This is a genomic window from Helicobacter pylori, assembly GCF_006439795.1.
GTDB classification, from domain to species: Bacteria; Campylobacterota; Campylobacteria; order Campylobacterales; family Helicobacteraceae; genus Helicobacter; species Helicobacter pylori_CR.
In genome coordinates this window covers 1-57,671 of the sequence record NZ_VEYL01000008.1, presented here as the reverse complement: position 1 = coordinate 57,671, position 57,671 = coordinate 1, and the positions used below count along the sequence as shown (strand labels likewise).

General features: G+C 39.2%; 53 protein-coding genes, 1 tRNA gene, 1 other RNA gene and 4 pseudogenes (1 of these 59 running past the window's edge). 33 read left to right on the top strand and 26 right to left on the bottom strand.

From position 1 onward, the window contains the following. The 4 genes and pseudogenes from FIM66_RS04785 to FIM66_RS04770 all read right to left on the bottom strand — a co-directional run. Positions 1-824 (bottom strand): annotated as a pseudogene (locus FIM66_RS04785) (GTPase) (it extends 1,056 nt beyond the left edge of the window). A gap of 104 nt (positions 825-928) precedes the next feature. Then, positions 929-2,248, bottom strand: a complete 1,320-nt coding sequence (rimO, locus tag FIM66_RS04780) for a 30S ribosomal protein S12 methylthiotransferase RimO (RefSeq protein ID WP_140548167.1) — start codon at positions 2,246-2,248, stop codon at positions 929-931. Position 2,249: 1 nt separating this feature from the next. Then, positions 2,250-2,711, bottom strand: a complete 462-nt coding sequence (locus FIM66_RS04775; RefSeq protein ID WP_120926878.1) for a phosphoribosyltransferase — start codon at positions 2,709-2,711, stop codon at positions 2,250-2,252. 8 nt (positions 2,712-2,719) lie between these two features. Next, complete coding sequence (locus FIM66_RS04770; protein WP_140600124.1) at positions 2,720-3,829, bottom strand: pyridoxal-phosphate-dependent aminotransferase family protein; 1,110 nt, start codon at positions 3,827-3,829, stop codon at positions 2,720-2,722. Positions 3,830-3,978: 149 nt separating this feature from the next. Here FIM66_RS04770 and FIM66_RS04765 point away from each other — a divergent pair, with 149 nt between their 5' ends. From FIM66_RS04765 to FIM66_RS04740, 6 genes are all read left to right on the top strand, one after another. Further along, positions 3,979-4,455: a phosphatidylglycerophosphatase A family protein gene (locus tag FIM66_RS04765; protein ID WP_140600123.1), complete on the top strand. Its 477-nt coding sequence runs from the start codon at positions 3,979-3,981 to the stop codon at positions 4,453-4,455. Positions 4,456-4,532: 77 nt separating this feature from the next. Beyond that, positions 4,533-5,576, top strand: a complete 1,044-nt coding sequence (locus FIM66_RS04760) for a D-alanine--D-alanine ligase (RefSeq protein WP_140600132.1) — start codon at positions 4,533-4,535, stop codon at positions 5,574-5,576. After that, positions 5,576-6,301 carry a lipase EstV gene (gene estV / locus FIM66_RS04755; protein WP_140490182.1) on the top strand — a complete coding sequence of 242 codons (726 nt, stop codon included), beginning with the start codon at positions 5,576-5,578 and terminating at the stop codon, positions 6,299-6,301. Before FIM66_RS04760 ends, estV begins: the two co-directional genes overlap by 1 nt. Next, on the top strand, positions 6,288-7,769 hold the full coding sequence (locus FIM66_RS04750; protein ID WP_140600122.1) for a Mur ligase family protein: 1,482 nt from the start codon (positions 6,288-6,290) through the stop codon (positions 7,767-7,769). Before estV ends, FIM66_RS04750 begins: the two co-directional genes overlap by 14 nt. A 9-nt stretch (positions 7,770-7,778) precedes the next feature. Further along, positions 7,779-8,264 (top strand): HIT family protein, encoded by a 486-nt coding sequence (locus tag FIM66_RS04745; RefSeq protein ID WP_140600121.1) that lies wholly within the window; start codon positions 7,779-7,781, stop codon positions 8,262-8,264. A 64-nt stretch (positions 8,265-8,328) separates the two neighbouring features. Further along, positions 8,329-9,285, top strand: coding sequence for a ribose-phosphate pyrophosphokinase (locus tag FIM66_RS04740; RefSeq protein WP_140548157.1), 957 nt, complete (start codon positions 8,329-8,331; stop codon positions 9,283-9,285). 40 nt (positions 9,286-9,325) lie between these two features. Here the strand turns inward: FIM66_RS04740 and FIM66_RS04735 are convergent. The 4 genes from FIM66_RS04735 to FIM66_RS08320 form a co-directional block, all read right to left on the bottom strand. Next, positions 9,326-9,402 (bottom strand) — tRNA-Ile (locus FIM66_RS04735). After that, positions 9,364-10,509 carry an FtsW/RodA/SpoVE family cell cycle protein gene (locus FIM66_RS04730; protein ID WP_140600131.1) on the bottom strand — a complete coding sequence of 382 codons (1,146 nt, stop codon included), beginning with the start codon at positions 10,507-10,509 and terminating at the stop codon, positions 9,364-9,366. Before FIM66_RS04730 ends, FIM66_RS04735 begins: the two co-directional genes overlap by 39 nt. A 22-nt stretch (positions 10,510-10,531) precedes the next feature. After that, positions 10,532-11,116 carry a YcjF family protein gene (locus FIM66_RS04725; protein WP_341472525.1) on the bottom strand — a complete coding sequence of 195 codons (585 nt, stop codon included), beginning with the start codon at positions 11,114-11,116 and terminating at the stop codon, positions 10,532-10,534. Positions 11,117-11,289: 173 nt separating this feature from the next. Beyond that, positions 11,290-11,742, bottom strand: coding sequence for a GTPase (locus tag FIM66_RS08320; RefSeq protein WP_140490190.1), 453 nt, complete (start codon positions 11,740-11,742; stop codon positions 11,290-11,292). Positions 11,743-11,869: 127 nt separating this feature from the next. On the opposite strand from FIM66_RS08320, the gene FIM66_RS04715 reads away from it, so the two are divergent. The 15 genes from FIM66_RS04715 to FIM66_RS04645 all read left to right on the top strand — a co-directional run bounded on the left by FIM66_RS04715 (position 11,870) and on the right by FIM66_RS04645 (position 25,597). After that, on the top strand, positions 11,870-12,853 hold the full coding sequence (locus FIM66_RS04715) for an RluA family pseudouridine synthase (protein ID WP_140600120.1): 984 nt from the start codon (positions 11,870-11,872) through the stop codon (positions 12,851-12,853). Further along, positions 12,816-14,063, top strand: a complete 1,248-nt coding sequence (locus tag FIM66_RS04710) for a fibronectin type III domain-containing protein (protein ID WP_194149257.1) — start codon at positions 12,816-12,818, stop codon at positions 14,061-14,063. The genes FIM66_RS04715 and FIM66_RS04710 overlap by 38 nt, the downstream gene beginning before the upstream one ends. A gap of 10 nt (positions 14,064-14,073) precedes the next feature. After that, positions 14,074-15,255 (top strand): tRNA (guanosine(46)-N7)-methyltransferase TrmB, encoded by a 1,182-nt coding sequence (gene trmB, locus FIM66_RS04705; RefSeq protein WP_140600118.1) that lies wholly within the window; start codon positions 14,074-14,076, stop codon positions 15,253-15,255. Beyond that, the gene (locus tag FIM66_RS04700) at positions 15,252-15,923 is read left to right on the top strand and encodes an ABC transporter ATP-binding protein (protein ID WP_140600117.1); all 672 of its coding nucleotides are present in this window, start codon (positions 15,252-15,254) and stop codon (positions 15,921-15,923) included. The genes trmB and FIM66_RS04700 overlap by 4 nt, the downstream gene beginning before the upstream one ends. After that, positions 15,910-16,716, top strand: coding sequence for an FtsX-like permease family protein (locus FIM66_RS04695; protein ID WP_140600116.1), 807 nt, complete (start codon positions 15,910-15,912; stop codon positions 16,714-16,716). The genes FIM66_RS04700 and FIM66_RS04695 overlap by 14 nt, the downstream gene beginning before the upstream one ends. After that, positions 16,709-17,911 carry a murein hydrolase activator EnvC family protein gene (locus FIM66_RS04690; RefSeq protein ID WP_140548147.1) on the top strand — a complete coding sequence of 401 codons (1,203 nt, stop codon included), beginning with the start codon at positions 16,709-16,711 and terminating at the stop codon, positions 17,909-17,911. Before FIM66_RS04695 ends, FIM66_RS04690 begins: the two co-directional genes overlap by 8 nt. Positions 17,912-18,009: 98 nt before the next feature. Further along, positions 18,010-18,369, top strand: coding sequence for a flagella length regulator FlaG (gene flaG / locus FIM66_RS04685; protein WP_108592935.1), 360 nt, complete (start codon positions 18,010-18,012; stop codon positions 18,367-18,369). Between the two features lie 16 nt (positions 18,370-18,385). Then, positions 18,386-20,443, top strand: coding sequence for a flagellar filament capping protein FliD (fliD, locus tag FIM66_RS04680; RefSeq protein ID WP_194149255.1), 2,058 nt, complete (start codon positions 18,386-18,388; stop codon positions 20,441-20,443). A 41-nt stretch (positions 20,444-20,484) separates the two neighbouring features. Then, complete coding sequence (fliS, locus tag FIM66_RS04675) at positions 20,485-20,865, top strand: flagellar export chaperone FliS (protein WP_001199081.1); 381 nt, start codon at positions 20,485-20,487, stop codon at positions 20,863-20,865. Next, positions 20,852-21,091 carry a hypothetical protein gene (locus tag FIM66_RS04670; protein WP_140600115.1) on the top strand — a complete coding sequence of 80 codons (240 nt, stop codon included), beginning with the start codon at positions 20,852-20,854 and terminating at the stop codon, positions 21,089-21,091. Before fliS ends, FIM66_RS04670 begins: the two co-directional genes overlap by 14 nt. A 52-nt stretch (positions 21,092-21,143) precedes the next feature. Then, positions 21,144-21,803, top strand: a complete 660-nt coding sequence (locus tag FIM66_RS04665; protein ID WP_194149254.1) for a tRNA threonylcarbamoyladenosine dehydratase — start codon at positions 21,144-21,146, stop codon at positions 21,801-21,803. A gap of 28 nt (positions 21,804-21,831) precedes the next feature. Beyond that, complete coding sequence (locus FIM66_RS08230; RefSeq protein ID WP_140600114.1) at positions 21,832-21,957, top strand: hypothetical protein; 126 nt, start codon at positions 21,832-21,834, stop codon at positions 21,955-21,957. A 3-nt stretch (positions 21,958-21,960) separates the two neighbouring features. Then, positions 21,961-22,839, top strand: a complete 879-nt coding sequence (locus FIM66_RS04655) for a carbon-nitrogen hydrolase (RefSeq protein ID WP_140600113.1) — start codon at positions 21,961-21,963, stop codon at positions 22,837-22,839. A 128-nt stretch (positions 22,840-22,967) separates the two neighbouring features. After that, positions 22,968-24,281, top strand: coding sequence for a Na+/H+ antiporter family protein (locus FIM66_RS04650; RefSeq protein ID WP_140600112.1), 1,314 nt, complete (start codon positions 22,968-22,970; stop codon positions 24,279-24,281). Then, positions 24,281-25,597 carry an MATE family efflux transporter gene (locus FIM66_RS04645; RefSeq protein WP_274595185.1) on the top strand — a complete coding sequence of 439 codons (1,317 nt, stop codon included), beginning with the start codon at positions 24,281-24,283 and terminating at the stop codon, positions 25,595-25,597. Before FIM66_RS04650 ends, FIM66_RS04645 begins: the two co-directional genes overlap by 1 nt. Here FIM66_RS04645 and rny read toward each other — a convergent pair whose 3' ends face one another. Continuing rightward, on the bottom strand, positions 25,598-27,109 hold the full coding sequence (rny, locus tag FIM66_RS04640; RefSeq protein ID WP_238700918.1) for a ribonuclease Y: 1,512 nt from the start codon (positions 27,107-27,109) through the stop codon (positions 25,598-25,600). Then, positions 27,087-27,755, bottom strand: a complete 669-nt coding sequence (locus FIM66_RS04635; protein WP_140600110.1) for a 5-formyltetrahydrofolate cyclo-ligase — start codon at positions 27,753-27,755, stop codon at positions 27,087-27,089. The genes rny and FIM66_RS04635 overlap by 23 nt, the downstream gene beginning before the upstream one ends. A gap of 97 nt (positions 27,756-27,852) precedes the next feature. Between FIM66_RS04635 and FIM66_RS04630 the strand changes: the two genes are divergently transcribed. Then, positions 27,853-28,410, top strand: coding sequence for a hypothetical protein (locus tag FIM66_RS04630; protein WP_140490215.1), 558 nt, complete (start codon positions 27,853-27,855; stop codon positions 28,408-28,410). A gap of 5 nt (positions 28,411-28,415) precedes the next feature. Next, positions 28,416-29,294 (top strand): signal recognition particle-docking protein FtsY, encoded by an 879-nt coding sequence (gene ftsY / locus FIM66_RS04625; protein ID WP_140600109.1) that lies wholly within the window; start codon positions 28,416-28,418, stop codon positions 29,292-29,294. Between the two features lie 8 nt (positions 29,295-29,302). Here ftsY and FIM66_RS04620 read toward each other — a convergent pair whose 3' ends face one another. The 5 genes and pseudogenes from FIM66_RS04620 to moaA form a co-directional block, all read right to left on the bottom strand. Continuing rightward, entirely contained in the window at positions 29,303-29,623 is a 321-nt protein-coding gene (locus FIM66_RS04620; RefSeq protein ID WP_140501776.1) for a YkgJ family cysteine cluster protein, read from the bottom strand. A 63-nt stretch (positions 29,624-29,686) separates the two neighbouring features. After that, complete coding sequence (locus tag FIM66_RS04615) at positions 29,687-30,664, bottom strand: sortase (protein WP_140490221.1); 978 nt, start codon at positions 30,662-30,664, stop codon at positions 29,687-29,689. Positions 30,665-30,674: 10 nt separating this feature from the next. After that, positions 30,675-30,983 carry a hypothetical protein gene (locus FIM66_RS04610; protein WP_140490223.1) on the bottom strand — a complete coding sequence of 103 codons (309 nt, stop codon included), beginning with the start codon at positions 30,981-30,983 and terminating at the stop codon, positions 30,675-30,677. Positions 30,984-30,993: 10 nt separating this feature from the next. Beyond that, a pseudogene (locus FIM66_RS08150) lies at positions 30,994-32,415 on the bottom strand (hypothetical protein). Positions 32,416-32,656: 241 nt separating this feature from the next. Further along, positions 32,657-33,581: pseudogene (gene moaA, locus FIM66_RS04590) on the bottom strand (GTP 3',8-cyclase MoaA). Positions 33,582-33,751: 170 nt separating this feature from the next. On the opposite strand from moaA, the gene mobA reads away from it, so the two are divergent. Together mobA and flhB are read left to right on the top strand one after the other, a co-directional pair. Further along, a complete protein-coding gene (gene mobA, locus FIM66_RS04585) occupies positions 33,752-34,357 on the top strand; it encodes a molybdenum cofactor guanylyltransferase MobA (RefSeq protein ID WP_140600108.1) in 606 nt (201 codons plus the stop codon). Further along, positions 34,350-35,426: a flagellar biosynthesis protein FlhB gene (flhB, locus tag FIM66_RS04580; protein WP_140548136.1), complete on the top strand. Its 1,077-nt coding sequence runs from the start codon at positions 34,350-34,352 to the stop codon at positions 35,424-35,426. Before mobA ends, flhB begins: the two co-directional genes overlap by 8 nt. 40 nt (positions 35,427-35,466) lie before the next feature. Here flhB and FIM66_RS04575 read toward each other — a convergent pair whose 3' ends face one another. The 8 genes from FIM66_RS04575 to FIM66_RS04540 form a co-directional block, all read right to left on the bottom strand. After that, positions 35,467-36,201 carry a hypothetical protein gene (locus tag FIM66_RS04575; protein WP_140548134.1) on the bottom strand — a complete coding sequence of 245 codons (735 nt, stop codon included), beginning with the start codon at positions 36,199-36,201 and terminating at the stop codon, positions 35,467-35,469. Between the two features lie 18 nt (positions 36,202-36,219). Beyond that, positions 36,220-37,539, bottom strand: a complete 1,320-nt coding sequence (locus FIM66_RS04570) for an N-acetylmuramoyl-L-alanine amidase family protein (protein ID WP_140479119.1) — start codon at positions 37,537-37,539, stop codon at positions 36,220-36,222. Between the two features lie 6 nt (positions 37,540-37,545). Continuing rightward, complete coding sequence (gene fabX, locus FIM66_RS04565) at positions 37,546-38,637, bottom strand: decanoate oxidase/trans-2-decenoyl-[acyl-carrier protein] isomerase FabX (RefSeq protein ID WP_000255243.1); 1,092 nt, start codon at positions 38,635-38,637, stop codon at positions 37,546-37,548. 16 nt (positions 38,638-38,653) lie between these two features. Further along, complete coding sequence (tyrS, locus tag FIM66_RS04560) at positions 38,654-39,862, bottom strand: tyrosine--tRNA ligase (protein ID WP_140600107.1); 1,209 nt, start codon at positions 39,860-39,862, stop codon at positions 38,654-38,656. A 23-nt stretch (positions 39,863-39,885) separates the two neighbouring features. Beyond that, the gene (locus FIM66_RS04555) at positions 39,886-42,213 is read right to left on the bottom strand and encodes a RelA/SpoT family protein (protein ID WP_140600106.1); all 2,328 of its coding nucleotides are present in this window, start codon (positions 42,211-42,213) and stop codon (positions 39,886-39,888) included. Next, positions 42,200-42,424: a DNA-directed RNA polymerase subunit omega gene (locus tag FIM66_RS04550; protein ID WP_000712202.1), complete on the bottom strand. Its 225-nt coding sequence runs from the start codon at positions 42,422-42,424 to the stop codon at positions 42,200-42,202. Before FIM66_RS04550 ends, FIM66_RS04555 begins: the two co-directional genes overlap by 14 nt. A 41-nt stretch (positions 42,425-42,465) precedes the next feature. Continuing rightward, complete coding sequence (pyrH, locus tag FIM66_RS04545) at positions 42,466-43,188, bottom strand: UMP kinase (protein ID WP_001148056.1); 723 nt, start codon at positions 43,186-43,188, stop codon at positions 42,466-42,468. A 74-nt stretch (positions 43,189-43,262) separates the two neighbouring features. Beyond that, positions 43,263-43,949 carry an MqnA/MqnD/SBP family protein gene (locus tag FIM66_RS04540; protein WP_001210667.1) on the bottom strand — a complete coding sequence of 229 codons (687 nt, stop codon included), beginning with the start codon at positions 43,947-43,949 and terminating at the stop codon, positions 43,263-43,265. 124 nt (positions 43,950-44,073) lie between these two features. On the opposite strand from FIM66_RS04540, the gene acnB reads away from it, so the two are divergent. The 5 genes and pseudogenes from acnB to hofE all read left to right on the top strand — a co-directional run bounded on the left by acnB (position 44,074) and on the right by hofE (position 50,003). Beyond that, complete coding sequence (gene acnB, locus FIM66_RS04535) at positions 44,074-46,632, top strand: bifunctional aconitate hydratase 2/2-methylisocitrate dehydratase (protein WP_194149253.1); 2,559 nt, start codon at positions 44,074-44,076, stop codon at positions 46,630-46,632. Positions 46,633-46,712: 80 nt separating this feature from the next. After that, positions 46,713-46,979: a hypothetical protein gene (locus tag FIM66_RS04530; RefSeq protein ID WP_001892319.1), complete on the top strand. Its 267-nt coding sequence runs from the start codon at positions 46,713-46,715 to the stop codon at positions 46,977-46,979. A gap of 62 nt (positions 46,980-47,041) precedes the next feature. Further along, on the top strand, positions 47,042-47,227 hold the full coding sequence (locus FIM66_RS08145) for a hypothetical protein (protein ID WP_121044184.1): 186 nt from the start codon (positions 47,042-47,044) through the stop codon (positions 47,225-47,227). A gap of 26 nt (positions 47,228-47,253) precedes the next feature. Then, on the top strand, positions 47,254-48,543 hold the full coding sequence (locus tag FIM66_RS04520; protein WP_140600103.1) for an IS701 family transposase: 1,290 nt from the start codon (positions 47,254-47,256) through the stop codon (positions 48,541-48,543). A gap of 120 nt (positions 48,544-48,663) precedes the next feature. Beyond that, a pseudogene (gene hofE / locus FIM66_RS04515) lies at positions 48,664-50,003 on the top strand (outer membrane beta-barrel protein HofE). A gap of 6 nt (positions 50,004-50,009) precedes the next feature. Here the strand turns inward: hofE and FIM66_RS04510 are convergent. The 3 genes from FIM66_RS04510 to lolA form a co-directional block, all read right to left on the bottom strand. Next, positions 50,010-50,537, bottom strand: coding sequence for a hypothetical protein (locus FIM66_RS04510; protein ID WP_140600099.1), 528 nt, complete (start codon positions 50,535-50,537; stop codon positions 50,010-50,012). A 42-nt stretch (positions 50,538-50,579) separates the two neighbouring features. Further along, positions 50,580-50,965: a transfer-messenger RNA gene (gene ssrA, locus FIM66_RS04505) on the bottom strand. Positions 50,966-51,031: 66 nt separating this feature from the next. Further along, a complete protein-coding gene (gene lolA / locus FIM66_RS04500) occupies positions 51,032-51,586 on the bottom strand; it encodes a LolA-like outer membrane lipoprotein chaperone (protein ID WP_140600098.1) in 555 nt (184 codons plus the stop codon). A gap of 147 nt (positions 51,587-51,733) precedes the next feature. On the opposite strand from lolA, the gene secA reads away from it, so the two are divergent. The 3 genes from secA (at position 51,734) to hofF (ending at position 57,334) form a co-directional block, all read left to right on the top strand. Then, the gene (gene secA, locus FIM66_RS04495; RefSeq protein WP_140600096.1) at positions 51,734-54,331 is read left to right on the top strand and encodes a preprotein translocase subunit SecA; all 2,598 of its coding nucleotides are present in this window, start codon (positions 51,734-51,736) and stop codon (positions 54,329-54,331) included. Next, a complete protein-coding gene (locus FIM66_RS04490) occupies positions 54,321-55,553 on the top strand; it encodes an ABC transporter permease (protein ID WP_140600094.1) in 1,233 nt (410 codons plus the stop codon). The genes secA and FIM66_RS04490 overlap by 11 nt, the downstream gene beginning before the upstream one ends. Before the next feature lie 281 nt (positions 55,554-55,834). Next, entirely contained in the window at positions 55,835-57,334 is a 1,500-nt protein-coding gene (gene hofF / locus FIM66_RS04485) for an outer membrane beta-barrel protein HofF (RefSeq protein WP_140600093.1), read from the top strand. Positions 57,335-57,671 lie beyond the last annotated feature (337 nt).

The following is a 57,671-nucleotide window of genomic DNA, read 5'->3' as shown; positions in this document are numbered from 1 at the left end:
AAGACCATAGAAAGCCATTTGAACACTCACTGCTTTATAGCCCATGTAGTGTTTGCCTAAAATGTTTTTCATCTCTTTATTTAAAATTTTTAAGCTTTCTTTTTCGCTTTTATTAACAAGCTCATCTTTTAAGGCTATTGGGCTATTAATCGGTTTGTTATAAATCGTCCATATCTCTGTTTGCGAATCAAGCTGTCTTTGGATTTTTTCAATCGTTCCCCTTTTTCTTTCTTCTCCTTTTTGCGGAGGATTAGGCGTTTTGATAACATAAAAAATAGCATGGGCTTTTTGCGTTGCGTTAGAAATCTGATCGATCACTTTTTGTTCTCTGCCTTCTATCCCTGGCACATCCAGCAAAATAAAGTTTTGATGGTTGTATTGGAAAGGATAAGATTGTGTTTTTAAAGTGAAATCGCTCCTCCCATCGCCTATAATCGCTCCATCTTGCAATGAATGAAGTTCGTTTAAAATATTTTGTTTTTTGCGTTCATCATTTTGATAATTCTCTTGGTAATTGGAATAAAGCCGCTTGAATCGTTCTTGTTGATTTATTTTACTTTGTTCTTAAAAAACAGCCTCAAACATTCAATAAGGGTTGATTTCCCCGCACCGGTTTCCCCATAAAAGGCAATGGTAAAATTTTCCCACTCTTCATTATTTTTCAAGCTTTCAAGCTCTTTTAAACTTTTAAATTCTAATTTTTGAAACAACTCCAACGCTTCTTGGTTGAATCGCTTCAGTTTTTCATCTTTGTCATCAGCGTTTTTGAAAATATTTTGAAGATCTTTAATGCTCTTTTCTACGCCAAGATAAATGTTTTTCATTTTGCATGCCTCGAGCGGATTTTTCTTGCGCATTTTAACAAAAAAAACGCAAACCCCACCCTCTAGCCACGCTCTAGCCGCGCTTTTAGCCTTATGGCTAACTTTTAAAAAGGGCTTAAAACCTTAGCGAGTAAGATATTGTCTTTAAACGCGCTAGGCACAATCGTGTAATGCCCAGGTTGTAAAGGGGTGGTTAAGGCGCTGTCATTGATTAAAATTTCCCCATCCACTTCAGGCGCCCATCTCAAATCCCTAGCTTTGTAAAAATACTCGCCCTCTTTATTTTCCACTAACGCCTTAATGGGCTTGTTTAATAAAGCCTTAAAAGAATGGTTCTGGTGTTTTAAAGCGATTTTATTCAAGGCTTTAATGCGGACGTTAATGATTTTTTTAGGCACTTTCTCTAAAGAATAGGCATGCGTGTTTTCTTCTGCGCTGAAAGCAAAAATATTCAATCGATCAAACCGGAACTCGTCTAAAAACGCGCTCAATTCTTCAAATTCGCCCTCATTTTCTTCTGGATGCCCTACAATGATCGTGCTTCTTATAAAGCTTTCTTTAACCTGCTTCATGGCATCTAAAAGCTTTAAATGGTGCGCTTGGCTGGAGTTGCGGCGCATTTTTTTAAGCATGGAGTCGCTGATATGCTGGATGGGCATGTCAAAATAATTTTGAAAAATAAGCGAGTCTTCAATCGCGCCAATCAGCTCTAAAGTGGTGCTAGAGGGGTAGAGGTATAAAATGCGAGCACTCTTTAAGGCTTGCTGTTTGTCAATCGCTCTAATGAGCTGGATCAAGCCGTCTTTTTGCCCCTTATCGTATAAAAATGAGCTAGAATCTTGAGCGATAAAAGTCATATCCTTATAGCCTTTAAGGGCCAGATCCTCCACTTCTTTTAAAATGGAGTCTAATTCCCTGCTTTGTAATTTCCCCTTAAAGCTAGGGATAGCGCAAAAAGAGCATTTTTGGTTACAGCCCTCAGAAATTTTAACGTAAGCATGCACGCTCGAGCCCGTGATGATGCGCGCGTTATAATGCTCGCTTAAAAACACTTGCTCGCTGAATTGGTTTTGTTTTTTAGCGATCAAAATATCAATCTTGTCATAATCCCCCACGCCGGTAAAAATATCCACTTCAGGAATCAACTCTTTGATCTCATCTTTATAGCGCTCGCTCAAGCACCCGCTCGCAATCAAAATCGCCCCCTCTTTTTTGTCTTTAGCGGCGTTGAGAATGGTTTGAATACTCTCTTGTTTAGCGCTTTCAATAAACCCGCAAGTGTTGATCAAAATCACATCGGCGTTTTTAGCGTCATTAGTGAGCATGTAATTATAAAGCTTGCCTAGCATCACTTCTGAATCCACCAAGTTTTTAGAGCAACCTAATGAGATTAAGCAAAGTTGTTTGTTTTCTTTAACTTGCATGTTAATGGCTTTTTAAGTTTTTCAAATCCACTTCCCAAAAGAAATCAATCCATTCAGGAGCGTCTTTTAAAAACGCATCAGCTTTGTATTTCGCGCTTGTCTTTTGGAACAAACTCGCGCTATAAAACTTTTTATCAGGGTGTTTGTCTTGCAGCACTTTAAGCACTGCTTCTAAAGAATTACCGCTATCTACGATTTCATCTACCACCAAAATGGTTTTTAAATGATCTTTGATCGTGGGGATATTTTCAATTTTTAGGGCGTTTTGTCGGTGGGTGGTGTCATAAGAAATCGCATTGATGCCATAAACTTCCCTTAAATCCCAGTGCAAACTCAAAAAATGCGCTAAAGTCATGCCCCCTCGCATCACGCACACAAGGGCTTCTGGGACACCGCAAATTCGCTCCACTTGTTTCACTAATTCTAGGCTGTCTTTCAAAAAGGTTTCATAAGAATAATGCATTGTGATCCTTAAATTTCGTAATATTGCTTCAAAAAAGTTGCGTTCGCCGCGCCGTCAAATTCCCTTAAATCCAAATCGTTTAGGGCTAACTCTAGGGTATTTAAGGCGTAGGCGGTTTTATAGACAGGAATGATCCCCATGTGGTTGATGCGAATGAGCGTGTCTTTATAAGGCTCTTGACCGCCCGCAAATTGCACCTGGTATTTTTCTTTCAAAAGATTTCGCAATTCTTTGGCGTGCTCGCTAACAATCGTTGTCATGCTCAAGCTCGGGCTTTTAGGGAAAATCTTTAAACCGAGTGCTAAAACGGCTTTTTGAGTGGCTAAAGCGACTCGTTTAGTCTCTTGATAGAGCGCTTCAAAGCCCCCTAAATTCTGCACCAATTCAAAATAGCGCTGCAACCCTAAAGTGTGTAAAATAGGAGCGGTGTAGCTTGTGGTGTTGTTTTTTTGGTTTTTCAATTCGCTCTTCAAATTGAAATAAAACCCCACATCGCGTTCTTCTATGCGATCAATCGCCTTCTGGCTCAATGCGATTAAGCTCATCGCAGGAGGCAGCATGAACGCTTTTTGACTCCCTCCAATGAGCACATCAACATGCGTTATTTCTAAAGGCTCAACCCCTAAAGCGGTGATCGCATCTACAATCACAAAAACATTCGGGTTAGTTTCTTTGATCGCTTGAGCGATTTTTTCTACAGGGTGTCGTAACCCCCCACTAGACTCGCATGCTTGAATGCAAAACGCATCAATGTTAGGGTTGGCTTTAAGCACGTTTAATACTCCATCCACTTGAGCTGGTGTGTCCCATTCATAGACTAATTCATGAGCTTTGATAAAATGGGCTTTAGCGATCTTGCCAAACCTTTCGCCAAACTTGCCCGCATTAACAAACAGCAACTCTTTTTGACACAAGGAAATCACGCTCGCTTCCATAGCCCCTGTCCCGCTGCTGCTTAGAAGCAAAACCTCTTCTAAACCGGTCATTTTTTTCAAATTTTCTCGCACGCTTTGGAAAATCTTTTCAAAATCTTTGGTGCGGTGGTGGGGCATTGGCTGAGAAAAGCTTGAGCGCATCTCTTCATTAATGGCTACAGGGCCTGGAGTGAAAAGCAACATTTTAAAATTAACCTTTAATTTTTAAAGAGAATTTAAAAGCTATCATACTAAAACGCGCTTAAAATTAAGCCTTATTGTTTAAGAAAATCGCTTTTTAATGCAAATAAAATGCTAAAATGCCATGATTTAAAAAGAATTTAAGGCAATGATTGGATAAATTTAGTCTTCGTGCGTGTTTTTTAACCCTTTTTTTTAGCGGGTATTCTAAAAAAGCTCCAGGAACGATAGGGAGTTTGGTGGCGTTGTTACTAGGCTTACCCGTTTTAATTTTTTCGGCTAACACTTTGTTTTTAGGGGCGATTTTTGTTGGGCTTATCGCTATCGCTCAAATAGATAAGGAAGAAGAAGAGAGCAAGATCCATGACAGCTCTTACATTGTGATAGACGAATTAGTGGGCATGTGGTTGGCGATGGCGATTAGCGGGTTATCGTTAGTGGGCGTGGTTTTGAGTTTTATCTTTTTTAGGATCTATGATATCACTAAGCCCTCACTCATTGGTAGAATAGACAAAGAAGTTAAAGGGGGTTTAGGGGTGGTGGCTGATGACGCTTTAGCGGGCGTTTTAGCCGGATTGAGTACGTTATTAGTCATCAGTATTTTGGGATTTTTCAATATTAAATTTTAATTTTAAGAAAATTCAAAAGCCTTTTTTTAGGTAAATATAGATAGACTTTATTGCAATCGTTTTTAGGGAGTTTGATCGTGGAGTTTTGCGTTTTATTTGGTGGGGCGAGTTTTGAGCATGAAATCAGTATTGTGAGCGCGATCGCGCTTAAAGGAGTGTTAAAGGATAGGATTAAATATTTTATTTTTTTAGATGAAAACCACCATTTTTATTTGATTGAAGAATCCAACATGCATTCAAAATACTTCGCTCAAATCAAAGAAAAAAAATTACCCCCCCTAACGCTCACGCATAATGGCTTGCTTAAAAACTCATTTTTAGGGGCTAAGATAATAGAATTGCCTTTAGTGATCAATCTTGTGCATGGGGGCGATGGCGAAGACGGGAAATTAGCGAGCTTGTTAGAATTTTATCGTATCGCTTTTATAGGTCCTAGAATTGAAGCGAGCGTGCTGAGTTACAACAAATATTTAACCAAGCTTTACGCTAAAGATTTAGGGGTAAAGACTTTAAATTATGTTCTTTTGAATGAAAAAAACCGCGCTAACGCTATGGATTTGATTGGGTTTAATTTCCCTTTCATTGTGAAACCCAGCAACGCCGGGAGCTCCTTAGGGGTGAATGTCGTGAAAGAAGAAAAAGAATTAAATTACGCTTTAGACAGCGCGTTTGAATATTCTAAAGAGGTCTTAATAGAGCCTTTCATTCAGGGAGTGAAAGAATACAATTTGGCCGGCTGTAAGATCAAAAAGGATTTTTGTTTTTCCTATATTGAAGAGCCTAACAAACAGGAATTTTTAGATTTCAAACAAAAATATTTGGATTTTTCACGCAATAAAGCCCCTAAAGCGAACCTTTCTAACGCCCTAGAAGAACAACTAAAAGAAAATTTTAAAAAACTCTATAACGATTTGTTTGATGGCGCGATCATCCGTTGCGATTTTTTTGTCATAGAAAATGAAGTGTATCTCAATGAGATCAACCCCATTCCTGGCAGTTTAGCGAATTATTTGTTTGATGATTTTAAAACAACGCTAGAAAATTTAGCGCAATCGTTACCCAAAACCCCTAAAATCCAAATCAAAAACTCTTATTTGTTGCAAATCCAAAAGAATAAGTAATGGCCAAACGCAGTATCGCTTATTTGGATAGCGTTTTTGACATTTCCTACACTTTTATAGACCACCATAGCCCTTTAAACGCCTTGTTTTTGCATGGTTGGGGGAGTTCTAAAGAAATCATGCAGCAAGCGTTTCAAGGCTGTTTTTTAAATTACAACCATTTGTATGTGGATCTGCCCGGCTTCAATCAAAGCCCTAACGATGAAAAAGTTTTAGAGACTAAAGATTATGCTAATATCATCAATCTGTTCTTAAAAAGCGTGGATAAAAAAGCGCATGTCGTTTTTGGGCATAGCTTTGGAGGGAAAGTAGCGATCTTGTGTGAAAACGAACGCATGGTTTTATTGAGCAGCGCCGGGATTTTAGAGCCAAAACCCTTAAAAGTGCGTTGTAAAATCCTTTTAGCTAAAATCTTTAAGAAATTAGGCTTGAATTTAGGGTTTTTGAGGAGTAAGGACGCTATGGGGCTTAATCAAGTGATGTATGAAACCTTTAAAAAAGTAGTTAGCGAAGACTTTAGCGATCATTTCAAACGATGCGAGAAGGAAGTTTTATTATTTTGGGGTAAAGATGATAAAGCAACCCCCTTAAGCTCTGCTCAAAAAATGCAAACCTTATTGAAAAGAAGTGCGTTATTCGTGTTAGAAGGGGATCATTTCTTTTTTTTAAACCAAGCAAAAGAGATTGAAAAACTAGTGGAGAATCATTATCATGCAAAGTCTTAGTTGGCTGAATTTAGCGTTTCGTTGGCTCTTTATAACAGGGCTTGGCTATTATATAATGACTTTATTGCAATGGTATCATTACAGCGTGTTTAGGATCTTAACCAAGCACCACAAAATGCGTTGGCATGGGATTTATTTTTTATTGCCTTTAGGGGTGTTTATCCTATCGTATGCTTTCAAAATGCCGTTTGTTTTTGATTTCTTTTGCGGCGTGATTCAAATACCCATGCTCATTATCTGGGCCAAACGCAACGACAAGCCTTTAGTTTTCACGCCAAGGGTGAAGCGCTTTTTTATCTTCTTATTGCTATTTTTAATCTTGCATGAAATCTTAAACACAGAATTAGTCCCTTTGAATGGGATTTCGCTCGCGCTTGGCTATTGGTGTTTATTTATATTCGTTTTAAGCACTTCTTTAATCTTTGAAAAAGTCCTATCCAAGCGGTATTTGCAAACCGCTAAAGATAAAATCGCCTCTTTAAAGAATTTAAAAGTCATCGCCATTACTGGAAGCTTTGGGAAAACCAGCACCAAAAATTTCTTGCTTCAAATCTTACAAACCACATTCAACGTGCATGCAAGCCCCAAAAGCGTCAACACCCTTTTAGGCATTGCGAACGACATTAACCAGAATTTAGATAATAAGAGTGAAATCTATATCGCTGAAGCCGGGGCAAGGAATAAGGGCGATATTAAAGAAATCACCCGCCTTATTGAACCACACCTTGCCGTGATCGCAGAAGTGGGCGAACAGCATTTAGAATACTTTAAAACTTTAGAAAATATTTGCGAGACTAAAGCGGAATTACTGGATTCCAAACGCTTGGAAAAAGCCTTTTGTTACTCTGTGGAAAAGATCAAGCCCTATGCCCCTAAAGATAGCCCTTTAATAGATGTTTCTAGCCTGGTTAAAAACATCCAATCCACTTTAAAAGGCACTTCTTTTGAAATGCTTATAGATAGCGTTTGGGAAAGCTTTGAAACAAAGGTTTTAGGCAAATTTAACGCTTATAATATCGCTTCAGCCATTTTAATCGCCAAGCATTTAGGATTAGAAACCGAAAGGATCAAACGGCTTGTTTTGGAACTCAACCCTATTGCCCATCGTTTGCAACTTTTGGAAGTGAATCAAAAAATCATCATAGACGATAGCTTTAATGGGAATTTAAAGGGCATGTTAGAGGGCATTCGTTTAGCGGGTTTGTATGAAGGGCGTAAAGTCATTGTAACACCGGGATTAGTGGAAAGCAATACAGAAAGTAATGAGGCTTTAGCGCAAAAAATAGACGAGATTTTTGATGTCGCTATCATCACAGGGGAGTTGAATTCCAAAACGATTGCCTCCAAATTAAAAACCCCCCAAAAAATCTTACTCAAGGATAAGGCGCAATTGGAAAATATCTTACAAGCCACCACGATTCAAGGCGATTTGATTTTATTCGCTAATGACGCCCCTAATTACATTTAGGAAATGAACATGCAGCATTTATACGCTCCTTGGCGCGAAAGTTATTTGAAAGAGAAAAATAAAAGTTGTGTCTTTTGTGAAATTTCTCAAAACCCCACAAAAGATTCAGAAAACAGAGTGCTTTATAGAAATAGTGATCTCTTTGTGGTGATGAACGCCTACCCTTATAACCCAGGGCATTTGTTGATCATTCCTCATGTGCATCAAGCGAGCGTGGAACTTTTAGAAATGAATACTTGGCTGAACATGAATATATTAGTGCCTAAAGTGTTAAAAGCGTTGTATGCTTATGGCGCTCAAGGGATTAATTTAGGTTTGAATTTGCACAGAAACGCCGGAGCAGGGATCCCTGAGCATTTGCACATGCATTTAGTGCCTAGGTTTTTAGGCGATAGCAATTTTATGAGCGTTATCGCTCAAACTAGGGTGTGCGGGATTGATTTAAATGAAACCTATCTTACCTTAAAAAACTTATTAGAAAAGGAGCTTCATTGAAAACAAACGCTTTTAGTTTGGGTGCGCTACAATTGATTTTAATTCATTTTAGGGAGTGTCAGCGATGAAGGCGCGTGGGTTTAAGACAAAGATGCGTGGGTTTAAGATTTTTTCAGGGAGCGCTCACCCTGCATTTGGCAAAGAAGTGTCAAAGCATTTAGGCTTTCCCTTATCCAAAGCGGTGATAGGCAAATTCAGCGATGGTGAAATCAATATCCAAATCAGCGAATCGGTGCGCGGTAAGGATATTTTTATTGTCCAGCCCACTTGCGTGCCGGTCAATGACAATTTGATGGAATTGTTAGTCATGGTAGATGCCCTAAGGCGCAGTTCGGCCAATTCTATCACAGCGGTGTTGCCGTATTTTGGCTATGCCAGACAGGACAGAAAAGCGGCTCCAAGAGTGCCTATCACGGCTAAAATGGTCGCTAATTTGATGCAAGAAGTGGGGATTGAAAGGATCATTACGATGGATTTGCATGCCGGGCAGATCCAAGGCTTTTTTGATGTGCCGGTGGATAATTTATACGGATCTATCGTTTTTAGAGATTATATCCGCTCTAAAGCGTTAAAAAACCCTGTGATCGCTAGCCCTGATGTGGGTGGGGTTACAAGGGCTAGGTATTTTGCTAATCAAATGGGCTTAGATTTAATCATCGTGGATAAGCGCCGTGAAAAAGCTAATGAAAGCGAAGTGATGAATATTATCGGCTCAGCAAAAGAGCACGATGTGATTTTAGTGGATGACATGATTGATACCGCAGGCACGATCTGTAAAGCCGCTTTGGCCTTAAAAGAACAGGGGGCAACTTCTGTCATGGCGTTAGGCACGCATGCGGTTTTGAGCGGGAATGCGATCAAGCGCATTAAAGAAAGCGCGTTAGATGAAGTGGTGGTAACTAACTCTATCCCTTTAGTTCAAAAATGCGACAAAATCACCACTTTAAGCGTAGCACCCTTATTTGCGGAAGTGATCAGAAGGATTTATCATAACGAAAGTGTCCAATCGCTTTTCACTTAAAAAGGGGGGGGGTTAAAAAGATATGATAAAAAAGGGGGAGTGGTGGATTCTGTAGGACTTGAACCTACGACCAATCGGTTATGAGCCGAGCGCTCTGACCAGCTGAGCTAAGAATCCAAAATTCCCAAAGGATGGTTTGCTATTGTATCCAAAAATATAGCGAAAAGCAAGCAGGTTTTCTAGGATTGCAAATAGGATCATAAAAGTGATAAAACTGCTCCCCCCATAGCTAAATAAGGGTAAGGGAATCCCCACCACAGGGGCTAACCCTAAAGTCATGGCGATATTCACGCTGGAATAAACAAAGATTAGAATAGAAATCCCAAGGGCTACAATCTTTAAAAACCAATCGCTGTTGCTTTCAAACAGATAAAAAAATAAATGCAAACTCAAGCCTATATAAATCGCAAAAAGCAATATAGCCCCTAAAAACCCGAAACGCTCCACGAAGTAAGCAAAGATAAAATCGCTCGTTGCAATAGGCAAGAATTTGAATTTGGTTTGCGTGCAGGCTTCTTTAGATTTGCCTAAAAACCCGCCCGATCCTATGGCGATAATAGATTGCATGACATGGTAATTAGGCTTTTCAGAAAGAAAGTCTGCGATGCGCTTTTTTTGGTAATCATGCAAAAAATGATAAGCGATAGGCGAAGCCACTAAAAGAGCGGCAAAAAGAGGGAGCCACACCCTAGTCCTTAAGCCCACGATAAGTAAAATCCCAAAACCCATGATGAGCACAATAAGGGCCGTGCCTAAATCAGGCTGTTTCAAAATCAAAGCCGCCGGTAAGCAAATGTAAAAACTAAGCTTTAAAAACATGCCCCAATCATAGCCCTTAAAAGGAGGCGGGTTTATTTTAATCAAATGCGCCAATAACAAAAGGATAGCGATTTTCACGGGTTCGCTAGGCTGTAAGGTGATAGAAGTGAAAGGAATGACTAGCCATCGTTGCGCCCCAAGCTTGCTAGAACCCATAAAATCCACTAACGCCAATAAAATCACGCATGCCCAATAAAACACAAAGAGCCACCGATCGAGCTTCCTGAAAGGGATAAAAAACACGATCCAAAAGAGAAGAAACCCTATCGCATAATAAACCCCTTGCTTCAAGCTCAAAACCGCACTGCTCTCAAAAATCAATACAAAAGAAACCACCAACAAGGGGATGATAAACACAAAAGGAAAAAGATCAAAATGCATCCAAATCCTTTTGTCTAATGCCATGCGTTTTTCATAACCCCTAATCTTATTGTGTTAATTTTTTGATTGTATCCAAGTTGAGATAATTTTCCTTAAAGAGAGAAGTTATCATGCCAACTTCATCAGGCAAATTGACTTCGCCCGTCTCATCATTAAAGCACTTTTCTAGCACTTTCAAATACGCAAACCCAATGCCTTCTGTGATAATAGCAGCGGTTGCGCCCCCTGCAACACTCCCCACAACAGGAATGAATTTAAGGAAACCATTAACGAGCGTTCTCCCCACTTGCGCGACAGCGGTTACGCTTAACAATCCTGCGACCAAACTCGCACCCACAGATTTATCCAAATCCATTCCAAAAGCGTCATTCATTTTATAAATCATCCCTGCTTGAATGGGCGCGATAGCGAACGCATCGCTAAAGGGTATGGGGATAAGCCCAGTCGCTCCTGCAGCACCGGATGCAACATGGATAATGGTTTTACATTCCTCTATCATGACCTGTTTTCTTTTTTGAATATTAGCTTTTTGAATACTCAAGAAATGGTTTTGTTTGTTTTTCCTAGCGTCTATCAAGCATTTTTTCGTTTCATCTACCAATTCTTTTAAACCTTCAACAGGGACTTCCATGCCTCTAAATGAAAATGCAACGGAATTGACTCTCACATAGGCTCTGACAAAACCGCTAAACCCCCACTCTTCATTGATAATCTTTTGAGCTTCTTTAACAAACGCCTCGCCGGCTTCGGCTTGAGTGTTTGTGAAAACGACAATCGTTGGGATATTCCAATTTTTAGCGAAGCTTAATAACTCTCTCTCTCTTGAACCCTACCAGAAGTCTCCTTAACGCACAAATACGCCACATCAATAGCCTCTTTTTCATCAAGCGTTTTAAAAGAATCTTCCATTTCTTTTTTAATGCTTTGCATGGTGTCGTGGTAATCTGCAGCTTCAATGCCTTGAGTGTCCCACAAAATCAAGCCTTTCTGTTCATCAATGTATTTTTCAAGATGCTGAGTGATGGGTTTTCCTACGCCTGCTTTAGCTATTTCTTTACCAAATAGAGCGTTAATGAGCGAGCTTTTACCCATTCCAGTAGCCCCCATGAGCAAAACATTCATCTTTGGTTTTTCCTTTTTGATGGCTTCGCGCATTTTTTCCATATTCAATCCTCCTTCTTTCCCATCAAGCGTGAACGAGTCGCCTAAAAAGCCACGCAAAATGCCGTTCAGTTTATCATGCCCGTTATGTTCCATTAGAACCCCTTTAAAAATGATTTAAGATATAAGGCGATTGATTATAGCGTATTAAACTAACTAAGAAACATGATTTTTAAGGTTTTGAGTAAAATAATGGTTTTTAAAAAAGCAAAAAAGGGTTTGGATGCAAAAAGTTTTTATCGCCCTAAATAATCACAAACGCCTTGATGAATTTTTAGCCAAAGAATTGCAAATTTCTAAAAACCAAGTGTTGCATTTGATTAAAGAAGGGCTGGTGTTTTGTCAAAAAAAGGGGGTAAAAAAAGGAGGGTTAGCCTTAAAAAAAGGCGATGAAATCACGCTTTTAACGCCCAAAATCACGCCCAAACCCTTAAAAAGAGGGCTTGATTTAGAAATAGGAGTCATTTTTGAAGATGAAGATCTATTAGTGTTGAATAAGCCCCCTAATTTAGTCATCCATAAAGCCCCAAGCGTGAAAGAGCCTACTTTAGTGGATTGGCTGGAATCTCAAAATTACGAGCTTTCTAATCTGGGATCTAAAGAGCGCTATGGGATCGTGCATCGTTTGGATAAGGACACAAGCGGAGGGATTGTCATCGCTAAAAACAATTTTACCCATGTTCATTTGAGCGAGCAGCTCAAAACTAAAACAATGGGGCGCTATTATATCGCCTTGCTTTCAACCCCCTTAAAAGAAGAAAAAATGAGCGTGGAATGCTATTTGACAAGAAACCCTAATAACCGCTTAAAAATGATAGCGCTCAAAGCGGCTAAAAAAGAAAAAAGCCGCTATTCTAAAAGCGAATTTATCAGCTTGCTGACTTCTCAAAATAATCTTAATCTGATAGGGGCTAAATTGTTCACTGGGCGCACGCACCAAATCAGAGCGCATTTAGAATATTTGAACAGACACATCATAGGCGATAATCTTTACGGGCTTAATCAAGCGCTTTTGAAAGAAGACATAAGAATCATGCTGCATGCCTATTTGATAGAGTTCAAACACCCTAGAAACGAGCAAAAACTGCGCTTTAAAGTTCCCCTATTAAAGGATATGTTAGAATATCTTAAAAAAGTTTTTGACAAGGAGAATTTAGATGAGGTCTTGGATGAAGAAAAAATACTTCACGCTTTTATTGCAAAGTAGTGTGGTATTAGCGGTTTTTATAGGGTGTTCTTCTACCAGGAATCATACTTTTTCAGCCCTTAACAATCAAGAAAATACAGACCCTAATCTCCCTATAGTCCATTCTGTTAAAACGATTAACGATGTGAGTTCAGTGGGTTTTGAATGGCCTAAAATCGCTGATACTTATGATATTGATGGGTTTATTTTGTATCGTTTGAAAAAAGACTCCAAGCTTAAAAGAATCGCCACGATTAAAAACCCTTATGCGACCCACTATTATGATGAGGGGCTAGAAACAGAGAGTTCTTACACCTACCAACTCGCCACTTACAAGGGCGATAAAATCTCTAAACTTTCAGATCCTATTTTAGTGAAAACCTCTTTTATCAATCCTGTAGAAAGCGTTTTTGCAAGCCTTGAATACCCTAAAAGCGTGAAAGTCTTTTGGAGCCCGCACCCTAACCCTAGCGTTTCTAAATACATCATTCAAAGGCAGAATAAAGACGGCAAATTTTTGAATGTAGGGGCTGTGAAAAACCGCTTGTTTGTGGAGTTTTTTGATAAAGATTTAGAAGATGGGAAAAAATACCGCTACCAAGTCATCGCCGAAAATTTCATGGGGGATAAATCCAGGCCTAGTATTATAGTGGAAGGGAAAACCAAAGACTTACCCAAAGAAATCACTAATGTTAGAGTGAGCCAAAACCTCACACGACACATTGAATTGAGTTGGGATAAATCCACCCAAGAAGATGTGATAGCTTATCGCATTTACGCTTCCAATAACCGCAACGACAAATACAAATTCATCGCTCAAACCACTAACACTTCCTATGTGGATAAAATAGAAAAAGACAACCTTACGCGCTATTATAAAGTCGTCGCCCTTGATAAAACGCATCTTGAAGGGGCGTTACCCAAAGAGCCTGCCATGGGTGAGACCGCTGACAGACCCGAAGCCCCTATCATCACTAAAGGGACTATTCAAGACTCTTCAGCTTTCATTCAATGGGAAAATAACCCAAGCGCTAAAATAGCCACTTATGCGGTGTATCGCTTTGAAGCCAATTCTAAAACCCCTTTGCGCTTTGGCAATATCACCAAAAACCAATTCGTGGATAAAGACATGAAAGTGGGCGTGGCTTACCGCTATCAAGTGGTGAGCGTGGATAAAGATGGTTTAGAGTCGCACCCAAGCAAAGAAGTGCGTTTGTTTTTAGAGCGCTAAAAGGGTTTTAATGCCCCATTTTTTAGCCAAGCTGGATTCCAAGCCTTTAGAATACCCCTTAATTGAAGGGGATTTTTGTTTCCATAGGGAATTTTTAAGCTTAAAACACCCCACTAAAAGCTGTGTGTATGCGAGTTTTAAAAATGATGTTTTTTTATTGCAAAAAATCCGGCGAGAGGGTGATTTTTTAATCAAAAGCGAAAAAGCAACGCCCTTAAAAAGAGAGGTTTTAAAACAAGCTTTAAGGATTTATTCGCAATCTTTTGAAGTCATTTCGCATAATTTGCAAGAAAATTCTAAACATGCGAGCCAAAAAAAAGCCCTTGATTTAGAAACTTTTGAAGACTTTATCCACAACAATCAAGCCCCTATTTTAGTAGAAATTGGTTTTGGGAGCGGTAGGCATTTGATAGAATTAGCCAAAAACAACCCCACTAAAACATGCTTAGGGATAGAGATTCACACCCCCTCTATCGTGCAAGCCTTAAAGCAAATTGAATTGTTGGATTTAAAAAATCTGCACATCTTGCAAGGCGATGGTCGTTTGATTTTAGAGAGCATGCCAAATCACAAATGCGAGAAAATTTTTGTGCATTTCCCTGTGCCATGGAATGAGAAAAAACACCGCCGGGTGCTAAGCGAAAAATTTTTAAACGAAGCTTTAAGGGTTTTAAAGCCTAAAGGGTTTTTGGAATTACGCACCGATGATGGTCTTTATTTTGAAGACAGCCTAAAATTAGCCCTAAAAAACTTTCAATGCGAGATAGAAATCAAAAAAAACGCTCAAATCCCGGTGGTCAGCAAGTATGAAGCGCGCTGGAATAAACTCAAAAAAGATATTTATGATTTAAGAATTTATTCTTTAGAATTAAATGAAACCCCTTTTCATAACCATGCATTTGATTTTTCTTTTGATACAATAACAATCAGTAAAAAGAGCGTTGGAATGATTTTAAAAACCAAAAAAATCATCCAAGAGGGGTATTTTGTGCATGTTTGTAATATTTATGAGGATAAGGGGGATTTTTTAGTGGAATTGAGTATGGGGGATTTTGATTGGCCTGTGCGTTTGTTTGTTTTATTGACAGAAAATCAGATTTTTTATCTCAATAAAAGCCCCTTAAAAACCTTAAACAACCACAAAGCGCATCTTTTGCTTCAAAATATCCTAAGCCAAAAGGGAATTGGATGAGTGTGATCATCGCAGCGAATAATCTATGCTTACAATACCAGCAAAACGAACCGGTCATTAAGCATGCCAATTTGCGCATCAAACGGAAGGATTTTGTGTTCATTTCAGGGCCTAGCGGGAGTGGTAAAAGCACGCTTTTGCGTTCATTCTATGGGGATTTAAAACTTTTTAGCGGTAAATTAGAAGTTTGCAATATCAACATGAATAACGCTTCAAAATCAACGATTTTAGATTTGCGTAAAAATATTGGCGTGGTTTTCCAAGATTATAAATTGATCCAAGATTATACGATTGAGCAAAACATCAAACTACCGATGGTGATTTGTGGCGTTAAAAAAGAAGAATGCCACTTGCAGCTAGAAAAACTTTTAGGGCATATTGATTTACGCCATAAGGCTAACCGCTACCCCAAAGAACTCAGCGGGGGCGAACAACAGCGAGTGGCTATGGCTAGAGCTATGGCGAACTGCCCTGAACTCCTTTTAGCCGATGAGCCTACCGGGAATTTAGACGATTATTCTAGCGATAAAATCTGGAGCCTATTAAGGGGCATGAACACGCAATTAAACGCTACGATCGTGGTGGTTACGCACAAATTCCCTAAAAATTTTAGCGCTTATTACCGAAAATTTTATATAGAAGATGGGGAAGTTTATGAATACTCTTAAAAAGCATTTAGCCTTTATCATTCCCCTAGTAGCGTTATTGTTTAGCTTGGAGTGCGTGTTATTTATCAATCAAGCGATAGAACAAAAAGAAAAAAAATTGATTGAAGATTATTCGGTCGTGTTAGCCAGCACGCAAAAATTAAGCTTGGGATTGTTGCTTCAAAATTTTAACGAAATCATAGCGTTAAAAGAAATTGATCCTAATTATTCTTTAGAGCCTCTTCAAAAAACCTTAGGAATAGACGGGCTTAAGGAATTAAAGAAAAATTTACCCTTTTTTTATTCTTTACAACTTTCCACATTCCCCACTCAAGAGCGTTTAGAAAACATTAAAGAAAAATTACTCAAAATCCCTGGCGTTCAAAAAGTTGAAGTCTTTGCCAAAACTTACATGCAAGTGTATGATCTCTTGAGTTTTATTAAAGCAGCGGTCTATATCTTTGCGTTAGTGGTCTTTGTCTTATCGGTTTTATTGATGTTTAAGCAAGTCCGCATCTGGATCTATCAATACCATGAGAGGTTGGAGATCATGGATTTATTAGGGGCTTCGGTGTCTTTTAAAAACGGGTTTTTGTATAAAATAGCTTTAATGGATTCTCTAATCGCCAGTTTTTTAGCCCCCATGCTCATGCTTTATATCACTTCGCAAAAAGGTTTTGAAAAAACGATGGATACTTTGGGTATTATAGGAGGCGCGTTTGTTTTAAACCATTTTTTATGGGGACTGCTTTTTAGCCTTGTGATCTCATTTGTTTCTGTTTTACTTGTAGCTTGGAGGACTAGACATGTATAAATTAGGAATATTTTTATTAGCCACCTTACTATTAGCTAACACGCAAAAAGTGAGCGATATTGCTAAAGACATTCAACACAAAGAAACCCTTCTAAAAAAAACCCATGAAGAAAAAAACCAACTGAACAGCCGTTTGAGTTCTTTAGGCGAAGCGATCCGCTCTAAAGAGCTTCAAAAAGCGGAAATTGAGCGCCAAATGGTTGCCTTAAAAAAGAGTCTTGAAAAAAATCGTAACGAAAGTTTGGCGCAAGAAAAAGTCCTAACCAACTACCGCAAGTCTTTAGATCATTTGCAAAAACAGCGATCATTTTTACAAAAGAGGGTGTTTGATACGCTTTTAGAGGATTTTCTTTTTTCACAAGCCCTAAAGGGGCAGAATTTGGCCTCTTCTAATGATGTGATTTTACAAGTAGCGTTTGAAAACTTGCACCAAAGCACTCTGTCTAAAATGTCGCAATTGAGCCAAGAAGAAAGAGAACTCAATACGCAGGCTTTAAAAGTCAAAAGCAGTATTCAAAAAATCTCATCTGTCATAGATGAGCAAAAAAATCGTGAAGCAACCTTAAAATCCTTGCAAACCGAACAAAATAAGCTCATTTTGAGCATGCAAAAAGACTATGCGATCTATAACCAACGGCTAACCCTTTTAGAAAAAGAGCGCCAGAATTTAAACGCCCTTTTAAAACGCTTGAATATCATCAAACAAAATAGAGAAAATGAAGAAAAAGTCAGTTTGAAAAAATCTTCTCAAGCCTTAGAAGTCAAACAAATAGCGAGCTCTTATCAAAATATCAACACCACGAGCTATAATGGGCCAAAAACGATCGCCCCTTTGAACGATTATGAAGTGGTGCAAAAATTTGGCCCCTATATTGACCCAGTTTATAATTTAAAAATTTTTAGCGAGTCTATCACGCTAGTGTCAAAAACCCCAAACGCTTTGGTGCGTAATGTTTTGGACGGGAAAATCGTGTTCGCTAAAGAAATCAACATGCTTAAAAAAGTCGTTATCATTGAGCATAAAAACGGGATCCGCACGATTTATTCTCAATTGGATAAAATCGCCCCCACCATTAAAAGCGGCATGCGGATCCAAAAAGGCTATGTTTTAGGACGCATTGATCAACGCTTGGGCTTTGAAGTTACCATGAGAGAAAAACACATCAACCCCTTAGAACTCATCGCGCGCAATTAAGATTTAACAAATCGTTTTTATTGCCGATATTGGCTAAAGAGTTTATGCAGACAAATAAATCATTATACTTGTAGGCATGGAAAAATTTGGAGGTTTTTATGGTCAATGAAGTTCAAGGGATTGGGATTCCCACATCTCACACAAGCGTTCAAACAACCCCCACAAAAGAGATCAGTCGCACAAATACTACAAACACTATTGATGAATCTAAGACAACGATAGACCCTGAGCAATACAAACCCAAACTAGAATTATTGAGCGAGCGTCTGAATGAAGAAATGAAACGCATCGGCACGGATATTAATTTCAGTTATAACGATACGATTAAAGGATTAGTGGTTTCGGTTAAAGACGCTAACGGAGATAAGGTGATAAGAGAAATACCCTCTAAAGAGGCCGTGGAGCTTATGCAAAGAATGCGCGATGTGATAGGCATTATCTTTGATGAAAAAGGCTAAAGATTAGAGGTAAAACATGGCAATAGGTTCATTAAGCTCATTAGGGCTTGGCAGTAAGGTTTTGAATTACGATGTGATTGACAAGCTTAAGGACGCCGATGAAAAAGCGTTAATCGCCCCACTAGACAAGAAAATGGAACAAAATGTTGAAAAACAAAAAGCTCTCGTAGAAATTAAAGCGCTCCTTTCTTCTCTAAAAGGCCCGGTTAAAACGCTTTCAGATTATTCCACTTATATCAGTAGGAAAAGCAATGTTACAGGCGATGCATTGAGCGCGAGCGTGGGGGCTGGCGTGCCTATTCAAGATATTAAAGTGGACGTGCAAAATTTAGCGCAAGGCGATATTAACGAATTGGGGGCGAAATTTTCTTCAAGAGATGATATTTTTAGCCAAGTGGATACCACGCTCAAATTTTACACGCAAAACAAGGATTACGCCGTTGATATTAAAGCAGGAATGACTTTAGGCGATGTGGCTCAAAGCATCACGGACGCTACCAATGGCGAAGTGATGGGCATTGTGATGAAAACAGGAGGGAATGACCCCTACCAATTAATGGTGAACACTAAAAACACCGGCGAAGACAACCGCATCTATTTTGGCTCACACCTCCAATCCACGCTCACTAACAAAAACGCCCTTTCTTTGGGGGTTGATGGAAGCGGAAAGAGTGAAGTGAGTTTGAATTTAAAGGGGGCTGATGGGAATATGCATGAAGTCCCTATCATGCTAGAGCTCCCTGAAAGCGCTTCTATCAAACAAAAAAACACAGCGATCCAAAAAGCGATAGAGCAGGCTTTAGAAAATGACCCTAATTTTAAAGATTTGATCGCTAATGGGGATATTTCTATAGACACTCTTCATGGGGGGGAGTCTTTAATCATTAATGATAGGCGTGGGGGAAACATTGAGATTAAAGGGAGTAAGGCTAAAGAGCTTGGGTTTTTGCAAACCACCACCCAAGAAAACGATTTATTAAAAAGCTCTCGTACCATAAAAGAGGGTAAATTAGAAGGGGTGGTTAGCTTGAATGGCCAAAAATTGGATTTGAGCGCCTTAACCAAAGAGGGCAACACCAGTGAAGAAAACACAGACGCTATCATTCAAGCGATCAACGCTAAGGAAGGCTTGAACGCGTTCAAAAACGCCGAAGGCAAGCTTGTGATCAATTCTAAAACCGGAATGTTAACGATTAAGGGCGAGGACGCTTTAGGCAAGGCTAGTTTGAAGGATTTGGGTTTAAATGCTGGCATGGTGCAATCTTATGAAGCTTCACAAAACGCACTTTTTATGTCTAAAAATTTACAAAAAGCGAGCGATTCAGAATTCACTTATAATGGGGTGAGCATCACACGCCCCACTAATGAGGTCAATGATGTGATTAGCGGGGTTAATATCACTTTAGAGCAAACCACAGAGCCTAATAAACCTGCCATTATCAGCGTGAGCAGAGACAATCAAGCCATTATAGACAGCCTTAAAGAATTTGTCAAAGCCTATAATGAGCTTATCCCTAAACTGGATGAAGACACGCGCTATGACGCTGACACTAAAATCGCCGGGATTTTTAACGGCGTGGGCGATATTCGCACCATTAGATCCTCTCTTAATAATGTGTTTTCTTATAGCGTGCATACGGATAACGGGGTAGAAAGTTTGATGAAATACGGGCTTAGTTTAGACGATAAAGGCGTGATGAGTTTAGATGAAGCTAAATTGAGTAGTGCGCTAAATTCTAACCCTAAAGCGACTCAAGATTTTTTCTACGGGAGCGATAGCAAGGATATGGGGGGCAGAGAAATCCACCAAGAGGGCATTTTTTCTAAATTCAATCAAGTCATCGCCAATCTCATAGATGGAGGGAACGCTAAATTAAAGATTTATGAAGATTCCCTAGACAGAGACGCTAAAAGCCTAACCAAAGACAAAGAAAACGCTCAAGAGCTTTTAAAAACCCGCTACAACATCATGGCGGAGCGCTTTGCGGCTTATGATAGCCAAATTTCTAAAGCCAATCAAAAATTCAATTCCGTGCAGATGATGATCGATCAAGCGGCGGCTAAAAAGAATTAAAAAAACAGAGAGTTATCAATTTTAAAGGATAAAGGAACATTATGCAATACGCTAACGCTTATCAAGCCTACCAGCATAACCGAGTGAGTGTGGAATCTCCGGCAAAACTCATTGAAATGCTTTATGAAGGGATTTTAAGATTTTCTTCGCAAGCCAAACGCTGTATTGAAAATGAAGACATTGAAAAAAAGATTTATTATATTAATAGGGTTACGGATATTTTCACGGAATTGTTGAATATTTTAGATTATGAAAAAGGGGGGGAAGTGGCGGTGTATCTTACAGGCTTATACACCCATCAAATCAAAGTTTTAACGCAAGCCAATGTGGAAAATGATGCGAGTAAGATTGATTTGGTGTTGAATGTGGCTAGGGGGTTGTTAGAAGCATGGAGAGAAATCCATTCAGATGAACTCGCTTGATGTGTTATTAGATTCCTTTAAAATCGCTCTTGTTAAAAAAGATTCTAAGCAAGCCTTTTCATTGATAGAGCGTCTTTCTTTAGAGCAAATAAAAAACCTAGATTTAGACACGCTTTTAAGCCTTAAGGAAATGATAGCCCAAAGCATTGAACTATTAGAAAAAGAAAAAGAAGAACTGCAATCACAAATGCATAAGGCTAAAAAGATTCAAAAATTTTTGTCTTAGATTTTTTAAACTACGATACAATAAAACCACTATTTTTATTGAAGGCTAAAGATTGTCTGAACCCATAGATAGATTCACGCGCATAAGGTGGTTGTTTAAAAATAATTTTGAAAAAATCCGCCAACAAAAGGTTTTAATCTGTGGCGTGGGGGGCGTTGGGGGCTTTGCGCTAGACGCTTTGTATCGTGTGGGGATAGGGCAAATCACTATCATTGATAAAGATGTGTTTGATGTTACCAATCAAAACCGCCAGATTGGCTCAGAAAGGATAGGAGAATCTAAAGTGTTGGTGTTGCAAGATCTCTATAAGGGCATTCAAGCTTTGAATTTGCGTATAGATGAAGCGTTTTTAAATTCATTTAATTTTAGAGATTATGATTACATTTTAGATTGCATGGACGATTTGCCTATTAAAACAAGCTTAGCGATAAAATGCCAAAACTTCGCTTATGGGAAGTTTATCAGCTCTATGGGGAGCGCGAAACGCTTGAACCCTAAACACATCCAAGTGAGGAGCGTGTGGGAAAGCTATGGCGATAGATTCGGGCGTAAATTTAGGGATTTTTTAAAAAAACGCCGTTTTAAAGGGGATTTTAAAGTGGTTTTTAGCCCTGAAGTTCCGCATTGCATAGAGCTTGGGAGTTTTAATGCGGTTACGGCGAGTTTTGGTTTGCAAATAGCGAGTGAAGTCGTGCAAGACATTATCCAATAAGGTATTACCAACAATGAAGGGAAGTGGAATGAAAGATTACGAAGACGGATTGGAAGATTTTGAAGAAGAAGATGATGAAGAGTATGGGGATTATAAGAATGTCTATGATGATGACGATTATGAAGACTATAACTCTGATTATGAAGAAGAGTGAAAAATGATTTATGCAGGCGTCCTCCAGCATGCTTATTGCGGCTCTAGAAAAAAAACCATAGAGCATACAGCCAACTTGCTTGAACAAGCGCTAAAAAAACACCCTAAGACCAATTTAGTGGTGTTGCAAGAATTGAACCCTTATAGTTATTTTTGCCAGAGCGAAAACCCTAAATTTTTTGATTTGGGCGAATATTTTGAAGAAGATAAGGCTTTTTTTAGCGCTTTAGCTCAAAAATTTCAAGTGGTGCTGATCGCTTCTTTATTTGAAAAGCGCGCTAAAGGGTTGTATCACAATAGCGCTGTGGTGTTTGAAAAAGATGGATCAACCGCTGGAGTGTATCGCAAAATGCACATTCCTGATGACCCAGGGTTTTATGAAAAATTTTATTTCACGCCGGGGGATTTGGGCTTTGAGCCTATTGTTACAAGCGTGGGCAAATTAGGGCTTATGGTGTGTTGGGATCAGTGGTATCCTGAAGCGGCAAGGATTATGGCTTTAAAAGGGGCAGAAATTTTAATCTATCCTAGCGCGATAGGGTTTTTAGAAGAAGATTCTAACGAAGAAAAAAAGCGTCAGCAAAACGCATGGGAGACGATCCAAAGAGGGCATGCGATCGCTAATGGCTTGCCTTTGATTGCGACTAACAGAGTGGGCGTAGAGTTAGATCCTAGCGGCGCGATTAAGGGGGGTATCACTTTTTTTGGCTCTAGTTTTATGGTGGGGGCTTTGGGCGAATTTTTGGCTAAAGCGAGCGATAAAGAAGAGATTTTGTATGCGGAAATTGATTTAGAACGCACCGAAGAAGTGCGCCGAATGTGGCCGTTTCTAAGAGACAGACGCATTGATTTTTATAACGATTTGTTGAAGCGCTATATTTAATCGGTCAATCAATTTAAAATTTAAGGTTAAAAAAAGGATTAAACATGGTAGGTGTGGTTTTTTGCGCTAAACAAGCGCAAAAATTCTATCATTTTTGTGCGGTATTTTCATTTTAACAAGGAGCAAAAATGCTAGAAAATAGCTCTATATGGAGCAATCCTGCCTTTGTGGCTATCATTTGCATGTGCGTTCTTAGCCTTTTAAGGCTCAATGTCATGCTTTCTATGATTAGCGCGACTCTCATAGCAGGACTTATGGGAGGGCTTGGGATCACGGAGAGTTTTAATGCAATGATAGGCGGCATGAAAGGCAATTTAAACATCGCTTTAAGCTACATCCTTTTAGGGGCTTTAGCGGTAGCGATCGCTAAAAGCAACCTCATTAAAGTCGCTTTGAGTAAATTAATAGGCTTGATGAATTACAAGCGATCCACTTTTTGCTTTTTGATCGCTTTCATCGCATGCTTTTCGCAAAATTTAGTGCCGGTGCATATCGCTTTTATCCCTATTTTAATCCCCCCTCTTTTGCATTTGATGAACCGGCTAGAATTGGATAGAAGAGCGGTCGCTTGCGCTTTAACCTTTGGCTTGCAAGCCCCCTACTTGGTGCTTCCTGTAGGGTTTGGCTTGATTTTTCAAACCACCATTTTAGAGCAATTAAAAGCTAATGGCGTTAGCTCTACCATAGCGCAAATCACAGGAGTGATGTGGATAGCAGGGTTAGCGATGGTTGTTGGGTTGCTTATGGCTGTATTAACGCTATACAAAAAACCCAGGCGCTACAAAGAAAAATCTTTTAACATAGAAGATTACGCCTCGCTTAAATTAAACTACCATGACTACTTGACTTTTATAGGGATTGTCGTGGCGTTTGCGATCCAATTAGCCACCGATTCGATGCCCTTAGCCGCCTTTTTAGCGTTAGCGATTATCTTACTAGGCCGTGGCATTAAGTTTAAAGAAACAGACTCGCTTATGGACGATAGCGTGAAGATGATGGCGTTTATCGCTTTTGTGATGCTAGTGGCTAGCGGGTTTGGAGAAGTGTTGCAAAAAGTGCATGCGATAGATGGCTTAGTGAATGCGATCACAAGCATAATCCAAGGGAAGTTTTTAGGGGCTTTTTTAATGCTTGTTGTAGGGCTGTTTATCACTATGGGGATAGGGACTTCTTTTGGCACGATTCCTATCATTGCTGTGTTTTATGTCCCTTTATGCGCAAAATTAGGATTCAGCATAGAATCTACGATTTTACTCATCGGCATAGCCGCAGCCTTAGGCGATGCAGGCTCACCGGCTAGCGATAGCACCATGGGGCCTACTTGCGGGCTTAACGCAGACAACCAACACAATCATATCTATGACACATGCGTGCCGACTTTTTTAGTCTATAACCTCCCTTTGATTATTTTTGGAGTTCTTGGAGCGTTACTATTAGGCTAATCTATCAAGTTAAGAAAATCTTTTCTTTAGCCTTACCCTCTGGAGTCAATGCCTTTTTAGATGTGCTAGTGGTCGCGCTCTCGGTTTTTTTTGTGGGTAAGATTTCGCACCATCACATTGTGGCTTTAGGGGTGGGCTTGCAATTTTTGATGCTTTTTTATGGCATCAACACGATTTTATACACCGGCACTAACGCCATTCTTTCTAGGCTTGTGGGGGCTAGGGACTTTGCTCAAATCAATCACGCTTTTTCAAGTATTTTTATAGGGGCGTTTGTGATTTGTTTGGGCGTGCTGTTTATTTCTTATTTTTTGATTGAGCCTTTTTTAAATTGGATGCAATTACAAAATCCTTCGCGCCAATTGACGCAAGATTATTTGGAAGTCTTAGTCATCGTGCTACCGAGTATTTTTTTAAAAAATGTTTTAGTTTCAGCGCTCGCTAGCTTTTCAGACACCCTAACCCCCTTTATTGTCAAAATCATCATGGTCATCGCATGCATTTTTTTGAATCAAGCCTTGATTTTTGGGGATTTTGGTTTTAAAGAAATGGGGATCGTGGGCTCTGCTTTAGCGAATGTGGTTGTCTCTTATTGGGAATTACTCGCGCTTGGCGTTTGGATACAAATCAAAAAGATCCCTTTAAAATTCAAAATAACCTTTCATTTTTCTTTTTTAAAAACCATGTTTAGAGTGGGTTGGCCGGCCGGGTTTGAGCGCTTATTGAGCTTATTTTCTTTAATACTCTTATCCAAATTTGTAGCGAGCTATGGGGATAAGGTGTTAGCGGGCATGCAAATAGGCATTAGGGTTGAAACCTTTTCGTTCATGCCTGGATTTGGGTTTATGATCGCAGCGATGGTTTTAACAGGGCAAAATTTAGGGGCGAACAAGCCAAAGATCGCCACAGAATACGCGCATTTGATTTTAAAAATCTCTATGGGTTTAATGGGGGTTTTAGGGATTGTTTTAGTCTTATTCGCTAAAGAATTTGCGAGCCTTTTTTCTCAAGATGAAGAAGTCTTAGAAGTGGCGCGATCTTATCTGATCGCTGTGGGTCTCTCTCAAGCCCCCTTAATTGGGTATTTTGTGCTAGATGGAGTTTTTAGAGGGGCTGGCATTTCTAAAGTCTCACTATACATTAACACCCTAAGCTTATGGGGGTTAAGGATCATGCCTATTTACTTGCTTTTAATCTATCATTTTAAGGTGGAATTTATTTTTGTAGTGATCGCATCAGAAACTTTTTTGCGCTCATTCATCTACTATAAGGTTTTTTCTAAAGGCATATGGAAAAGGTGCGGGAAAAAAGCTTGATTATTGCTTGAGCGTAACGGTCGTTTTGAAACGATTTTCTCGCACCACTTGCACGCCCACTTCGCCCAAATACTGAGCACTCTCTTCTATCTTTTTAGCGATCTTTCTGGCAATAATAGGCACTTGATTGTCCCTAACTTGGTTGGATTTGACAATCACTCTTAATTCTCGCCCACTCTCCATCGCATACGCCTTTTCCACCCCATCAAATTCTAACGCGATCTCTTCTAAAGCTTGCATGCGTTTAGCGTATTCTTCATCGCTCTTTCTCCTAGCACCCGGACGCCCTGCTGAAAGCGCATCAGCCGCGCACACGCTCGCGCACTCCACGCTCAAAATCTCTTCATGCCCATGGTGGGCATAAATCGCATTGATCACAACCGGATCTTCTTTATGACGCTTGCACACTTCAACCCCTAAATTCACATGGTCTCTCCCAAGCTCTTGGGTGAGTGCTTTACCAATATCATGCAAAATACCGGCTCTTCTGGCGAGCTTTTTATCCCCCCCAAGCTGCTCTGCAATCAAGCCGGCTAAAAGAGCGACTTCTTTAGAATGCTGTAAGGCGTTTTGCCCAAAACTAGAGCGGTAACGCATTTTGCCTATTAAAATTTTAAGCTCATCTTCCATAGCCCCAAGCTCCAATTCTAACACCACGCTCTCCCCTTCAGAAAGCAATTCTTTTTCCATGTTGCGCGCGACTCTATGATAGACCTCTTCAATCCTGTTAGGCTGGATACGGCCGTCTTCTATTAAAATCTTAAGCGTCTCGCTCGCTACTTCACGCCGATAAAGATTGAAACTAGACAAACACAATTCACTGCTGTCTTCGCTAAATTCTATATCCACCCCACTGACTTTTTTAAACGCTTCAATATTTTTTCCGTCTTTGCCTATCACACGACCAACATAATCTGAGCAAGGCAAAGCGATACGACTTGTTAAATTCTCTGTCGCATAATTACCCGCAAAACGGGCTGTCGCTTCCGCTAAAATGGCATACGATTTTTTCTTGCCCTCTTCTTTGGCTTCTTTTTCATAACGCTTGATTAACGCGCTTTTTTGGGCTTCTAATTCTTCTTCTAATTGCTCTAAAATCATGTTTTTAATTTCATCTTTAGTATAAGCCAAGTAATTGAGCATCGCATCTAGCGCTTTGGCTTGAGCTTCTTTACAAACAGCGCGCTGTTTTTTAAAATTTTCCCTCTCTTGTTCTAAAATTTGGCGTTCTTTTTCAAGCTCTTGTTTTTCCTTTTCTAAATAGCGTTTTTCATCTCTTACAAATTCTTTGTGCTGCGCTTCTAAATGCTTCAAATGCGCTTCTTTTTTTTCAAAATGGGTTTTGAGTTGCAAGTTCTTGTTTTCATATTGCTGTTGCAACTTGCATTCTTGGCTTTTCATGCGCATCTCTTCAGCTTCCACAAAAGATTTCGCTTGAAATTCCATCAATTTGGCTTTAGCTGAAGCACCTTTTAAAATGGTTTGCCCTCTAGCATAATAGATCTTTTTCATCACATAATACATGGCTAGAGCGGTAATCAAACACGCTACCAAGACTTCTAATGAAATGTAAATTAACCCCATGCTCATAATGTTTCCTTTTATTATTCTTCATAACGATACGAGCATTCATGTAAAAATCCGCTTCAATGTCATAGGCGTTTGTAAGGACACCATTAGCTATCGCTAATTCCCTACTCACAAACACGATTAAGGGGCGTTTTAGCCGCCTTTTGAATAATTGGGGCAAACTTCTATCATACATGCCTAGCCCAAAACCCACGCGCCTAAAGCTTGTATCCATTCCTAAAATCGGCACGACAATACAATCTAATTCCCGCTTATAATAACGCGACAAACTAGGCTCATCAAACCACCCCAAACGCCTTAAGGGCAACCTAAAGGGTGCGATAGTGAAACCCTCTTTAGAAAAATGAGTGCCTTTTTTGATGCTTTTAGGCAACCACACGCACTTACTTTTTTGTCTTAATTTCAAAATCAAAGACCTAATGTCAAGCTCATGCCCTAATGGGCTATACAATAAAATATTTTGATAATCTTTGAGTTTCCAAAACAAAAGCTTGCAAGCCAGTTTATCCCTGAATTTATTTTTTGCTTTAGCCCTTTTCAAGCGTTCTTTACAAAAATCTCTAAAAATCGTTTTAATGGTTACAATCCTTAAATTTTAGACTTACATTATAGTATAATTTTAGGTTATTAGTTACCATTTTATTATTCTTAAGGATGTGTTTATAATGAGAATTAAGGCTTATTTTTTGCGTTTTATCGCGCTGGTTTTGATCGTTTTATTAGGTTTTAGCGCTTGTAAAAATTCTCAAAAATCTCAAGATTCTCAAAACAATACCACCCAACAAGATAGCCCTAAAACCTACACCGCTATGGATTTGAATAACCAAGAATACACGATTACAGGCGATTTAGATTCCCTAAACATCAGCCCGGATCCTAACACCCCTACCCTATTGATTTTAAGTGCTTTAGATAATTCTTTAAAAGATTACGCCCCCACCTTTAACGTCTTAAAAAAAACTTTTAAAGATCGTTTGAGGGTGCTTATTTTACTCAATCAACCCTATTCAAGCGATGCAATCAAAGACTTTATTGCGCCTTCTCAAACTGATTTGATGATTTTAAACCCTAAAGATACCGCTCTTTTTGATCATTTAAACCATGACGCTTTAAACCATTCTTTTAACATGCTCTTATATGACAAACACCAATTGATTAAAGTGTATCAAGGGATCGTGCCAGCAGAAATGCTCCAATTTGATATTTCCAATTTAAAGGACTGAATTTAATGTTTAATTTTTTCAAAAAAATTGTCAATAAGATTAAGGGCGAAGAGAAAGAAAAAAAGCGTGAAAATATCCCTAAAGAGGAATTAGAAGAAATTTTGATTGGCTTTGATATCCAATACGATCTAATAGAGAGCTTGTTAAAGCATTTAGGCGATTTGGTTACGCCCAAGCAATTAGAAGTCGCTTTGTTGCGTTTTGTGCGTGGGGAAAGCTATTATGATAAAACCCGCCTAAAAACTATCACCACAAAACCCTTAGTGCATCTCATCGTGGGGGTTAATGGGGCGGGTAAAACCACAACGATCGCTAAATTGGCCAAACTCTCTTTAAAACAGCATAAAAAAGCGCTTTTAGGAGCCGGCGATACCTTTAGAGCGGCCGCAGTCAAACAGCTGCAATTATGGGGTGAAAAGCTTAACATTCAAGTCATTAGCGCCAAAGAAGGGAGCGATCCAAGCTCTCTAGCTTACAACACTATAGAAAGCGCGATCGCTAAAAATATAGATGAAGTTTTTATAGATACCGCTGGGAGGCTGCACAACCAGACCAACCTTAAAAACGAGCTTTCTAAAATCGCGCGCACCTGCTCTAAAGTTTTAAAAGACGCCCCCTTTTATAAATTCCTTATTTTAGACGGCACGCAAGGGAGTTCTGGGCTAACGCAAGCCAAAATTTTCCATGAGACTTTGGTGCTAGATGGCGTGATCATGACTAAGCTTGATGGCACTTCTAAAGGCGGAGCGATTTTAAGCGTGCTGTATGAGTTGAAATTACCCATTCTTTATTTAGGAATGGGCGAAAAAGAAGACGATTTGATCGCTTTTGATGAAGAACGCTTTATAGAAGACTTGGTTGATGCGGTGTTTGTGGAACAATAAACTAAAAATTATTGATTAATAATAACCCTAAAACTCACATCCATGTGGTTTGCCTCTTGTAAAGCGTTACAAATCTCTGCGTTTTTGGCATAAAACTCCTTCAGCGGGATATGGGAATAAAGCTTTTTGTGCGCTTCATCAATCCTGCAAATTAATGGGCATGATTCATAAATCTTGCACAGATTCGTTTCTAAATCCAAAAACTTGCACACCCCATTGCCAACATCAAACTCAATAAGCTCAATAATCCCAGCGATATTTTTACAGCAAAGCCCACAAGAGGTGCAAGGGAAACGATTAGGAGTTGCTTGCTTTTTTGATTCTTCCATTGCTCGCTTCTTTATACCCTCTCTTTTTCATGCCCTTTTTTCCTCTTTTAAAGCTCTATAGTCCTAAGAAGTCTTATCGTCTTTTAGATCTTCAAGCCGTGCCTGCCTAAAACTAATACCACGCAAGCTATAATTCCCATTTTCTAGGCTATCCGTCTGATCTCGCATAAGATTAAGGGCTTTTTGTGTTTTTTCGTTAAGCTTTTGGTGTTCGTCCATGATAGGCACTTTCAAAAAAGCACTCAAAGTCGAGAGCGTTGAAACGGTAACGCTGAGTTGATCTTTTTCTTTTTGATTGTAACGATAGGTATCGTAGTTATGCTTTTTCATCGTGGCGATTGCCTCTTGAGAAAGCGAGAAAAACAGCGCATCAAACTTTGTGATTTGCCTAGTGAAATACATCGCCATTTTTTCAATAGCTTGAAACTGATCAATCATCACATCTGCTTTTTTGACGGCTGCTTCAACTTGAGAGCAATAAGCTTTGGCATTTTCTAGCTTTTTTTCCATTTTAGAAGCACTAAAAGCCCCCAAAATAGCGAGTGCAGGAGCTGCAACAAGCTCTCCAACCACTGCCATACCTCCAACCATAATAGCACCAGCAGTAAAACTAGAAACACCTAATCTACCATAGCCTGCAATCACTCCCAGAGCAGAGTCTCCATCAATACCTTTGGTGTTAAGTTGGTTAAGGAGATTTCGCATGTCTGAGATTTGCTTGCGAAGATCTTGCATATCAGTATCTTTGGTACCGATAGTAATCCTAAGGCGTTCCAATCGGTGGAAATGATCCAAAAAGTTTGAAGCCGTATGGCTTAAAATATGGAGTTTTTTCTTACCCAATCTCACTAAAGCTTGATTGCGACTAGACCGCACACTATCCACGCTATCAGCTTTTCTTTTTGCCTCCTCTTTTAAACTCTCTGCCTTTTTGATAAATTCATCAGCTTCGCAATCGGCATCGAGCGCATCAATCCCTTTTTTGACTCCGTATCCTGCTGCCGCTATGGCTACTCCGGCTAAAATAAATGGCAATGGCATGTTTTATCCTTTATGTGTTTATGATATTTCTTAAAGCTTCTAGATTTTCATCAATGCTTTTTTGAAGCTCAAATAACACGGCTTTCTTTTGTTCTCTTGATAAATCGCTTGCATCAATCAGATCTTCATGGAGATAAGCAAAATGAAGCGTTTGATAAATATCAATCATTTCTTCAATAACACTATCTTCAATTCCATGCGTTCTAGCGGTTTGTGCGAATTTCTCACGATCTCTTTGACTGAAAGAACCACCACTTTCTAACGACTTCAGCACTTTGGTTAAGATCACACTTTGACCCATATCTTTTTGTTCTTCCATGACTTCTCCTTTAAATTTCTGTTCTTCCACGGCTAGTGATGAAATTCCAACCCTCTTTACGGCTAGTGATAAATTCCCAGCACTCTTGCTTATTGTCAAACAGCAACTCTTGACCCATCCCCTCTTGGATCTTATTATTGACTCCTATGGCCAAATCCGCATCGCCCGCACAAAGCGCCCTCTCCAGCTCATCAAAACTTTCATTAAAGAATTTTATAGTCCCATGAAAATATTGCTCAAACACCTCCTTAAATTGATTTTGATAAATCTCTAACAGCTTGATGATTTAACGGCATTCTCTTTCAATCTCAATACGCCTTTGGCGCGCCAATTTAGCCTCTTCTCGAGCCTTTAGAAAAGCGTTAAAAAAAGTTTCGCTCAGAATCGCACCCACAAAGCCCCCAACCAGTGCCCCAACCACAGGAATAGGGATGAGCGCTTGACCAGCAACTGCCATAGCCCCACTGCTTACAAGAGTGGTGTTAGCTTTCCCAAGCTGTTTAAGAAGCTCTGTTTTATCAATCTTTCCAGAAAAATAGCGAGTTAAAACCGTAGCATTTGCCACACAAGCACCCACAATCATAGCAGGTGCTGAGCCCTTGCCAAGGCTTTGGATGACTTTATTAGCACTGCTTTGCATCAAACCTCCCAAAGATGAGCTTGCAAACGCGCTACCATAACTAAGCGCTCCACCCTTTAGGGTAGCAATGGTGGTGTGCTTGAGCGCTTTTATAGGATCTTTGCCATTTACGACACATTCATAAACATTCTTTATGAGTGAGACCCCACCACCTATCAACGCACCGGTTTGTGCGGCGTTTATTCCTGCTCGATGCGAAATGCTGACAACATCTTTGGCAGTGGAGAGATTTGGGTTCAATCTGGCTTCAATCTGGCTTCAATTGCCTCTCCTTTAGTGGCGCTCGCAGGCCTTGTATGGGCTTTGATTGTTTTGCATTTTTGAAGCTCTCTCTCTAAACTAGTGGCTTTTTGAAAATCGCCAAGCCCCTTTTGTTTAGCGATTTGAGATTCTAGGCTCTTGATCCTAGTATTGACCGCTCTTTGAAAATCCCCATAATGATTCCTAGCGATTTTCATCTTCACGCCATTTTCCCAATATTTTTCATAGTCTTTAGATAAGAGTTTTTTAAAACACTCCTCACCATTTCTGCCCACAAATTTACAGGATATTATGCTCATTAACATGGGCTTGCTCTTTGATTTCAGCAGAATACCCCGCCTGTTGGTTGATATTTTGATTAATATACTTGGGGTTTATCTTCCTTTTTGAGATCTCTTCTAATCTATCCAAGACAGAAAAATGCTCTCTATTAGCACTAGCATAGAGCGCGTTCTCTTCAGCAGTTGAACCCATGATGGTTGCGTCTGTAATGTTGCTGTATTTTTGTTTTTTTTCTCGATCTTTTTTCATGACCTAACTCCAAAAAAGAGAGATTTAAAAAAAGCGAGAGATTTTGGGGATTTTAAAAGGTTTAGGGTAGGCTTATAAGTAACCCCCCCCCGAAAGACTAGGACTAAAAAAACTAGGGATAAAAAACGCTAGGACTTTTTCCATAAAGACCTCCTTGTTTGATCTTAGCCACTATAACCAAAAATCCTAAACAAACCGCTTGATTTTTAATAAAAAGGTTTAAAATGATAAATATTTTCTCCTACCCCCCTGTATAGTAAAACGCTCTTGTGGGAGTTTTGCTATTTTTATCATTCCACATGTTTTTTTCTGGTTTATTGATGACAGATTGCTTTAAAAGCCTTTTCATATTTTTTGTATCTTTATTTATGATCGATTCTTTAGCGTCTATGGCGTCTTGATAGTATAAACATGGGCAGATCTTGCCATCAGAAGCCAAGCGGATACGATTGCAAGATTGGCAAAAATCATCGCTATGCGGGGCGATAATACCAAATTGATAGCCATTTTCTAGCGTGTAGATTTTAGAAGACCCTTGTTTGGGTTTTTCCATGCCCATAATCTTATATTTTTGAGCGATCAGATCTAAAATTTCTTCCTCTTTCAAGCCTTTAACCAAACTTTTAGCATGCGTATTTTCCATAAACTCAATGTAGCGGATTTGTATGCTCCTGTTTTTTGCGTATTCTAAAAGCTCTGCGGATTTGTATGCTCCTGTTTTTTGCGTATTCTAAAAGCTCTAAGATTTCATCATCATTAACGCCTTTCATCACAACCGTGTTTAATTTGAGTTTTAAACCCACCTTCAAGGACTCTTCAATCCCTTCTAGTGCATTTTTAAGAGCGTCTTTTTGAGAGATTTTTAAAACCCTATCGCTTTTTAAAGAATCTAATGAAACATTCACTCGTGATAACCCGGCATCTTTTAAATCCTTAGCCATTTTTTTGAGTAAAAAACCATTAGTGCTTAAAACTAACGCCACTTCCTTATTGTAAGCGTGCAATTTAGCGATAAACTCGTCTAAACCCTTGCGTAACAATGGCTCCCCACCCGTAATTCTAATTTTTTTAACGCCCTCATCAATAGCGATTTTAAGAAATTCTAAAACATTATCCAAAGGCAATAATTCTTCATCATCAAAAAAATTTAATGGCGTAGCAGGCATGCAATACTGACACCTGAAATTGCATTGTTTGGTTACAGAAACCCTAATATAATCAATAATCCTATTAAAACTATCTACTAACACTCCCTTTATCCCTTATGCTCTTTATTTAAGCTTTTAGTGTAACATAATAAAACAATGACTTAACAACATCAACATGGATAGATCTTTTGAAAAACCCTATCATTGATAACATTCCTTGCGTTTTATTAGCTGGGGGCAAAAGCTCTCGTTTTATCATCAATAATATTCAAATCAATAAGGCTCTCATGCCTTTAAAATCGTATTCTAGCCTTTTAGAGTACCAATACTCGCGCCTTTTAAAACTTTTCAAACAAGTCATTATCAGCACTAAAAAATCTTACGAGTTAAACGCTCCCTACCTTTTAGAAAAAGAGAGCGGCCTTTTTTCACCCCTTTTTGGCATTTATAACGCTTTTTTAACGCTACAAACCCCTTATATTTTTTTTATCGCCATAGATGCGCCTTTAGTGTCCTTTGAAAGCATTAAAACTCTTTGTGGGATTCAAAACTTTAGCGTAGTCTATGCTAAAAGCCCTACAAAAGAACATTATTTGATTTCTTTGTGGCATCAAAGTATCCTTAACGCTCTTAGTTACGCCCTTAAAACGCAAAATTATCGCTTGAGCGATCTTGTGAAAAATACCTCTTCTATCGCTATCCATTTTAATCAAGAAGAAGAATTTTTAAACCTCAACACCCTAAAAGACTATGAATTAGCCGTTCAAATTTTAAAAAAGAGGGCCAATGGCTGAAGAAGAAAAAACCGAACTCCCTAGCGCGAAAAAAATCCAAAAAGCCAGAGAAGAAGGCAATGTGCCTAAGAGCATGGAAGTGGTGGGGGTTTTAGGGTTATTGGCTGGGCTAGTGAGTATTTTTGTTTTTTTTATATGGTGGGTGGATGGCTTTAGCGAAATGTATCGCCATGTGTTGAAAGATTTTTCCCTAGATTTTAGCAAAGAAAGCGTTCAAGAGCTGTTTAACCAGTTGGCTAAAGACACTTTTTTATTGCTTTTACCGATTTTAATCATTTTAATGGTAGTGGCGTTTTTATCCAATGTCTTGCAATTTGGCTGGCTCTTTGCCCCTAAAGTCATTGAGCCTAAATTTTCTAAAATCAACCCTATCAATGGCGTCAAAAACCTTTTTTCTTTAAAAAAGCTCCTTGATGGGAGTTTGATCACCTTAAAAGTTTTTTTAGCTTTTTTCCTGGGGTTTTTCATCTTTTCCTTGTTTTTAGGGGAATTAAACCATGCGGCTCTTTTGAATTTACAAGGCCAGTTATTGTGGTTTAAAAATAAGGCGTTATGGCTCATTTCTTCGCTTTTATTTTTATTTTTTGTCTTGGCTTTTGTGGATTTAGTCATCAAACGCCGCCAATACACCAACTCTTTAAAAATGACTAAACAAGAAGTTAAGGACGAATACAAACAGCAAGAAGGGAACCCAGAAATCAAAGCCAAAATCCGCCAGATGATGGTAAAAAACGCCACGAATAAAATGATGCAAGAAATCCCTAAAGCTAATGTTGTGGTTACTAACCCTACCCATTATGCCGTCGCTCTCAAATTTGATGAAGAACACCCTGTGCCTGTGGTAGTGGCTAAAGGCACGGATTATTTAGCCATTAGGATTAAGGGTATCGCTAGAGAGCATGATATAGAAATTATAGAAAATAAAACGCTCGCCAGAGAGCTTTATAGAGATGTGAAATTAAACGCTACCATACCGGAAGAATTGTTTGAAGCGGTAGCGATTGTCTTTGCCCAAGTGGCTAAATTAGAGCAAGAACGCCAGAAACAAAAGATTATTAAACCTCTTTAAGATTTTTAAACCCGCTTTTAAACCCCAAAAAAAGACTCAATCATTTATGTTCCAAACGCCTTAAAGTGTTATGCACATATTCTAAAAGCCACCCTAACAAGCCTAAAAAATAAAAACCCAATCGCATGCCGTAGTATTCTTTAGTTTGAATGAACATGCTAGAGCATAGCACCACCACGCTAAGCCCCACGATCAAAATAAGCGTGTTAGCGTATTCATACAACCCAAAAAGGCGTTTGCAATAGATTAAAACCAGTATCAATAAAATAAGAGCGAGTGTAAAAAGGGAAAAATCCACGCAATCAGACACGCTTAAAAATCTAAAATCCTGTAAAGAAGAAGCGAAAACCCACACGATGCAAATATTCATAGAGGGCAAGAAAGATTGTTTCATGCTAGCCCCTAAAAAACGCCACAATAAAGTCGCTAACAGCGCAAAATAGAAAAGATAAAGCGCCACTAAAGAATGTTTAACAGGAAAATTCCAAGCGTAGAAAGAAAGGCATAATATCCCTACGCAAGCGCATTTTTGGCGCGTGAGGGTGAAAGGCTTTAGAATAAGCACAAGCAGATAAACTAAAGAAACGCCTATTAACCCCAAGTAATTTAATTTGACAATGAAATCATAAACATGGTTTTCAAACAAAAAAAACAATTGCGAAAAATCATTGCTGAAATGCGAAAGCAATAAAGTTTCCACATTGAACAAAAACAACAAAAAAAACAATGAAGAAAAAACGACTTTATGCGTGTATATCTTTTGGTAAAAATTCATCTATAGCCTAATCATTGCCTAATCATTCTTGCTGAAGAAACTATCAATGCCATCAGCAATGCCCTTAGCCAAGATCTTTTGATACGGTTTGCTTTGGATGCGTTTAGATTCTATCGCATGGGAATTATAACCAATTTCTATTAAAATTGAAGGCATTAAAGCCCCGGCTAACACCCAAAAAGGCCCCTCCCTAACACCCCCATCCACCACATCAGGGTAATTTTTGCGGATACTTTGGAGCATGCCGTATTGCACATCAATCGCTAGTTTGTTAGAGACAATTAATCGCTGCGTGTTGAGTGAATTTAAAAACAAACTTTTAGAAAAATAATCCATTAAATTCACATCGTCTTTATTTTCTTGCTCAGCCACTTTCCTAGCCCTTTCGCTCCTTGCGGTGGATAAAAAATAAGTCTCTATACCATGAGCGTTAGAAGTGGAATGCTTGGGGATGGAATTGGCATGCACTGAGATGAATAAATCCGCACTTTTTTTATTGGCTAATTCCGTGCGCCCCACTAAATCAATATAAATGTCCTTATCCCTTGTCAATAAAACGCTATAGCCTCTTTTTTTAAGCTCTTTGTGTAAAAACTTCACCACTTCTAAAACAATGTCTTTTTCACACACCAAATTCGCGCTCATCGCCCCACAATCTTTCCCCCCATGCCCAGCGTCTAAAACGATTTTTTTGTGTTTTTTGCGCTTGGTTTTGATAAAGGTATCATTTTTTTCTGCTATAAAGACTTGGTTCTTACTCTCCTTTTCCGCTTCTTTTTTAGGAATTTCTTTTTTAATGCTTTTTTCGTTCAATTGGGAATGCGCGTGTGAAAAAAACAATTTTGAATGCGCATGCTTAGTGGGCGTTTTCTCTTTAGCCTCTTTAGCCTCTTTTTTAATGGGTTTAGGGGCAGGTTTTGGCGTCTGGTGTTTTAGTGCATGGTGTTTGGGTGGTTTTAACACCATTTGATGCCTAATTAAGGGCTTTTTCTCCACAATAGAAACATAGAGCTTGTCTTTAAGGATTTTAATCTCATAAGTCATCTTAGGAGCGTAGCCAATGACCACTCGCACTAATTTAGGGCTAAATTGCGCGATCGTGATAGACGATTGTTTAGAAAATTGGTAATGTTTTTTAGGAATGGTTAAAACGGCTTCTAATTCCAAATAACTCTTGAAATTTTTGAGCGGAACTTCTTTGAATTTCTTAATTTCTTGATTGAACACCATTTTAACGCTACTAGAGCCAAAAGGCACAATGTTGGTAATTTTAAGGGTTGTAGCACAAGCAAAATGCAACCAAAAAAGACATGCAACAACCCCTAACCTCACAAGCACTACAAATTAACCCTCTGTAAGCTCTTTAATCAATTCATGCACGCTGATAATCTTATCCACTCTATAGCCATTAGCCCCGGTAAAATAAAGCCCCTCTTCTCTGTTCCCTAAATAACTACGCCCCAAACCATCAGCGATACAATAGCCCACCTTTTTAGCCTCTTCACCTCTGTTACAAGGCGCTACACAATTGCTCACGCATGCGATTTTAGGCGCGTTACCCTCTTCAATACGCTTGATCACCCCCGTATTAATAGCCCTAGCCGGATAGCCTACAGGCGATTTAATGAGTAAAATATCTTCTTTTTTGAGCGTGGGCAAAAGATCGGCATACGCTTTAGCGTCGCATTCTTTCGTGCCTAAAAAACGAGTCGCCATTTGCACCCCACTCGCTCCAAGGCTTAACATGGTGTCTATATCTTTCCTATCCCAAATCCCCCCAGCAGCAATGATAGGGATATTCCCCCATTCTTTAGAAGCTTCCACGACTTTAGGCACTAAATTTTCTAATCGGAATTCTTCTTTAAAACAATCTTCGTATTTAAAACCCTGATGCCCCCCACTCAAAGGCCCTTCCACAATAAACGCGTCCGGGATTCTTTTATAGCGATCGCTCCATCTTTTACAAAGGATTTTTAAAGCCTTCGCTGAAGAAATGATAGGGATGAGCGCCACATCGCTAAAATCCTTAGCGAATTCAGGCATGTTAGTGGGCAAACCAGCCCCTGTAATAATGATGTTCGCTCCCGCTTCACAAGAGTCCCTTAAAACACGGCCATAGTCATTGATAGCGTATAAAATATTCGCCCCTAAAGGGTTGTTCCCGCAAATCTTCCTAGCGTTTGCAAAAATCTCATTCAACGCTTTTTTGGAGTAAAAATTCAAGGCTTCAAAGGGTTTTTTAGCCACAATCCTTTCTACAAAACGCATGTTTTTATAATAACCAGTCCCTACGGCTGAAATCACTCCTAAAGCCCCTTCTTTGGCAACATTTCCAGCTAGTTCATCCCAGCTAATCCCCACACCCATTCCCCCTTGAAAGATAGGGAATTTTATGGTGTGCTTACCAATTTTTAGCGGTTTGAGTGTTGATACCATAGCTCTTTCCTTAATATTAGTTAATATTTAATTTCATAAATCTTTTCTTACCAAGCTGTATAACATAATTTCCTTTAACAAAACGATAACTCTCATCTTTTATCACTTCTTGATTAATCTTTACCCCTCCCCCTTGAATATCACGCCTAGCTTGTGAAGTGGATGGGCAAAAGCCAATCTGTTTTAAAACATCTAAAATCCCAACCCCCTCATCAAAATCGCTCTCTGATAAAATTTCGGGCAAAAGGTTTGCGCTAAACACTTTAGAAAATTGATCTTTAGCCTTATTCGCTTGTTCATTATCATAATAACGAGCCACGATTTCACCAGCGAGTTCCTCTTTAACGGCTTTAGGGTGCAAGGTCTGATTTAAAATACCATGTTTTAAGTCTTCAATTTCTTCTAAAGTCTTAGCGCTCAAAAGGGTGTAGTATCGCCACATAAGATCATCGCTCACGCTCATGATCTTCCCAAACATCGCGTTAGGCTCTTCAGTGATCCCCACATAATTCCCCAAGCTTTTACTCATTTTTTGCACCCCATCAAGCCCCTCTAATAAAGGCATGGTGATGACAGACTGCTCTTTATTCAAGCCGTAAGCGCGTTGCAAAAAACGCCCCACCAGCAAATTAAACTTTTGATCATTGCCCCCAAGCTCAATATCCGCATCCATCGCCACTGAATCATAGCCCTGCAACAAAGGGTATAAAAATTCCACGATGCTAATGGGGCGGTTTTCTTTATAGCGTTTAGCAAAATCGTCCCTTTCTAGCATTCTAGCGACTGAAAACTTCGCGCACAATTCTATCATGCCCTTTGCGCCTAAAGTATCCAACCAAGCGGAATTAAAGCACACTTCGGTGTGTTTTTCATCTAAAATTTTATAGATCTGCTCTTCATAAGTTTTAGCGTTTTCTAAGACTTGCTCCCGGTTTAAGGGCTTTCTGGTTTCATTTTTCCCTGTAGGATCGCCTATCATAGCGGTAAAATCCCCAATCAAAAACTTAACCCTAGCCCCATATTGTTGCAATAAAGCTAATTTTTGGATCAATACCGTATGCCCTAAATGCAAATCGGGAGCGGTAGGATCAAACCCGGCTTTAACGATAAAGCGTTCATTGGTTTCGTAATATTTTCTCACCAGCTTTTCAATATATTCTAACCCAATGATTTCATTAGTGCCTCTTTTGATCTCTTTTAAGGCAATACTGATTTTTTGTTCCATGTTTATTCCTTAATTAGGGCTTATTATGACTCATAAGCGTCATCTAGACTGGATAATTCTACAATCCTATCCTGATATTTGCGATTGATTAAGGCTCTGATCCAATCCGCCTTATCCGTAGCTATTTCAAAACTCACTTCGCAATGGCTAGAATATTTGTCTTTATAGCCTAAGTAAGACACGCCCACAATATTGCATTCATTCCTGTTTAAAAAAGTCAATAAACCCGCTAAAACCGACTTTTTTTCGCCTAAATAAAACATCATTTTATAAATCGTTCGATCCCGCTTGTGCCATTCTATATAAACCATAGGCGCTTTAGCATCCACTTCCGCTATCGCTTTTTTGCAAAATTTATGGTGCACAACCGCCTTTGGATCTTTCAAATCCGTTACAATCGCAATGATTTCATCGCCATATTTAGGGTAACAACAATCATTCAACAACACCTGTTTGATTTCTAAAGCGTTGCTTGAACAAACGCTGAAATGTTCTAATTCCTTGCACTGCCATTGCCGATTGGGGGCTAAAAAATTCAAAACATTGGTTTTAAAACCCAAATACCTCAAACCTCGAGTCCATAAACTCATCTCTTGGTATTCTAAAATCGCATCTTCTTTTAAAGAAAACACCTTATTTTCAATTTCTTCAGTGAGTTTGGCTAAATTTTCAAAGCTTTTCATCGCTTCTGTTAAGGTAATCTCCACCCCGCAATCTGTTAATTTTTCTTCAAAGTTTTTATAATCTTTTAAACCCACATCTTCAAAAACAGAGCGCCCAAAAAAAGTCGCTAAGATATTAATCATGCTCTTAGTGTCAATTTCTTTCAAGCGGTTTCTTCTTTGGATGCGTAAGTGGTTTTTAGCCTTAGAAGTTTTAAGCTGATCCATCCAAATGAAACGAGGTATTATTTTATCGCCTTTAATAATTTTAACCACATCTCCGCTTCTTAATTCCTGATTGAGTAAGGCTTTTTTACTATTGATATAAGCGTCCGTGGCTTTATCGCCCAAATCGCTATGCACCATGTAAGCAAAATCTAAAGCAATCGCACCTACCGGTAAGGTGTAAGTGTCCCCATGAGGCGAAAAAACGACAATATCTTCACGATACAAATCGTTCTTAGCGAGTTCGTAAAATTCCTTAGGGTCGTTTTTCAAATCGCTGTCATGGTATTTAAAATTTTGCAACCACCTCATGCCCTCATGGTGATCTTCATGATCCACGCCCCCAGCTTTATACTTCCAGTGGGCTGAATTACCATACTCCGCCCCCATATGCATATCAAAGGTGCGGATCTGCACTTCATAAACAGAAGATTCATCAAAAATGGTCGTGTGTATCGTCTTATAGCCATTTTCTTTGGGTAAAGCGATGTAATCTTTAAAACGAGAGACAATGGGTTTGAAATTCAAATGGATAATCCCTAAAACTTTATAGCAATCAATCGGGTTTTTCAATAAAATCCTAATGGCTAACAAATCCAAAATTTCATCAATATTGACCGCGCCCTTTCGTTGCATCTTAAGATAGATAGAATAGGGGCGTTTCACCCTTGTAACGAGTTTAAAATCCGAATGGCTAAACCCGCTGTCAAAAAGTTTTTTTTCTAGCTTGCTCGCAAAAGCGTTGAGTTTTAAGAGTAAAGACTGCTTGTTTTTGTGCAAATATTCCTTGATATTTTTATACTCTTCTGGATAAATATAATAAAAGCTCTTGTCTTCTAATTCATTTTTGATTGAAGACATGCCCAATCGGCTCGCTATGGGGGCATACACCGCTAGAGTTTCTTTAGAAATACGCACCTGCTTGTCATGAGGCAAGGCGTCTAAGGTGAGCATGTTGTGCAACCTGTCGCTAATCTTTACCACTAAGGCTCTTGGATCTTGTATCGCGCTAATAAGGATCTTTCTAAAAGTGAGTGCTGAAACCACCATTCTGGGATCTTGAGAGCTCACTCCTAACTCTTCTTTCCTGATTTCAGTGATTTTAGTGAGCGCATCCACTAAATTAGCCACATCTTGCCCAAATTCTTGCTCAATCGTTTCAATCTTACATGGCGTGTCTTCCACCACATCATGCAAAAGCGCAGCGCACACCATCGCTTCATCGCCCCCACAAAACGCTACCAAGCTTGCCACACAAATAGGATGGACGATATAAGGCTCGCCGCTTTTTCTGTATTGCCCCTTATGGCTTTTGGTTGCTAAATTTAGGGCGTTTTCAATTTTGGGCGTGAAATCAATTAAAGTCCTTAAGATTTCAATGCCGCCCTTTGGGGTCGTAACTTTTTTGATAACATCCAAAATCCGTAAGAATCCGATATCAACGGATTTATCAATTTCGTTCATCTATCCTGTCTATATCAATTTTCCCTTCAGCGATTTCTCTGATGGCAATATCCACTAATTTATGACGCTTAGGGTCCATATTCACTAAAGTTTTGGCTCCGGCGTTTAATTGCTTCACACGAGCGAAAACCAAATTATCTAACATGTAGCGGTCGTTCCCGATATTTTTTAAGGCTTGAGCGACTAAACTCTCTGTTCTCTCTTTTTTCAAACTGATCCTTTTATTTTGAGTTCCATCCAATTTTAAAGGGCTTATTTTACCATAGAAAACACGCCTTGTTGGTGCTTGATCACTTGCAATAAATTCCCTTTTTTGAACATGTTACACACCACAATGGGGAGCTTATTGTCCTTAGCTAAAGAAATAGCGGTATCGTCCATCACTTCAATATCCCCTATCAAGGCATCGTTATAGCTTAAAGTGTCTAATTTCTTAGCGTCTTTGAATTTGTTAGGGTCTTTATCATAAATGCCATCCACTTTAGTCGCTTTAATGATTAAATCCGATCCAATTTCAATCGCTCTTAAAGTGGCAGCCGTATCCGTGGTGAAAAACGGGTTTCCCGTGCCTGCACCAAAAATCACCACCCTACCCTTTTCTAAATGCCTGATCGCTTTCCTGTAAATGTAACTTTCACAAATTTCTTTGATTTCAATCGCGCTTTGCACCCTTGTGTCTAAGCCGATATGCTCTAAAGCTTCTTGCATCGCTACCGCATTAATCACGGTGGCTAACATGCCCATGTAATCCCCACTAGTGCGCCTGATAATCCCCCCTTGAGCCGCGCTAACCCCCCTAATGATATTGCCTCCACCAATCACAATACCCACTTCAATATCGTTTTCCACTAAGCTTTTGATCTCTTTAGCGATGTGATCTAACACATGAATGTCAATCCCAAACTGGTTGTCCCCAGCTAACGCTTCCCCAGAAAATTTCACCAAAACCCGTTTGTTTTTTATTTTTGCTTGCATGATCCCTTCTTAATTAATTAATAAAATTTTAATAAAACTTGTGATTGTAACCTAATCTTGCTTAAAAACACCCTTTAACTAAAACGCTTGGGTTTTTGAATGCGTTTGAATAACAATTCACGATAGAACGCTTTAAGGCCTAATTGTTCTTTTTTGCCTAAAGTGTAGTAAATTTTTTGCAAGTAGTTTAGAATGTCTTGGCGTTTTAAGTTAGTTTTTAAAGCGGCTTCTTTAAGGATGTAGTAAGGGATTTTTGTTTTTTGGTGTTTGAAAGCTAAAGACAAGCGCTTGTAAAAATCCTTGTTTTGGTAATAACACAAACGCCCAAAAACAAACGGCAAGCGTTTTTTTTCATACCAAAGAGCGGCTAAATCTATAAAATCTTTTTTGGGGTTGGAATAATAAAACTGCAACGCTTTATTGCCGATTAACACTTCGCCCTTTAACCCTAGCGCTTGAGAAAGGGCGTTTGAAGAAGCGCTTTCTTTATCAAAAGCGTTTTTTGTATCCACAACCAGCACGCTTAAAACTTCCTTATAAGCGACAATGCCTAGAGAATAGGAATGAAGAGCGAATGGATAGCCAGCGATAGAAGAAATAAACCCCGCATCAATACGCCTGAATAAAAAACTCTCATTGAGTTTGGAAGGGTAGGTTTTTTTAAGCCGTAAAAATTGCTTGAAAGAACAAGGGGTGGGGTAAGATTTGATAAACACATCAAAAGGGAGCATGTTCAAATAATCAATTTTACCAAAACGCACTTAAAATCCTTTTTTGTATCGCATGGTAGCTAAAGTTTCTTACAACTTAACTGAAAGTAAAAAGAGTTTTGTTATCATGGAGTAGTTTGCATTAGCGAGTAATGCTATTTAAAAAGGAGAAATGATGAAAGATTTTTTAGAAGATTATAAAAAAAGCGTTTCAGAAAGAGAAAGTGAGGGTATTCCGCCGCTCCCTTTAAACGCTAAACAAGTTCAAGCCGTCGTTGAGATTTTGATGAAAGATCCCACAAACGCCGCTTTCGCTAAAGAATTACTCATTCATAGAGTGAGCCCTGGGGTTGATGAGGGGGCGAAAGTGAAAGCGGAATTTTTAGCCAAATTGTCTCAAAAAAAACTAGAATGTGCGCACATTAGCGCTTTAGAAGCGACCACTTTTTTAGGCACGATGCTTGGGGGGTATAATGTAGAGCCTTTGATTATGGGCTTAGAAAGTCAAGACAAAAACATCGCTAAAGAGAGTGCGAAAGCTTTAAAAACCACTCTTTTAGTCTATGGATCGTTTGATAAAATTGCTCAAATGAGCAAAACTAACGCTCTGGCTAAAGAAGTGCTAGAGTCTTGGGCGAACGCCGAATGGTTTTTGAATAAAGAGCCTTTGAATGAATGCATTGAAGCGTGCGTGTTTAAGATTGATGGCGAAACCAATACCGATGATTTAAGCCCAGCGAGCGACGCTTTCACACGAAGCGATATTCCTTTACACGCCAAAGCCATGCTAAAAAACCGGATTGAAAATTACGAACAACGCATTGAAGCCATTAAAACTAAAGGCGTTCCTGTGGCGTATGTGGGCGATGTGGTTGGCACAGGAAGCTCTAGAAAAAGCGCGACAAACTCTATCATGTGGCATTTTGGTAAGGACATTCCTTTTGTGCCTAATAAAAGGAGTGGAGGCATTGTGATTGGGGGGGTGATCGCTCCAATTTTCTTTGCGACTTGTGAAGATAGTGGGGCGTTACCCATTGTGGCTGATGTTAAGGATTTAAAAGAGGGCGATATGATTAAAATCTACCCTTATAAAGGCGAAATCACGCTGAACGATAAGGTGGTTAGCACCTTTAAATTAGAGCCTGAAACCTTGTTAGATGAAGTTAGGGCTTCTGGGCGTATCCCTTTAATCATTGGTAGGGGTTTGACGAATAAAGCACGTAAATTTTTAGGGCTAGGCGAATCGGAAGCGTTTAAAAAACCATCCGCTCCTAAAAGCGACGCTAAAGGCTACACTTTAGCCCAAAAAATTGTAGGCCATGCTTGCGGGGTAAAAGGGATCTTACCTGGCGCTTATTGTGAGCCAAAGGTTACCACCGTGGGCAGTCAAGACACCACAGGGGCGATGACCAGAGATGAGGTTAAAGAATTAGCGAGTTTGAAATTTGATGCGCCTTTTGTGTTGCAGAGTTTTTGTCATACCGCCGCTTACCCAAAGCCTAGCGATGTGAGTTTGCATGCAACCTTGCCTGGCTTTATCACTCAAAGAGGCGGTGTGGCGTTGCATCCGGGCGATGGCGTGATCCATACATGGCTGAATCGCATGGGATTGCCTGACACTTTAGGCACAGGGGGGGATAGCCACACTCGTTTCCCTTTGGGCATTAGTTTCCCGGCAGGGAGCGGGCTAGTCGCTTTTGCAGCGGTTACAGGCACGATGCCCTTGAACATGCCAGAATCCGTGTTGGTGCGTTTTAAAGGGGAAATGAATCCTGGGATCACCTTAAGGGATTTGGTGAATGCGATCCCTTATTATGCGATTAAAAAAGGGTTACTCACAGTGGAGAAAAAGGGTAAAATCAATGTCTTTAACGGGCGTATTTTAGAGATTGAAGGCTTGCCTGATATTAAAATGGAGCAGGCTTTTGAACTAAGCGATGCGAGTGCAGAAAGGAGCGCAGCCGCTTGCGTGGTGCGTTTGAATAAAGAGCCGATGATTGAATACTTGAAATCCAATATCAAGCTCATTGATGAGATGATTGTAAGCGGTTATGAAGATAAAGAGACTTTGAAAAAACGCAGAGATGCGATGCAAGCTTGGGTGGATAATCCGGTGTTGTTAGAGCCAGATAGTAACGCCCAATACGCTGCCGTCATTGAAATTGATGTGGCAGAAATCACGGAGCCTATTTTGGCATGCCCTAATGACCCTGATGATGTCGCTACTTTGAGCGAAGTTTTAGCGGATACGACCGGCAAAAGACCGCATGCTATTGATGAAGTGTTTATTGGCTCTTGCATGACGAATATCGGGCATTTTAGAGCCTTTGGCGAAATCGTTAAGAACGCTCCTCCAAGTCAAGCGCGTCTTTGGGTAGTGCCACCCAGTAAAATGGACGAACAAGAGCTTATTAATGAGGGCTATTATGCGATTTTTGGGGCTGCCGGGGCAAGGACTGAAGTCCCAGGCTGCAGCTTGTGCATGGGCAATCAAGCGAGAGTTAGGGATAATGCGGTCGTCTTTTCCACTTCCACGCGCAATTTTGATAATCGTATGGGTAGAGGGGCTAAAGTGTATTTAGGCAGTGCGGAGCTTGGGGCGGCGTGTGCTTTACTAGGGCGAATCCCCACTAAAGAAGAATACATGAATTTAGTAAGTGAAAAGCTAGAGAGCCAAAAAGACAAGATCTATCGCTACATGAATTTTAATTTAATGGAGAATTTCAGGCTCTAGTTTTATTTTCATTAAAAGGGGTGATCCCTTTTTGTTTAGCTATGGCTGAGTGTTGGGAGAGGATAAAAAGGAGAGTGGTGGTGAAAAAAGTCGTTGTGAGTTTATGCGTGGCGTTAGGTTTTTTAAGTGCGGATCCAGCGCAAGCCAATAAGGCGATCAGTAATGCAGATTTGATTAAAGAGATAAGGGACTTGAAAAAAATCATCAGCACGCAAAACACGGAGATTAACCAATTAAGAAAAGTGCAAGAAGTGTTGTCTGGGCAATTAGGGGACATGCGTAAGGATATATTAAGCACTAGAGATTATTGCATTAGCTTAAGGCCTTATATCTATAATTGGCGCTAGGGGATCATCAAAGCATGAAAAGCGTGTGCCATTCAATCCTTTGATGACAATTCAATCCTTTAATGATTAAAGAAATTAAAGTTGGGGGAGGTTTGGTTTTGGATCTGTGTCCCTATGATAGGGATTTTACAGGGTTTGAGTGTCCCAATGCGTTTAATCCCACACGCCTTAAAAAAATCCTCTTGTTGGATTGTAGGGGTAAAATCAGTCTCTTTGTTAGGGTTAAATATTCTATAATAAAATTTTAGGAAATTCAGTTTAAAGATATTAAAAAATGCCATACGCTTTAAGAAAAAGATTTTTCAAACGCCTTGCGCTGATTGTTTCCACTTTTTGTGCGATAAGTTTGAGCGCTAAAAGCTATCTGTTTTCCCCTTTGCCCCCAGCACACCAGCAAATCATTAAGACAGAGCCTTGCTCTTTGGAATGCTTGAAAGACTTGATGTTGCAAAATCAAATCTTTTCTTTTGTATCTCAATACGATGACAACAACCAAGATGAGAGCCTTAAAACTTATTATAAAGACATACTCAATAAACTCAACCCCGTATCCATCGCCTCTCAAACTCCAGCTAAAGAAAGCTATGAGCCTAAGATTGAATTAGCGATTTTACTGCCTAAAAAGGTGGTGGGGCGTTATGCGATTTCGGTGATGAACACCCTTTTAGCGTATTTGAACACCAGAAACAACGATTTCAATATCCAAGTCTTTGACAGCGATGAAGAAAGCCCTGAAAAATTAGAGCAAACCTATAAAGAAATTGAAAAAGAAAAATTCCCTTTTGTGATAGCCTTATTGACTAAAGAAGGCGTGGAAAATTTGCTCCAAAACACCCCGATTAGCACCCCTACTTATGTGCCTACGGTGAATAGAGCGCAATTAGAAAATCAAACCGATCGTTCTTTAAGCGAGCGCTTGTATTTTGGGGGGATTGACTATAAAGAGCAATTAAGCATGCTCACAACTTTCATTAACCCTAATTCGCCCGTGATTGAATACGATGATGATGGCTTAATAGGCGAACGCTTGAGACAAATCACAGAGTCTTTAAGCATTGAAGTCAAACACCAAGAAAATATTTCTTACAAGCAGGCCACCAGTTTTTTTAAAAATTTTAGAAAAAACGATGCGTTTTTTAAAAATTCTATTTTGATTTTAAACACCCCTACCACTAAAAGCGGTCTGATTCTTTCTCAAATAGGGCTTTTAGAATACAAGCCCTTTAAAATCCTTTCCACACAAATCAATTTCAACCCCTCTTTACTCTTACTCACCCAGCCCAAAGACAGAAAAAATTTATTCATTGTCAATGCCTTGCAAAATAGCGATGAAACGCTTGTAGAATACGCCTCCTTATTGGAGAGCGATTTAAGGCATGATTGGGTGAATTATTCCAGCGCGATAGGGCTAGAGGTGTTTTTAAACACACTGGATCCGCATTTTAAAAAATCTTTTCAAGAGAGTTTAGAAGACAATCAAGTCCGTTACCACAATCAAATTTATCAGGCTTTGGGGTATTCTTTTGAGCCGATAAAAAATGAAAGCGGAACAAAAAAAGAATAATATTTAGATAATTATTTGAATACTTTTATTTTTAATGGGTTTTTTAATAAAATTGGAATATGATACGAGCGAAAATTAAACAAAGGTTATTCTGTGTTAAAATTTTAAAAATTACCTCTATTGTTTGTTTCATTCTTTACAATCAAAGCCCTTTATTGGCTTTTGATTATAAGTTTAGCGGGGTAGCGGAATCTTTTTCTAAAGTGGGGTTTAACCATTCCAAACTCAATTCCAAAGAAGGGATTTTCCCTACAGCCACTTTTGTAACCGCCACGATCAAGCTTCAAGTGGATTCCAATCTGCTCCCTAAAAACATAGAAAAACACAGCTTAAAAATAGGCGTTGGCGGGATTTTAGGAGCGCTCGCTTACGATTCTACCAAAACGCTCATAGACCAAGCGACGCATCAAGTCTATGGATCAGAACTTTTTTTCTTCATAGGGCGTTGGTGGGGGTATTTAGGTAACGCTCCTTGGAAAGACTCCCGCATAGAATCTGACGCTCACACCCGTAATTATGTGCTGTATAATTCCTATTTGTTCTATTCTTATGGCGATAAATTCCACATCAAACTAGGGCGTTACCTTTCTAACATGGATTTTATGAGCGGTTATACACAAGGTTTTGAACTAGATTATAAAATCAACTCTAAAATAGCGTTAAAATGGTTTAGCTCTTTTGGGAGGGCTTTAGCTGCGGGGCAATGGATACGAGATTGGTATGCCCCTATTATAACTGAAGACGGCAGAAAAGACGTTGATTATGGCATCCATGCGGTGCAACTCTATTTTTCTAGCAAACATGTTCAAGCCACGCCCTTTTTTTATTTTTCACCTAAGACTTACGAAGCGCCCGGGATTAAAATCCATATTGATAGCAACCCGAAATTTATAGGTTTAGGGTTACGATCTCAAACCCTTATCAATGTGATTTTCCCCGTTTATGCTAAAGATTTATACGATGTGTATTGGCGTAACTCTAAGATTGGCGAATGGGGTTCATCGCTTTTAATCCACCAACGCTTTGACTGCAACGAATTTAACTTTGGCTTTGGCTATTACCAAAATTTTGGCAACGCTAACGCAAGGATTGGCTGGTATGGTAACCCGATTCCTTTTGACATAAGAAGTAACAGCATTTATGGTTTGGTTTTTAGTAACGCTGTTACCGCAGACTCTGTTAGCGGATATGTATTTGGTGGGGGGGTGCATAGAGGGTTTTTATGGGGGATTTTAGGCAGATACACTTATGCCACCAGAGCTAGCGAAAGATCCATTAACTTGCACTTGGGTTATAAATGGGGTTCTTTTGCTAGCGTTGATATGAATTTACAATACTATGCGGTGAGCATGCACACTGGCTATAAGGTTAATGATCTCACTAGCCCTTTTGATAAAGCCTTTAAGGCGAACACACAAGACAGAAGCAACCTTATAGTTAGCGTGAAATTCTTTTTTTAACCCCTATCAATTAGGCTTGGTAGAATTGAGCCATTGCTTTTGGAAATTAATGGCTTTTCTCAATTCGGCTTCTAGCTGGGATAAAACATCTTTTAAGGGCTTAACATCAACCAAATTGTCTTGCTTGAAGGAATCTAGCTGTTTGTCAATTTGCAAAGCGGCATCCAGCGCGTCTTGGGGGAATACCGGCTCGCCTAAAGCCTTTTTAATCGATTCGCCGATTTCAATCGTTTCAGAGCCTTGATGATCTTTTAAGTTAGGGTTATTTTCTTTATCCTTAGGCTTAGGCTCTAAAATCAAGCGCAAATGTTTGATTTTTTCATGCAAATCGTTAAGATCTTTTAAGTGATCGGTATTGTGCCCCCTATCCACCGCTTTTTCTAAAAGCTTATCGCTCAGGCTCACTAACTGATCGCTTAATTTAACGCTGTTAGCTTGCGCTTCTATTATCTCATCAATATCAATCGCTGCTAAAGCACTCACAAAATAAAAGGGCAACGCCCACCTTCTAAAACGAGAGAAAAACTTCTGCATTTACCTTCCTTAAATACGCTATAAAAATGATACTTTTTAATATGGTGGAGCTGTGGGGAATCGAACCCCAGTCCAAAAATCTTGTCCTAAACACAAACTTCTACAATGCTTAGAAAATTGGTTAATTTTTTAGCCTTAAAACTAGCTCTGGTCCAACTTTCTAAAACCTTGAGGTAGTTTCAAGAGTTCTTGTTTCTTAGTTTAAAAGGCGAACCACCTTTTAAAAGCGTCTAGCTTAAGGTTATGGAGTGATTAAAACGCTAGAAATTTCAATCAGTCCAGCTCCAAAAGGAGATTAACTCACGCAGCTTTAGCGTAAGCTGGAGCGTAATCTGTGTTGTTTACAGTTATTTTTGTTGCTGTTTTACAAGCAGCACTTGGCATGCTATCTGTGCGACAAGAAATCTGTCGAAATCCAAGTCAGCCCCATGATTTCTAAAGGCTTGTCCATTTTAACTAACTTTTGCTAACAAAACGCAATGAATCATCAAAAATCATTGGCGCACAATATCAATATTTTCATCTTTAGGCTTAAAAACAAAGATTTCATTAGCGATGGTGGGGTTAATTTCTGTTTGAGAAAAAGTGATCGTAACAAGATTGTTCATTTCATCTTTAAATTCCAACGAAAAAGGCTTGCCATCTTTAAAAACCAAACGATAAGTGGTTTTGTTGATAGTCGTTTTAAAAGAGCCGTCATCTTGCTTTTTCAACCGCCTGAGAATGGTGAAAAAATCCGTCTTGTCTTTTAAGGGCGTGATGGTCGCTTGAAACAAATTAGGCTCATAAATTACCACTTCTTTATCGTTCATGTAAATTTCTTTTTTTAAAGGCTTTTCATAAATCCATAAAGCCCAATTAGGGGCTTTAGCCTTTAAAACCCCGTAATAAACTAAAGGTTTTTCATTTTTTAAAACCTGCTTGAAATTCGCGCTAAAACTTTGCAAATGCTCTAAAACCTCTTCTTCTTTAGAAAGCGTTGAAGGATTTTTAGCACTAGCAACGCTCATAAAAATCAAAACCATTACAATCTTTAAAAAAGCTTCCATTATCCAAACCTTAAAATAACCTCTCATCTTTAATAAAACCCTTTATTTTACATGACTTTTATTTTATCCATGCTAAAATGGGATTAAAAACTGACGCTTTAATAAAATAAATGAGATTAAAGCACTCTTAATAAGGTTATTACCACTATGATAAAAGCAATAATTGGAAAAATCATTGGCACTAGAAACGATCGCTGGATCAAACAATACAAAAAAAAAGTCCTAGCCATCAACGCCTTAGAGCCTACTTATGAAAAAATGAGCGATAATGAGCTGCAAAACGCTTTTGAAGAGTTAAAAAAACGAGTGCGATCCACAGAAAAAGATTTGCAAGAAAAAACCCTTTTAGAAGTCTTGCCAGAAAGTTTTGCTATCACTAGAGAAGCGAGCAAAAGGATCTTAAAGATGCGCCATTTTGACGTGCAACTCATTGGGGGCATGGTTTTAAACGATGGCAAAATCGCTGAAATGAAAACCGGCGAGGGCAAGACTTTAGTCGCTACTTTAGCGGTGGCTTTGAACGCTTTAAAGGGCGAGAGCGTGTTCGTGGTAACCGTTAATGATTACCTAGCCCATAGGGATTCTAAAGAAATGGAGCCGTTGTATCATTTCTTAGGTTATAGCGTAGGCACGATCACTGCAAGCGTGCGAGATGATGATGAGCGCTTAGAAATTTATTCTAAAGACATTGTTTATGGCACTAATAATGAATTTGGCTTTGATTATCTAAGAGATAACATGAAGTATTCTTTAGAGCATAAGGTGCAAAAATCCCATGCGTTCGCTATTGTTGATGAAGTGGATTCCATTTTAATTGATGAAGCGAGAACCCCTTTAATCATTTCAGGGCCTGTGGATAGGCGCATGGAAAATTACAACAAGGCTGATGAAGTCGCTAAAAGCATGCAAGTGGAAACAGATTTCACCATAGATGAAAAAAACCGCGCGATTTTAATCACTGAAGAGGGGATTAAAAAAGCCGAAAACCTCTTTGGTGTGGATAATTTATACAAGATTGAAAACGCCGCCTTATCGCACCATTTAGACCAGGCTTTGAAAGCGAATTACCTCTTTTTTATTGATAAAGATTATATTGTAGCCAATAATGAAGTGGTGATTGTAGATGAATTTACCGGCCGTTTATCTGAGGGGAGGCGCTTTAGTGAGGGCCTGCATCAGGCTTTAGAGGCTAAAGAGGGCGTGAGCATTAAAGAAGAGAGCCAAACCTTAGCCGATATTACTTTCCAAAATTATTTCAGGATGTTTTCTAAACTTTCAGGCATGACAGGCACGGCTCAAACCGAAGCCACAGAATTTTTAGAAATCTACAATTTAGAAGTGGTGTCTATCCCCACTAATCTAGCGATCAAGCGAAAAGATTTGAACGATCTCATCTATAAGAGTGAAAAAGAAAAATTTGACGCTGTGATCCTTAAAATTAAAGAATTACACGATAAGGGTCAGCCCATTCTAGTTGGCACGGCTAGTATTGAAAAGAGTGAAACCTTGCACGCTTTACTCAAAAAAGAACGCATCCCTCACACCGTTTTAAACGCCAAGCAGCACACCAAAGAAGCTGAAATCATCAAAGACGCTGGGCTTAAAGGGGCGGTTACGATTGCGACTAACATGGCAGGCAGGGGCGTTGATATTAAACTCACTGATGAAATTAAAGAGCTTGGGGGGTTGTATATCATTGGCACTGAAAGGCATGAGAGCCGCAGGATTGACAACCAATTAAGGGGGCGAAGCGGGCGCCAAGGCGATCCGGGGACAAGCCAATTTTATTTGAGCTTAGAAGACAATCTGTTACGCATTTTTGGGAGCGATAGGATTAAGGGGGTGATGGAAAAATTAGGGCTTAAAGACGGCGAACACATTGAATCAAAGCTTGTAACAAGAGCGGTGGAAAACGCGCAAAAAAAAGTGGAAAACTTGCATTTTGAAAGCCGTAAGCATTTGTTAGAATACGATGATGTGGCTAATGAGCAACGAAAAAGCGTGTATAAATTTAGAGATGAATTATTAGATGCCAATTACGATATTAGCGCTAAAATCGCTGAAAACAGAGAATACGCGCTCAATCAAATCTTTTCTAAACTCAAAGCCTTTGACCATCAAAACCTGTCTGAAGAGGAACTTTTAGGGCTTAAAAACGTCTTAAAAGAAGATTTTAACGCTCATGTTGCATTAGAAGATTTAAAAAAAGCCTCTCCTATTGAAAGCTTTGTAGCTGAAAAACTAAAAAGCGATTATGAAAACAAAATGAAAGTTTTAGATAGCGAACAAAGGAGCCGGATTGAACGCATCGTGTATTTGCAGATTTTGGACAACGCATGGCGAGAGCACCTTTATACGATGGATAGTCTCAAAACCGGCATTAATTTAAGAGGCTATAACCAAAAAGACCCCCTTGTAGAATACAAAAAAGAGAGTTACAACCTTTTCTTAGAATTCATTGAAGACATTAAAATGGAAGCGATCAAAACCTTTTCTAAGATCCAGTTTGAAAATGAGCAAGATTCTAGCGATGCGGAGCGTTATTTGGATAACTTTAGCGAAGAAAGAGAGCATGAGAGCGTAACTTACCGCCATGAAGAAACTTTAGACGAAGATTTGAATGCGGCCATGAAAGCTTTTTCTAAAACCCCTAAAAGAAACGAGCCTTGCCCTTGTCAAAGCGGCAAAAAATATAAAGATTGTTGCGCTAAAAGCGGGCCTAAAAAGGGCTTATTTGCCAAATAGATCCTTAATCTTTTTCCTTATCAAGCGTTATTTGCGTTTTGATAAAAGCCAGCCATTTATCAGCATCACCGCTTTGTTAGCCTTTTTTGGCGTGGCGGTTGGCGTGATGGTTTTGATTGTGGCTATGGCGATCATGAACGGCATGAGTAAGGAATTTGAAAAAAAGCTTTTTGTGATGAATTACCCCTTAACGCTCTATACCACAAGCCCTTATGGGATCAGCGAAGAAGTGGTTCAAGCTTTAGAAAAAAAGTTCCCCAATTTGCTTTTTAGCCCCTATTTGCAAACTCAAAGCCTGATTAAAAGCGCGCATTCTATGAATGGTGGCGTGGTGTTTGGGGTTGATTTTTCTAAAGAAAGGCGCATCAATGAAGTTTTAAACGACGCTTTAAAAAACACCAATACAAACGATTTTTTTAAAAACCCTTTTAATTTGATCGTGGGGAAAAGCTTGAGATACAGCTTGAATTTAGATCTCAATCAAAAAGCCGATTTGTTTTTCACCGAATTGGAGCCAACAGGCCTAACCCTCTCCCCTATCATGAAGCGTTTTACTATCAAAGGCGATTTTGATTCAGGGCTAAAATCTTATGACATGAGCTACATGTATGCTAGCCTTCAAGCCATAAGCGCGATCAGGAGGTTGCCCTTAGGGCTTTATGATGGGGTGCATGTCTATTCTAAAACGCCCATGAAGGATATTGAAATTTTACGCAACGCTTTAAAAACCATCAATCACCATGGCATAGGCATTGAAGGGTGGTGGCAACAAAACGGGAATTTTTTCTCGGCTATGGAATTAGAAAAAAGAGCGTTATTCATTGTGCTCATGCTCATTATTTTAATGGCGTCTTTGAATATTATTAGTTCGCTTTTAATGGTGGTAATGAACAGGCGTAAAGAAATCGCCCTACTCTTTAGCATGGGGAGCAGTCAAAAAGAAATCCAAAAAACCTTTTTTTATTTGGGCAATATCATCGGTTTGGGCGGTGTGATCCTTGGGGTGGTTTTAGCGTTTTTAAGCATGTATCTTTTAAGCGTGTTCCCTATCATCTCGCTCCCGGCAGATGTTTATGGCATTAACACCTTGCCTTTGGATTTGTCTTTAATGGATTTTATGCTCACTCTAATAGGCTCTATCATTATCGTAGCCCTTTCTTCTTATTACCCGTCTAAAAAAGCTTCTCATATTGACGCTTTAAGCGTGTTAAGGAATGAATAAATTAAAAAAATAAATCATATTGAGATTAAATAAGGCTTTGAGTGTCTGTATTTGACTAACAAAGAAAAATTTTATTCTTAAAATTAAAAAAACCATAATATTATGCTAATATTAACGCACGACTTAGTTAAGAATTAACTTTGTAAGTCAGACTTCGTAGAAAAAAGGACGAAAGATGAACAGACTGATTAGATGTTTAAGATCTGTAAGAAAAAATTTTCTTTGAATGGTGTTGGCTTACTCTATTATTTAGAATTTTTTGTTTATACTAAGGGTTAAACATGAACTATAAAGTTGCATCTGCTAAAAATATCGCAACGCTTCTTTTTTTATTCTCTTCTCAAAGTGAAGCTCTTGATTTGGGTAAAATCGCTAAAATCAAAGCGGGTGCTGAAAGTTTCTCTAAAGTCGGTTTCAATAACAAACCTATCAACACTAATAAAGGGCTTTACCCTACCGAAACCTTTATGACGGTTATGGCTTACATGCAAGTGGATTTTACAGAACTCTTGCCCAAAAGCGCTACGGCTAACGGGCACCATTTAGACGGGAGTCTTGGGGGTTGGGGGGGTGCTGTAATTTATGATAGCACTAAGGATTTCATTAACGAAGTTACAGGGAAAACCTATGGGGCTATGGCTTGGAACTATGTGGGCTATTGGGGCGGTCTTGTGGGGCAAAAGCCATGGGCTAGTTGCGGGTTAGCCACAGGGAATTTGACTCAAGGCCAATACGATAAGATGACTCAAGCCCAAATGACACAGTTGTCTAATCAAGAAGCTTTAGAGGCTTCCACTTGTGCAAAAACTTATGCCGATCACACCAGAAACTATGTGATTTATAACGCTTACTTGCGCTACAACTACAAAGATATTTTTGAAATTAGGGGCGGGAGATACGAATCCCCAGCGGATTATATGAGTGGTTACAACCAAGGCTTGGATATGACCTTAAACTTAGGGAATTTCAAATTCTGGTGGTTTAGCTCTTTTGGCCGTGGCTTTGCCTATAACGAGTGGCTTTATAATTTCTATTCGCCTAAAACCTACACTCTTAAAAACGGGCAAACCATAAACCCTGGGGTGCATGCCTTTTATATCATTTGGAATTACAAGGGTTGGAGCATTCAGCCTTTTGTCTATTTTTCACCCTTTAACGAATACGACCCTAACTTTACGATCACTTATGATAGTAACCCCACTTTTACGGGATTAGGGTTTCGCTCTCAAACCGATGTTACCGTGCTCAATCCTTTTTACGCTAAAAGATTTTGGGGCACCTATCAATTTGGCATGCCAGCCGGTAAGAACGCACACAGCTTGATGATCAAACAAAAGTTTGAATGGAATGAATACAATTTTGGTTTTGGGATTTATAAATCCTTTGGGAACGCTAACTGGATGATAGGCTACCATGGTAACCGCTTGGGCTTTGACTTTTGGACGAACACCGTTTATGCAAACACCCTTAACTCTTTGTCTTACATGATGGATGCGAACGCTTTTACCGTGTTTGCCTTTGGCGGCGGGGTGCATAGGAAATTCCTTTGGGGGTTATTAGGGCGTTTGACTTATGGGCCTAGAGCTAATGAACAAGTCCTATCGCTCAACTTGGGCTATAAATTCACTAAAAATTTCTCAGCCGACATTAAATTTGAATATTATAATGTGTTGATGCATCAAGGCTATAAAATGGGGTGGAACGGGCCCAAATTGGACAGCCAGCCGGCAACCGATCAAGACAGGAGCCACATTTTCACCGAGATAGTGTGGAAGCTTTAAACCCTCTTTAAATAACAACCCTTTAAGGGTTTGTTAAAACGCCCAGCAAAAAACAGCCATTAAAAACCGCTTTAGTGCCTGTTTTAGGGCTTGTTTTTAAAAAGCGTTAGAATTTTAAATTTTTTTATTACGCTATTTTTGGCTCTGTGATACTAAAACTTTTATTTTTAAAAACGGGCTTTTATTTGCTTTGTTTTGTCATTTTAAAACTCCTTTTAAAAAATATTTCAAATTCTTTTTACGCAAGCTCTTTTATTATTGATTGTAAAAACGCTTTTAGCATTTTTTAACTTCTTTGTGTGGGGTTAGGGGTTTAAAAGTCAATAGTTTTTCTCGG

Excerpts from the sequence above, each read along its gene's own strand:
- FIM66_RS08320 (WP_140490190.1), bottom strand. The coding sequence starts at position 11,742 with ATGGAACATAACGGGCATGATAAACTGAACGGCATTTTGCGTGGCTTT.
- lolA (WP_140600098.1), bottom strand. The coding sequence starts at position 51,586 with ATGGAAGCTTTTTTAAAGATTGTAATGGTTTTGATTTTTATGAGCGTT.
- FIM66_RS04620 (WP_140501776.1), bottom strand. The coding sequence starts at position 29,623 with ATGGAAGAATCAAAAAAGCAAGCAACTCCTAATCGTTTCCCTTGCACC.
- FIM66_RS04750 (WP_140600122.1), top strand. The coding sequence starts at position 6,288 with ATGCAAAGTCTTAGTTGGCTGAATTTAGCGTTTCGTTGGCTCTTTATA.
- FIM66_RS08145 (WP_121044184.1), top strand. The coding sequence starts at position 47,042 with ATGATTAAAGAAATTAAAGTTGGGGGAGGTTTGGTTTTGGATCTGTGT.
- FIM66_RS04650 (WP_140600112.1), top strand. The coding sequence starts at position 22,968 with ATGCTAGAAAATAGCTCTATATGGAGCAATCCTGCCTTTGTGGCTATC.
- FIM66_RS04520 (WP_140600103.1), top strand. The coding sequence starts at position 47,254 with ATGCCATACGCTTTAAGAAAAAGATTTTTCAAACGCCTTGCGCTGATT.
- hofF (WP_140600093.1), top strand. The coding sequence starts at position 55,835 with ATGAACTATAAAGTTGCATCTGCTAAAAATATCGCAACGCTTCTTTTT.
- FIM66_RS04730 (WP_140600131.1), bottom strand. The coding sequence starts at position 10,509 with ATGGCATTAGACAAAAGGATTTGGATGCATTTTGATCTTTTTCCTTTT.
- trmB (WP_140600118.1), top strand. The coding sequence starts at position 14,074 with ATGCCCCATTTTTTAGCCAAGCTGGATTCCAAGCCTTTAGAATACCCC.
- FIM66_RS04690 (WP_140548147.1), top strand. The coding sequence starts at position 16,709 with ATGTATAAATTAGGAATATTTTTATTAGCCACCTTACTATTAGCTAAC.
- FIM66_RS04775 (WP_120926878.1), bottom strand. The coding sequence starts at position 2,711 with ATGCATTATTCTTATGAAACCTTTTTGAAAGACAGCCTAGAATTAGTG.
- acnB (WP_194149253.1), top strand. The coding sequence starts at position 44,074 with ATGAAAGATTTTTTAGAAGATTATAAAAAAAGCGTTTCAGAAAGAGAA.
- FIM66_RS04700 (WP_140600117.1), top strand. The coding sequence starts at position 15,252 with ATGAGTGTGATCATCGCAGCGAATAATCTATGCTTACAATACCAGCAA.
- flaG (WP_108592935.1), top strand. The coding sequence starts at position 18,010 with ATGGTCAATGAAGTTCAAGGGATTGGGATTCCCACATCTCACACAAGC.
- FIM66_RS04670 (WP_140600115.1), top strand. The coding sequence starts at position 20,852 with ATGAACTCGCTTGATGTGTTATTAGATTCCTTTAAAATCGCTCTTGTT.
- secA (WP_140600096.1), top strand. The coding sequence starts at position 51,734 with ATGATAAAAGCAATAATTGGAAAAATCATTGGCACTAGAAACGATCGC.
- fliS (WP_001199081.1), top strand. The coding sequence starts at position 20,485 with ATGCAATACGCTAACGCTTATCAAGCCTACCAGCATAACCGAGTGAGT.
- tyrS (WP_140600107.1), bottom strand. The coding sequence starts at position 39,862 with ATGGAACAAAAAATCAGTATTGCCTTAAAAGAGATCAAAAGAGGCACT.
- FIM66_RS04770 (WP_140600124.1), bottom strand. The coding sequence starts at position 3,829 with ATGTTGCTTTTCACTCCAGGCCCTGTAGCCATTAATGAAGAGATGCGC.
- FIM66_RS04555 (WP_140600106.1), bottom strand. The coding sequence starts at position 42,213 with ATGAACGAAATTGATAAATCCGTTGATATCGGATTCTTACGGATTTTG.
- FIM66_RS04610 (WP_140490223.1), bottom strand. The coding sequence starts at position 30,983 with ATGGAAGAACAAAAAGATATGGGTCAAAGTGTGATCTTAACCAAAGTG.
- FIM66_RS04615 (WP_140490221.1), bottom strand. The coding sequence starts at position 30,664 with ATGCCATTGCCATTTATTTTAGCCGGAGTAGCCATAGCGGCAGCAGGA.
- fabX (WP_000255243.1), bottom strand. The coding sequence starts at position 38,637 with ATGGTATCAACACTCAAACCGCTAAAAATTGGTAAGCACACCATAAAA.
- FIM66_RS04695 (WP_140600116.1), top strand. The coding sequence starts at position 15,910 with ATGAATACTCTTAAAAAGCATTTAGCCTTTATCATTCCCCTAGTAGCG.
- FIM66_RS04725 (WP_341472525.1), bottom strand. The coding sequence starts at position 11,116 with ATGGAAGTCCCTGTTGAAGGTTTAAAAGAATTGGTAGATGAAACGAAA.
- FIM66_RS04655 (WP_140600113.1), top strand. The coding sequence starts at position 21,961 with ATGATTTATGCAGGCGTCCTCCAGCATGCTTATTGCGGCTCTAGAAAA.
- FIM66_RS04630 (WP_140490215.1), top strand. The coding sequence starts at position 27,853 with ATGAGAATTAAGGCTTATTTTTTGCGTTTTATCGCGCTGGTTTTGATC.
- ftsY (WP_140600109.1), top strand. The coding sequence starts at position 28,416 with ATGTTTAATTTTTTCAAAAAAATTGTCAATAAGATTAAGGGCGAAGAG.
- FIM66_RS04740 (WP_140548157.1), top strand. The coding sequence starts at position 8,329 with ATGAAGGCGCGTGGGTTTAAGACAAAGATGCGTGGGTTTAAGATTTTT.
- FIM66_RS04575 (WP_140548134.1), bottom strand. The coding sequence starts at position 36,201 with ATGAATTTTTACCAAAAGATATACACGCATAAAGTCGTTTTTTCTTCA.
- FIM66_RS04715 (WP_140600120.1), top strand. The coding sequence starts at position 11,870 with ATGCAAAAAGTTTTTATCGCCCTAAATAATCACAAACGCCTTGATGAA.
- FIM66_RS04510 (WP_140600099.1), bottom strand. The coding sequence starts at position 50,537 with ATGCAGAAGTTTTTCTCTCGTTTTAGAAGGTGGGCGTTGCCCTTTTAT.
- flhB (WP_140548136.1), top strand. The coding sequence starts at position 34,350 with ATGGCTGAAGAAGAAAAAACCGAACTCCCTAGCGCGAAAAAAATCCAA.
- FIM66_RS04745 (WP_140600121.1), top strand. The coding sequence starts at position 7,779 with ATGCAGCATTTATACGCTCCTTGGCGCGAAAGTTATTTGAAAGAGAAA.
- FIM66_RS04710 (WP_194149257.1), top strand. The coding sequence starts at position 12,816 with ATGAAGAAAAAATACTTCACGCTTTTATTGCAAAGTAGTGTGGTATTA.
- fliD (WP_194149255.1), top strand. The coding sequence starts at position 18,386 with ATGGCAATAGGTTCATTAAGCTCATTAGGGCTTGGCAGTAAGGTTTTG.
- estV (WP_140490182.1), top strand. The coding sequence starts at position 5,576 with ATGGCCAAACGCAGTATCGCTTATTTGGATAGCGTTTTTGACATTTCC.
- rny (WP_238700918.1), bottom strand. The coding sequence starts at position 27,109 with ATGAAAAAGATCTATTATGCTAGAGGGCAAACCATTTTAAAAGGTGCT.
- pyrH (WP_001148056.1), bottom strand. The coding sequence starts at position 43,188 with ATGCAAGCAAAAATAAAAAACAAACGGGTTTTGGTGAAATTTTCTGGG.
- rimO (WP_140548167.1), bottom strand. The coding sequence starts at position 2,248 with ATGCAAGTTAAAGAAAACAAACAACTTTGCTTAATCTCATTAGGTTGC.
- FIM66_RS08230 (WP_140600114.1), top strand. The coding sequence starts at position 21,832 with ATGAAAGATTACGAAGACGGATTGGAAGATTTTGAAGAAGAAGATGAT.